Here is a 56,008-nt window from a genome sequence, read left to right on the forward strand (position 1 = left end):
CGGCGCGGGCGGACGGCGCGGGCGGCGCGGCGCGGGCGGCGCGGCGCGGGGGCACGGACGGCGCGGGGGTTAGGAGAGCTTGGAGCCGGTGACTGTGGGGTTGCGGGCGCCCAGGAAGAAGATGCCGGGGAAGCCGCGGGTTTCGAACTTGGCGCTGGGGTTGCGGCGCAGGGTCGAGTTTTCGATCTTCATGGTGCCGGTGCGGTTGTTACTCACGAAGAAGACCGCGCCGCCGCCCTCCTTGGCCTTGTTGTTCTCGATGATCGTGCCGGCGATCCGTACGGTGAACTCGTTGCCGTCGCAGTAGATCGCGCCGCCGCTGCCGCCGCCGGGCGTGCCGGACTTGGCCGGGTTGGCCCCGTTGCCGATCGCCTCGTTGTTCTTGAGCACGCTGTTCAGCACCACCCACGACACGCCGATGCTGCTCAGGGCACCCCCGTTGGAGCAGGAGCCGCCGTCGAAGGTGCTGCCCACGACGTACACCGGCTTGTTCTCGTACTGGCTCAGCACCCGGATGGCCGCGCCACCCAGGTCGGGGCCGGTGCGGTCACAGCGGTTGCGTACGAAGCGCGAGTTGACCACCTTCAGCCGCCCGCCGCGTACGAAGATCGCCCCACCGCCGCCGCCCTCGGCCTTCTGGCCGGTGGAGTTGCCGTCGGCGAAGGTCAGGTTCTGCACGGTGAGCTGCGGGTGATCCTGGTTCTGGCAGTGCGAGGTGGTGAAGCCCTGGGCCTGGTCGCAGGTGTTCATGTAGAGGATGCGGCGCTGCCCCTGGCCGCTCAACGTGACAGTGCCGCCGCCGTCCAGCACGATCTTCGGCCCGTTGGCGTTGCGGACCTTCGCGGTGGCGGCCATCTTGATGGTCACCGGGGCCGGTCCACAGTTGAACTTGATGACACCGCCGGCCGCGACGGCCTTCACCACCGCCGCCGAGGTGCAGCTCGTCGGGGTGCCGGTGCCGATGGTCCGGGTCGGCTTCGAGGTGTCCACCGCCCGTGCCTCGGCCGGCACGGTGGCCTTGCCGTTCGGGTTGCCGGCCGCGAGCACCTTGTTGGCGGGCTTCGGGCTCGCGCTGGCCCCCGGACCGTCGAGGCCGTCCCGAGCCCCTGGCGTTGCCCCCGGTGAGGCGGTCGGTGGCGGCGTCGGCGTGGGCGACGCGGTCGAGCCGGCCTCGAAGGTGGGGGCCGGGTCGTTGGGCGCGCAGGCGGGCAGGGTCGCGGTGGCGACACCGAGGACGAGGAGAGCGGCAAGCGATGTCATGCGCACCCAGTGATGCTAGGAGCCACGACGGCGCCGCGACGAATCCGCCGAGCCGGTTTAATGAACTGCTAAGACGCCATCCTGAGCAGGGCTCAGAAGTCGGCGAAGACGTACGGCACCCGGCGGGGGAAGAGGCCGCGCAGCTCGGTGGCGGCGTCCACCGGCACCTCACCCAGACCGCGCAGCGGCAGCTCGGCCGGGTCCAGCACCCCGTACGCGAGGGCGGAGAGCCCGGCGGCGGTGATCGTGGCGGTGGGCGCGCTGCCGGTGGTGTCGTCGACCAGCTCCAGCGCGCCGGTCGTGCCGTCGAACAGGTGGGTGCCGGCCAGCCAGCGGTCCCCGGTCAGGTCGATCCGTACCCGCCCCGGGCCGGCGGGCAGCCCGCGCAACGCGTCCAGCGAGAGCAGCCGGGCCATCGGCGCGGATGAACCCGGTACGGCCGTGTGGGCCTCGACGTGCACGTCCAGGTCGGTCAGCCACAACTCGGGCAACTCGTCGGGCGGAACCTGGACGGTGATCCGCTCGATCTGGTCGACGTGCCGGGCGAAGAACTGCAACAGCAGCGCCCGCGCGAGCGGATCATCGGCCAGCAGTTCGTTGCCGTGCAGCGTGCCGCCGTGCTCGTCGATCCGGTACGTCACCGCACCGGTGACCTCCCCGGCCACCCGGGCGGTGAGCAGCCAGTATTCGTCGCGGTCGCGCATTCCGACCGCCCGGTGGTCCGGGAAGATGGAGAAGCCGTGCCGTTCCCGCAGGTTGTGCTCGGTGAACGCCCGCCACGCCGGATAACCGGCGGCGATGCGTTCCCAGCCCACCTCGCCGGGCAGGTCCACCTTGAGCAGCGAGCCCAGGTTGGCCGGAGTGAAGGTGACCCGGCGTGGCTTGGGCAGGCCGATGTAGCCGAACCGGGCGTAGAAGCTGGGCCGGAACGGGTAGAGCGCGCTGAGCAGGTGCCCTTCGTCGCGCATCTCGTCGAGGAGTTGGTGCAGCAACGTCCGGACGTGCCCCTGCCGGCGGGCCAGCGGATGGGTCGCCACCCCGGCGACACCGGCCATCGGCAGCACCGCCCCACGCAGGTTCTGTCGCATCGGAATGGCCGAGACGGCGGCCAACGTGGTGCCGCCCTCCTCGGCGATCAGCGTCCGGTTGCCCTGGTTGTAGGGCAGGTAGTCGCGGAACTCCGCGGCCCGGGTAGCGCTGATCGGCGAGGATTCGAAGGCGTACGCGGCCAGCGGGAAGCTGGTGGTGAGACGGTCGTCGTCGGTCACCCGGCGGATGGTCATTCGCCCATCTCAACCCGTCGCGGATGTCGCAGCAACCGGATTGGCCGATCCGCCCACGGTGCGGCGGTCAGCCGACCGGCAGGTGCCGTAGGTGCCGGCGGCGGCGCAGGCGGATGCTGGCCACCGCGGCCACGCCCAGGGCCAGCAGGGCGGTGACGACGAGCCCGTGCAGCAGCCCACGGGAGAGGTAGCCCTGGTCGGTGTCGTCGACCGTCCAGGTGGCGATCTCGCGGCTCGACCAGAACGGCGTCAACTTCGCCCCGGACCCGGCCGGGTCGATCAGCATCTGCACCGTCACCACGGTGAGCAGCAGCAGCGTGCCCTCCAACTCGCGGGGCAGCAGCGCACCGATCAACATCCCGAACGGCGCCGCCACCGCGACGGAACAGAGCAGCGCCGCCGCCAGGCCGCCGTACCGCAGGTCGGCGCCGTCGACCATCGGGAGCAGGAAGAACGGCACGGAGATGACCAGCCCCACCACCCACAGGCCGAGCATCCGACCGAGGTAGAGGTGGTGTGGGCGGTAGCCGGCCAGCCGCAGCCTCGGCTCCAACTCGCGCGCGGCGGTCGTGGCGAACAGCGCGGCGGTGCTAACCGCCCAGCCCACGCCGAGCAGCAGCGAACGAACCGACTGCCCGAGGTAGGCGTCCCGCCGGATCAGGTAGAAGGTCAACGGCATCAACAACAACAGCAGGAGTACGCCCCGACGCCTCAGCAACTCCCGCAGGGTCATCTCGGCGACGGTGACGAGCCGGTTCACTGGCGACCTCCCTGGATGCCGGGCGCGTGCCACCCGGTCTCTCGTGCCGGGGTCAGGTCGAGCACGATGTCCACCCGGTCGAGTTGGTTGAGCAGGTGGGTCACCACGACGACGGCCGTGCCGGCGTCGCGCAACCTGCTGAGCTGGTCCCAGAAGTTGACGTACGTGCCCTGGTCGAAGCCCTGGTACGGCTCGTCGAGCAGCAGCACGTCGGGGGCGCTGAGCGTGGACATGGTCAGGTTGAGCTTCTGCCGGGTGCCGCCGGACAGGTGGCGGGCCTGCACGTCGCCGCCCGCCTCCCAACCGAGCTGACGGGCCGCCGCCCGACCGGCGCGGCGGGCCGGGCCCCGGGCCACGCCCTGACCGGCGCCGACCAGCACGAAGTGTTCGTCGGCGAACAGGAAGTCGGCGGTGCCGCCGGACTGCGGACAGTAGCCGAGCCGCCCGGAGACGGTCACCTCACCGGCGTCCGGTGACATCAGCCCGGCGCAGATCCGGAGGAAGGTGCTCTTGCCGCAGCCGTTCGCGCCGACGACGGCGGCGATCTGTCCGGCCCGGACGGTCAGCGTGGCGTCGTGCAGCACGGTTCGCCGTCCGTACTTCTTGGTGATGCCCGCCGCGTGTAGCCGGACCGGCCCGGGGCGCGGTCCGGGCGCGGTGCCGATGCTCTCCACGACCGCACCCGCGTACTGCTGGGGTGGACCGAAGACGACCCACGGGTCGCCGCCTCCCTCGCGCAGATGCGTGGCGGCCTCGGCGACCACGTGCCGGGCGGCGTCCGCCGCGACCCGGCGCTGGTGCAACTCGGCCGTGAGCGTACGCAGCCAGTCGTCGGCGTTCACCGGGTGGCCCCCTTCGTGACGATGTCGTTCACCGGCCGGACGAAGGTGAGCCAGGCGCTGCCGCCGGCGCGGAGCGCCGCGTACCCGTCGTCGGTGAGCCGGTAGTACTTGCGGGCCGGCCCGGCGCTGCCCTCCCGCCACTGCGCGGTCACCAGGCCGGTCTTCTGCAGGCGCAGCAGCACGGGATAGAGCGTGCCGCCCTGGATCGGCCCGACGCCCGCCGCGTCGAGCGCCTGGGCGAGCTGGTAGCCGTAGGACTCGCCTTCGGACAGCAGGGCCAGGACGCAGATGTCGAGCACCCCCCGCAGCCACTGCCCGCGCCGGTCGGAATCCACAGGTCGGACAGTAGCGACGCAAGCTAGATGGCACAACCACCTACTGCGGCGGCACACCCGAACCAGCCGGCTCGGGTGTGCCGCGAGTTGACGTCGTACGGGTCAGCGGGCGACGACGTCGGAGACCACGACGGTGACGTTGTCCGGTGCGCCGGCATGGTGGGCCAGCTTCACCAACTGCTCACCACACTGCTGACGGTCGGCGTACATGCCCAGGGCCGCCGCGATGGCCTCGTCCTCGACGTAGTCGGAGAGCCCGTCGCTGCACAGCAGCAGCCGGTCGCCGGGGACCACGGTGAGCACACCGACCGCGGGTGGGGTGTCGGCACCCTGCACGGCCCGGGTGACCAGGGACCGCTGCGGGTGGTGGCGGGCCTGCTCGGGAGAGAGGGTGCCCTGGTCGACGAGCGCCTGCACGAACGTGTCGTCCCGGGTGAGCTGGGTCAGCTCCCCGTCGCGCAGCAGGTAGCAGCGGGAGTCGCCCACCTGGGCCAGCACCAGCGTCTCCCCGGCCAACAGTGCAGCGGTGAGCGTCGTCCCCATGCCGTCCCGGCTCGGGTCGACGGTGATCGCGGCGTGGATGCGCTGGTTGGCGGTGCTGACCACCGCACGCAGCGCGTCGGCGGCACCGTCGGGGTCGGTGGGCGGAGCCAGCTCGTCCAGGATCCGGATCACGATCTCGCTCGCCACCTCGCCCGCAGGCAGCCCACCCATGCCGTCGGCGACGGCGATCAGGCGGTCACCGGCGAGGGCGGAGTCCTCGTTGTTGGTGCGCACCAAGCCGATGTCGTTGAGGATGACCGAGCGGAGGATCAGCGTCATGGGGTCAAGCTTGCCAAGAACAACCCGCATTCGTCTCTACGCCTCCTACCTCGGACGAGAAATGATTGCGATTTTCGTCGACGGACCCGACGGTCCGTGACGATCGGCCGGGTCTCAGCGGCGCGGATAGCGCAGCAGCAGGCTGGCGGCGGCCTCCTCGTCACCCACCGCCGCGTAGCTGTGCGGCACGTCCGACACCCAGCGGAGATGACCACCGGCCGGGGCGGTCAGCGGTGCGTCGGCCGGCCCGGCTCGCAGCACCCCGGCGAAGACGGTGACGTGCTCGGTGACCCCCGACGCATGAGCGGGGGAGAGCTGCACGACGCCGGGTGCGACCCGCATGCGGTACAGCTCGTAGGTCGCGTCGGTGTCGGTGAAGACCTCCAGCAGGGTGGCGGTGACCGCGGTGCCGTGCACGGTGGGTTCGGCCGTCGGTTCGGCCAGCAGGGCGGTGAACGGTACGCCGAGCTGCGCGGTGACCGCCCAGAGTGTCTCCAGGGTCGGATTGCGGGTGCCGTGCTCCAGACCGGAGAGGGTGGCCTTCCCGACACCGGCGAGTCGGGCGAGTGTGGACAGCGAGATCCCCTGTTCCTCGCGCAGGGCGCGGACCCGGCGTCCGACGACGGCGGGATCCACGTCGAGGCCCGGACGCGGGTCTGGTGGTGGGTGCGGCACCCGGCTATCGTGCTACACGCTTCCGTTCCGTAAACGGAACAGTCGGGAGGGTGGAGTGGCCGGACGCGTGCAACCGGTGCTGGCCGGGGTGGTGACCGCGCTGGTGGGTTTCGCCAGCTCGTTCACCGTCGTGCTGGCCGGGCTCCGAGCGGCTGGCGCGTCGGATGCGCAGGCCGCCTCCGGCCTGCTCGCTCTCTGCGTGGCGAGCGGGCTCGTCGCCGCCTGGCTGGGCTGGCGGTACCGGATACCGATGAGCGCCGCCTGGTCCACCCCGGGCGCGGCGCTGCTGGTGGCGACCGGCCCGCCGCCCGGCGGATGGCGGGTGGCGGTGGGTGCCTTCCTCGTCTCCGGTCTGCTGATCGTCGCGGCCGGGCTGTTTCCGCCACTGGGCCGGGCGGTGGCCGCCATCCCCAAGCCGGTGGCCGGCGCGATGCTCGCCGGGGTGCTGCTGCCGCTGTGCACAGCCCCGGTCCGCGCACTGGTCGAGCTGCCGATGGTGGCCGGGCCGGTGGTGGTCGGCTGGCTGCTGCTGCACCGGTTCGCCCGCCGCTGGGCGGTGCCCGGTGCGCTGGTGGTGGCGGTGGCGGCGATCGCACTGACCACACCGCCGGCCGGGCTGACCGGTGCCGCGCTGATCCCGTCGATCACGCTGACCGCGCCGGCCTGGAACGCGTCCGCCCTGGTCGGGTTGGCCCTGCCGCTGTTCCTGGTCACCATGGCCGCGCAGAACGTACCCGGCATGGCGGTGCTGGTCGGCTACGGCTACCGGCCGCCGTTCGGCGCCGCGCTGCGGACCACCGGCCTGGCCAGCTTGCTCGCCGCCCCGGCCGGCGGGCACGCGGTGAACCTCGCGGCGATCACCGCCGCGCTGGCCGCCGGCCCCGACGCGCACCCCGACCCGGAGCGCCGGTGGATCGCCTCGGTCACCGCCGGCGCTGGACTGGCCGTGCTCGGCCTGGGCGCCGGTGTGGCCACCACGCTGGTCGCGGTCGCCCCACCGATCCTCATCGAGGCGGTCGCCGGGCTGGCGCTACTGGGCGCACTCGCGACCGCGCTCGCCTCGGCGGTGACCGACCCGACGACCCGCGAGGCCGCCGTGGTCACCTTCGTGGTGACCGCGTCCGGGGTGACGCTGATCGGCGTGGGCGGCGCGTTCTGGGGCCTGGTCGCGGGCTGCCTGATGCTGCTGCTCTTCCACCGCCGCCAGCCCGCCGAGCCGGACCAGCCCGCCTCTGCCGGGAGGGCGTGGGGCTACTCCTCGGGCGGCAGGTCGGCCACCCCGACGGCCAGCAGGACCCGGCCGTCGGCCACCGATCCGATCCGGTCGGCCGGTACGTAGACCGCGCCGGTGCGGGTCAACTCGGTCGAAACCTTCAGGTAGCCGGTGTGCAGCAGTCGTGCCGCCAGATCGGCTGGCACGTCCGGTTCCTCGACCGCGGTCGCCTCGATCAGCTCGTCCAGGCTGCTGCCCGGGTCGGCGGTCGGTGTCTGGACGGTCACCGAGTTCGGGTCGCCCCGCTGGACGAGGTCCACGGTCCCGACCTCGGTGCCGGCTGAGTCGATCACCGGCATTCCGGTGGTGATCCGCGAGATGGTCGCCTGCTGGTCGTCCTGCTGATCCATCCCGCTGCGGTTCCCAGGGCGGTGCGCCGCTAAACGCCGCCGCGCACCCATCCGCCCGATGCTCAGCAACTACGGCAGCGACTTGGAGGGCGATGGGCCGGGAAGCGATGGGCCTGAAGAGCGTGATGACTCTGAGGCATCAATATGCCTCAGAGTCATCACCGTCGAAAGCAATACCGCCTCCACGGTCCGCGCAAGGTGGCCGGCGACGGGCCGCCACGCCAGCGGCACGCAGCCCATTCAGGTGTTCGGGAGGGTCCAGCCGCTCGGCGGGCGGGGAGACAGCTCCCGCCAGGTGTCCGGGCCGTCGAGCAGGGCCCGGACGGTGTCCTCAGCCTCGTCCGCACTGCCGTACTCGTAGAAACGGGAGATGCCCTCGGCGCCGCCGGCCCGCTGCTCGACGTGCCACCGGTCGGCGTCCACCCGGAGGAAGACGTCCCGCCGGGCCAGTCGTCCCCACTTCCCGTTCCACCAGTGCTTTCGCTGCTCCATGGCCGGACTCTATCGAACACACGTTCGAGAAGGTGCGGCCCCTGCGGGAATCCCACAGGGGCCGATGTGCATCCGTTCGGGTCAGCGCTGCGTCGGCGGCTCGGGACGGCGGCCCAGCACGTCGTCCAGCGCCCCGCGCTGCTGGCCCGGGGTGGTGTGCCCGGCGGAGACCAGCGCGTCGCGGATCTCGGTGAGCAGCTTGACCTCCTCGCTCGGCGCCGAGGGCGGCGGCTCCTCGCCCCGCTTGCGCCGCTCGGCCAGCCGGTTCATCGGGTAGACGACCAGGAAGTAGAGCGCCGCCGCGGTGAGCAGGAAGGTGATCACCGCGTTGACGAAGGCGATCCAGTCGAACGCGATGCCATGGAACTTCGGTGCCGTGCCGGCCAGGCCCTTGTCGCTGCCGGTGATGAGCAGCACGAAGACCCGGATCAGCGGGTCGAGGAACGACTTGGTGAGCTGGGTGACCACGCCCGTGAACGCGGCGCCGATGACGACACCGACCGCCAGGTCGACGACGTTGCCGCGCATGATGAAGTCTTTGAAGCCCTTGAGCATTCGTACTCCCGAGGTGTCCGCTTTTCTGTCGGGCACAACCTATGCCCGTACGGCGGGTTCCAGAAAAGCGCCGGCTTCGAGCGCCGCCCGGCCCGGATCGCCGGCCCGGATCGCCTCGACCAACCGGGTGTGGTCGACGTAACGCTCGGGGGTGAGCGCGTCGCCCATCGCCTGCGCGACGGTGCTGCGCAGGGCGGTGCCGACCGAGGCGTACAGCTCGGCGAGCATGGCGTTGTGCGCGGCGGCCACCACCGCCGTGTGCAGTGCCGCGTCGGCCTCGACGAACGTGTCGACCCGGCCGCCGTGCCAGGCGGCCTCGCGCCGGGCGAGCGCGCCGTCGAGCGCCGCCAGGTCCTCCGGTGTACGCCTCAGCGCGGCGAGTCGGGCGGCCTCCACCTCGAAGGCGCGGCGTACCTCGATGACCTCGGTCATCCGGTCGTCGCCGAGCCGGCGGGCGACAACCGGTGCCAACTCGTCGGTGGACACCACGTAGGTGCCGGAGCCCTGCCGGCACTCCAGCACCCCGGCGTGCACCAGGGCGCGGACCGCCTCGCGGACCGTGTTGCGCCCGACGCCAAGCGCGGCGACCAGTTGTGGCTCGGTGGGGATGCGCCCGCCGACGGGCCATTCGCCGCCGAGGATCCGGGCGCGGAGCTGCTCGGTGGTCTGCCGGACCCGATGACCGCGCGGTGGCACGGCCGGCTGGTCGCGGGACGGCGCCGGTGGCGCGGAGGGGAATTCAACCGACGGTGGCACTGGTTACATCACCGGTCCCAAATTCATCCCATGATTGTAGGTTAGCGGTCATGACCCCGCCACCAACCGCCGCTCCGGCGCTGCCCGCCCCCGCCACCGTCGACCCTCGCCCGAGGCGGGACCCCGGTGCGGGCCGGCGGACGCACCCGGCGACCGGTGGCGCGCTGGTGCTGGTCGGGATGCTGCTGGTCGCGCTCAACCTGCGGGCCGTGGTGACCAGCCTCGGCGCGCTGCTCGACGAGGTCCGCGACGGGCTCGGCCTCTCCGGCGTCACCGCCGGTCTGGTCACCACCCTGCCGACCATCGCGTTCGCCGGCCTCGGCGCGCTCACTCCGTGGCTGGTCCGCCGGGTGGCGCCGGCCCGGGTGCTGGTGGTCGCCATGCTCGCCCTCGCCGTCGGCCAGGTGCTCCGGGTCGCCACCGACTCGGCCTGGATCTTCGTGCTCACCAGCGCGCTGGCGCTGTCCGGCATCGCGGTCGCCAACATCCTGCTGCCGATGCTCGTCAAGCAGCACTTCCCGCACCGCACCGGCCTGGTCACCGGGGCGTACACGATGGCGTTGACAGTGGGCACGACGGTGGCCGCCGCCTCCGCGGTGCCGATCGCGCACGCCTTCGGGTCGTGGCGGGCCGGGCTCGGCGTCTGGGCCGCGATGGCCGCGGTGGCCGTACTCCCGTGGGTGCCGCTGGCGCTGCGGACCCGGGCCGCGGCGCGGCGGACGACCCCGACGGCGGCCGTCGCCACGCCGAGCCGGGTCCGGCCGGCGCGGACCCGACTCGGCTGGGCGATGGCCGTCTACTTCGGGGCACAGTCGCTCAGCGGGTACGCGATCATGGGCTGGCTGGCCCAACTGTTCCGCGATGCCGGCTACCAGCCGGAGTCGGCCGGGCTGCTGCTCGCCGGGGTGACAGCGCTCGGTGTGCCGATCGCGCTGCTGATGCCCACCCTGGCCGGTCGGCTGGGCACCCTGCGCCCGCTGGTGCTCGGGCTGACCACCGCGTCGACGCTGGCCTACCTGGGGTTGGCGCTCGCACCGCACGGCGCCGCGCTGCTCTGGGTCGCCCTGTTGGCGATCGGCCAGGGCGCGTTCCCGATGATCCTGACCGCCATCGGCCTACGCGCCCGCACCGCCGAGGGGACAGTCGCGATCTCCGCGTTCGCGCAGAGCACCGGGTACGTGATCGCCGCCCTCGGCCCGCTGATGGTCGGCATCCTCTACGAGGCCACCGGCGGCTGGACCGCGCCGATCGGGTTCCTGCTGGGCGCCCTCGCCGTGCAGACGACGGCGGGCATGGCGATCGCTCGTCCCCGTTACGTCGAGGACGAGTGACGAGCCGCAGCGGTCAGGAGGAAGCCGGCGTCGATTCGCCGGCGACTGCCTCATCCACCGTCGGGTAGGTGTGCAGCACCTCGACCAGCCCGCTCACCTCAAGGATGCGCAGCACACCCCGCTGCGGGGCGGCCAGCCGGACCACGCCGCCAGCCTCGTCGCAGCTGTTCTTGGCGCGGACGAAGACCGACAGGCCGGTCGAGTCGCAGAACGAGACGTCCGCCAGGTCGAACACCAGCCGGTTGCGGCCCTTGTCGAGCAGGTCGGTGATCTGGTCCTGCAGCTGCGGTGCGGTGGCCATGTCCAGCTCGCCCGCGACTGCCACGACGACCACGTCGCCGCGTTGTTCCGTGTGCACCGTCAACGACATTCGCCAGACCTCCTGTTATCGGGGGAACGGTATCCCACGACCAGGGTCGGACGCAGAACGGGAGCCGTTGTCCGGTGGCCATCATCATTCCGTTGCTACGCGGCAAGTAGTTGATCAGACCCCGGTGATAGAGTCCGCCCGGTCCAGGTCAAGGGGGTTCGAAATGGCGTTGAGCACCGAAGAAAGTGGTCGGCTCGCCGCGCTGCTCAGCGGGCAGGACGAACGGGTCACGACTCGGTGGACCGAGATCGTCACCAGTTCGTTGCGGGGCCGGCTGAGCCAGGCGGAGCTGCGCCGACAGGTCCAGGATCTACACAGTGCCATCGTCGCCACCGGCGAACAGGGCATCATCGACCTGTCCGCCGACAACGCCGCCGAACTGCGTGCCGCGCTCGCCGAGCTGTCCCGTGGCCGGGCCCGGCAGGGCTTCTCCGCCACCGAGACCACGGTCAGCGTCTTCGCGCTGAAGGACGTGCTGGCCGAGCTGCTGCAGGAGGCCGGCGGCCCGAACGCGCTGCACGACTACGTCGCCTTCTCGAAGTTGGTCGACGAGATGGGCCTGTTCACCTTCGAGAGCTTCGTCCGCACCCGGGAGAGCCTGATCGCCGACCAGGCCGAGCAACTGCTCGAACTCTCCACGCCGGTGGTCAAGCTCTGGGAGGGCGTCGTCGCCGTGCCGCTGGTCGGCACCCTGGACTCGGCCCGGGCCCAGGTCGTCATGGAGCGACTGCTGCAGACCCTGGTCGACACCAGCTCGCCGTACGCGATCATCGACATCACCGGCGTACCGGCGGTGGACACCCAGGTCGCCCAGCACATCCTGAAGACCGTGGTCGCCGCCCGGCTGATGGGCGCCGACTGCATCATCTCCGGCATCCGCCCGCAGATCGCGCAGACCATCGTGGCGCTCGGCATCGAGTTCGGCGACATCGCCACCAAGGCGAGCCTCGCCGACGCGCTGCGCCACGTGCTGCGGCTCAACGGGGTGGAGACCGCCCGCCGCCTGCCGCGCAGGAACGCCTGATGGAACGGGTGCCGATCCTCAAGATCGGGGACATCCTGCTCGTCTCCATCCAGCTCGACATGTCCGACCAGACGGCGGTCCAGCTCCAGGAGGACCTCGCCGAGCGGATCGTCGACACCGGCTGTCACGGCGTCATCATCGACATCACCGCGCTGGACATCGTCGACTCCTTCGTCGGGCGGATGCTCTCCACCATCGCGTCGATCTCCAAGGTGCTCGACGCGGAGACGGTGGTGGTCGGGATGCGTCCGGCCGTCGCCATCACCCTTGTCGAACTGGGGCTGTCGCTGAACGGCATCCGTACCGCGCTGAACGTCGAGCGCGGCATGGAGCTGATCGCGGCGGCCCACGCCGACGAGCTCGACCACCAGCTCGACGACGATCCGGACGCCGAGACGGCCACGCCGTGACCGCGGGCATCGACCTGGGCCAACCACAGGCGCAGTCGGTCCGCAGCGATGAGGACGTGGTGCGCGTCCGGCAACTCGTCCGGGCCGTGGCGGTGGCCACCAAGTTGTCCCTCGTCGACCAGACCAAGCTGGTCACCGCGGCGAGCGAGTTGGCCCGCAACACCCTGGTGTACGGCGGCGGCGGTTCGGTCGAGGTGACGGTCGTGGACAACGGCCGACGCAAGGGCGTGCAGATCGTGTTCGACGACTCCGGGCCGGGCATCGCCGACCTCGACCTGGCCATGACCGACGGCTACACCAGCGGCGGTGGCCTCGGCCTCGGCCTCAGCGGGTCGCGCCGCCTGGTCGACGAGTTCCAGATCGAGACATCAGCGGAGACGGGCACGCGAATCACGGTCACCAAGTGGTCCAGGTGAACGCCGACGCGGTCACTGACAGTGGCATCTGGTTCCGGGTGGACGCCAGCAGCGCGGCGAGCGCTGTCCGGCGTGCCGCCGAGCGCCTTGGCGCGCAGGTGGAGATGGGTGCGGCGCGCATCGCCGACCTGGCCATCGTCGCGGCCGAGCTGACCAGCAACCTGGTCAAGCACGCCGACGAGGGTGTCCTGCTGCTCCGGCCGGTACGCCGAGCCGGGCAGGCCGGGGTGGAGCTGGTGGCCATCGACTCCGGGCCCGGCATGGCCGACCTGACCGTCTCGTCCCGGGACGGGCACTCCACCACCGGCACCCTCGGCATCGGTCTGGGGGCGATCGTCCGGCAGGCGAGCTGGTTCGACGGATACTCGCTGCCCGGGCGGGGCACCGTCCTCGCCGTGCAGGTCTGGCCGGCCGAGCCGGCCCGGCCGTCCTGGGCCGGAGCCCTCAGCAGGCCGATCACCGGCGAGACGATCAGCGGCGACGGCTACGCCGTCCGGGTCGTCGACGGGCGGCACCAGGTGCTGGTCAGCGACGGGCTGGGGCACGGCCCGCTGGCCGGTGCCGCCACCGATGCGGCGCTGGCCGCGTTCCGCGACGCCCCCGCCGGCCCGCCGGCGGTGGTGGTCGGTCACCTGCACCGGGGCATGTCGCACACCCGGGGCGCCGCGCTCGCCGTCGGCGAGCTGAGGCCGGAGTCCGGTGTGCTGCACTACGCCGGCCTGGGCAACATCTCCGGCGTGATCGTCGAGGGTGACGGCCAGCGCCGAGGTCTGGTGTCGCTGCCCGGCATCGCCGGCCACCAACGGCCGACCATCCGGGAGTACGACTACCCGTTCGGTCCCGGCGCCCGGCTGGTGATGCACAGTGACGGGGTGGTCGACCGGTGGCGGATGGCCGACTACCCGGACCTGGCGGAGAGATCCCCGTTGGTCATGGCGGCGACCCTGTTACGGGACGCCGGGGTACGACGCGACGACGCCTGCGTACTGGTCGCGAGGTCGTGGGCATGACCGAGGAGTCAGCCGCGCTGCCGCTGCTCCAGATGGCGCTGCGGGTCGAGCAGGACATCTTCGTGATCCGCCAGCGGGGCCGCGAGGTGGCCGTGGTGGTCGGCCTGGAACACCAGGACCAGGTCCGGATCGCCACCGCGCTCAGCGAGGTCGCCCGGGACCTGCTGCGGACGACCGCGGGAGCGGACGTCTCCTTCCACGTCGACGCGGGTGCCGACGGCCGGTTCCACCTGCGCGCCGACCTGGCCCCGGTGTCCCCGCTCCCGGACGGCCGCTACCAGCCGCAGTCCGGCGCGGTGTCTCGACTGGTTGACACACTGAGCGTGTCGACCGTCGAGGGGGTTACGGTCGTGAGGATGTCCCGACGACTCCCGGCCAATGCGCCGATGCCGACCCCGGAGCGGCTCGCCGAGTTTCGCACCGAACTCGGGCGCACCGCGCCGGCCAGCGCGCTGGACGAGCTCACCACCCAGAATGGTCAGCTCATCGCCGCGCTCGACGAGGTGCGCAGTCAGCGCGACGAGCTGGCCGTGCTGAACGAGGAACTGGCCGAGACGAACCGGGGTGTGCTGGCGCTCTACAACCAGCTCACCGAGGAGCTGGAGGAGACCAACCGCGGCGTCGTCGCCCTCTACGCCGAGCTGGACGAGAAGTCGGCCCAGCTCCGCGCGGCGAGTGAGTCGAAGAGCCGGTTCCTGGCCAACGTGAGCCACGAGCTGCGCGCCCCGGTCACCGCGATAATCGGCCTGGGGCGGCTGCTCACCGACTCCGCCTCCGACCCGCTCACCGACGAGCAGGGCCGCCAGGTCGATCTGATCCGCTCGTCAGCGGCGGATCTGCTCAACCTGGTCAACGAACTCCTCGACCTGGCCAAGGCGGAATCCGGCCGGATCGAGCTGGACCTGACCGACGTCGACCTGCGCCCGGTCTTCGGGCAACTGCGCGGCACCCTGCGCGCCCTGGCCACCCGCCCGGACGTGGAACTGGTCGTGGAGGAGCCGAGCGGGCCGGCCCTGCTGCGCACCGACGAGGTGCTGCTCGGCCAGGTGCTGCGCAACCTGCTGCACAACGGGTTGAAGTTCACCGAGCGCGGCGAGGTGCGACTGCGGGCCAGCCAGCACGGCGACCGCTGGCAGTTCGAGGTCACCGACACCGGGCCCGGTATCGCTCCCGAGCTGCATGACCGGATCTTCGAGGAGTTCTACCAGGTGCCCGGAGCCACCCGGGTCGGCGGCACCGGCCTCGGCCTGCCGTACGCCCGGCGGTTGGTGACGCTGCTGGGCGGAACGCTGGAGCTGGCCAGCGCGCCGGGCGAAGGCAGCACGTTCACCGTCTCCCTCCCCACAGGCAGGGCGTGACGGCGTGGACGGCGTGCCGACAACCATCCTGGTGGTCGACGACAGTCGTACCAAGCGTTACCTGCTGGTCAGCTGGCTGACCCGGGCCGGGTTCACCGTGCTGGAGGCCGAGAACGGCGCCGACGCGTTGGCCCGGGTCGAGGTGGACCGGATCGACCTGGTGGTTCTCGACGTCCGGTTGCCCGACGTGAGCGGCTACGAGGTCTGCGAACAGATCAAGGCGCGGCATCCGGCGATGCCGGTGATCCACGTCTCGGCGCACGCGGTGGACGTGGCCGACCGCGCCCAGGGGCTGACCCGGGGCGCTGACGCGTACCTGACCGAGCCGATCGAGCCCGAGGAGCTGATCGCCACTACCCGGGCGGTGCTGCGCTACTACCAGGCCCGGCAGCGGGCCGAACTGCTCGCCGAACGGTTGCTCGGGTTGGCCGACACGACCGTCGCCGTGCACGCCGCGCCGACCTTCGCGCGCCTGCTGGAGGCCGCCGCCGAGGGTGCCGCCCAGATCTTCAAGAGCCCGGCGGCGGTGATCGCCGAAACCTTCGACGGTGACTGCATCGCCGGTGTCTGCGCCGGCCCCGGCGAGGCTGCCACTGTCGTGCCGTGGGTCGTCGACGACACCGGGGTGCCGACCGGCGCCACGGTCCGGGTGGAGGCCCCGGCGACGTGGGCGCTTGTCGACTGGCCGGCGGACGACACGGTGACCGTCGCCGCCGCCAAGCTCCGCGAGGACCGTGCCCCGCTGTACGTGGTGGTCCCGACCGCCACCCAGACCGCGCGGACCCCGGTGCTGGTGCAGTTGGCCCAGGCGGTGGCGGCGGCAGTGGAGGCGCAGCGCTCGTTCGACGAGGAGCACCGGATCGCCGTCACCCTGCAACGCAGCCTGCTCCCGCGTGGGCTGCCCACCGTGGCCGGGCTGGACCTCGCGGTGCGCTACGAGCCGGCCAGCGCGCAGACCGAGGTGGGCGGCGACTTCTACGAGCTGGTGATGCTCGACGGGCACCTGCTGCTGGCGATCGGGGACGTCGCCGGCCACTCGCTGCACGCGGCGACGGTGATGGCCGAGCTGCGGCACGCGGTGCGGGCGTACGCGGTCGAGGGCCACCAGCCCGGCGAGATCCTGCACCGGGTCAACGAGCTGATGCGGACACTGTTGCCGAACGAGTTGGCGACGCTCTGCGTCCTGCTGCTGCACCCGCCCACCGGACGGGTCCGGCTGGCCAGTGCCGGGCACCTTCCGCCGCTGATGGTCATGGACGGCAAGGTCGAGTTCGTGCAGCACTCGGCACCGCTGCTCGGCGTTCGCGCCCCCCGCCCGGCCGACCTGGAGTTCGTGGTGCCGGCCGGTGCCACGCTGGTCTTCTACACCGACGGGCTGATCGAGCGACGGGACGCCACCATCGACGAGGGGCTGGCCGCGTTGGCCGCGGTCGCCGCGACGGTCGACGGTGACCTGGACCAGTTCTGCGCCCGACTGCTGGTGGAGTTGGCCCCACCGGAGATCCAGGACGACGTGGCCGTGGTCGTCCTGCGTCGCCGCTGATTTGTCAGCTCTGTCGGCTCTGTCCAGCTTCCTCAGTGCACCGAGCGGGCGTACGCGGCGGGGGACACCCCGGCCACGGCGGTGAAGTCGCGGACCAGGTGGGCCTGGTCGCTGTAGCCGAGGTCGGCGGCGAGGTCAGCCCAGTTCAGTGGGCCACCAGCGGCCTGTTCGACCGCCTCCTGGAGCCGGTAGCGGCGGATCACCCACTTCGGCCCGACCCCCACGTACTCCAGGAAGAGTCGTTGCAACCGGCGGACCGGGACGTCGTGCCGTGCGGCGAAGTCGTCGACGCGCAGCACGGTCCGGTCGGTACGGATCACCTCGGCCAGCCGGACGGCCTCCTCGGCCATCGGCTCCGGCTCGGGCCGCCAGCCGGTGAGGAGGGTGTCCAGTGCCCGGCAGCGCTCATCGTCGTCGCTCGCGCAGACCATCGTGTCCGGTGCTGCCAGTCGGCCGGCGGGTAACGGCACCCGACGGTTGGTCAACTCGCTGACCGGCCGCTGCCAGAACGGGTGGAAGCCGCCGGGGCGGAACTGCACCCCGGACACCCGGCCGGTGCCGCTGAGCGTGATCCGGAACAGGTCGTGGCCCACCCCGGCCACCTCGCTGGCCTCGGGGCCGTCGCCGTCACGTTGGAACACCACGTTCACCGCCGGGTGCGGCACGACCCGCTGCTCGAACGGCGAACTCAACGCCCAGTCGATCAACCAGTAGTGCTCGACCCACGGGCGCAGCGACTCCGCCGGCAGGTGTCGACGGAAGCGCACCTCGCGCAGCAGGCGCCCGGGGTCCAGGATTCCCCGGCTGTCGCCGCGCGGTCGCTGTCGCATTTGTTCAAGACCACCCTCATACGCTGGCCCTATGTCCACTCAGACTAGCGATCTGCTGGCCGCCGCCGCGCCGCGAACCGTCGACGTGGTGCGCGGGATCTCCGACGACCAGCTCGACCTGCCCACGCCGTGCCGGGACTACCTGGTCCGTGATCTGCTCAACCACCTCTTCCAGGTGGTGGTCAACTTTCAGGAGTTGGCCGAGAAACGGCAGGTGGAGTGGGCCGAGAAGCCCGACCACCTGGGCGACGGCTGGCGGGACCGGTTCGAGGTGGAGACCGACCGGTTGGTCGCCGCCTGGTCGGACCCGTCCACCCTGGAGGGCGTGTCACCGGGCATGGGCATGCCGCAGTCCGTCATCGGCGGCATGGCCCTGCTGGACCTGACCGTGCACGGTTGGGATCTCGCGGTCGCCACCGGCCAGCCGTACCACCCGGCCCCGGAGGCGGTGGCCGAGCTGCACGGGCTGGTGGAGCGGTTGGGCCCGACCGCCCGCCAGATGGGCGTCTTCGCCGAACCGGTCCCGCTCGCTGCCCCCACCGAGGCAACCATCCCCGACCTGGCCCACCTCCTAACCCAAACCGGCCGAACCCCCACCTGGCCCACCCCCTAACCCCCCGCCCCCCTGGCCCGGGTCCCCACCCTTTCTCCCGTCGATCATGAAGTTATTGCCATCCGACTCGGCGTGTCGGCGCAATAACTTCATGATCGACGGGGTCGGGCGGGGGTGGGGGTGGGTTGGGGGGTTGTTGACTTGGGTATTCGCTGGGTGAATAGTGGGTGGGGTGTCCACGCCGCATGTTCTGCTCGGGTTGCTTGCTGGGGGCAGCCGGCACGGGTATGAGCTGAAGCGTGCGCACGACGAGCGGCTGCCGCGCGCTCGGCCGTTGGCCTTCGGGCAGGTCTACGCCACTCTGGGTCGCCTCGAACGCGACGGGCTGGTGGCAGCCGCCGGGCAGGACCGCGTGGCCGGGCCGGATCGCACGGCGTACGCGCTGACCGACCAGGGGCGGGACGCGCTGGACCAGTGGCTGTCCGCGGTGGAGCCGCCCATGCCGTACGTGGCGAGCGCACTCTTCGCCAAGGTCGTGGTGGCGTTGCTGGTCTCCGATGTCGATCGGACCCGGTCCTACCTGGTCGCCCAGCGGGCCGCGCACACCGCACGACTGCGGGAGCTGACCACGGTCAAGACCGACCCGGACGCCACCCTCAGCGATGTGGTCGCGGCCGATTTCGCGATCGCCCACCTCGACGCGGATCTGCGGTGGCTGCACGCCACCCTGGGCCGGGTCGCCGACTGGCACCGGGAGGTGCATCCGTGACGCAACTCCAGGCTCGCGGCGTGGTTCGGGCGTACGGCCCGACGCCCGCGCTGCGCGGCGTGACGCTCGACGTGGCCGAGGGCGAGATCGTCGCCGTCACCGGGCCGAGTGGCTGCGGCAAGTCGACCCTGCTGCACTGCCTGGCCGGGATCATCCGGCCGGACGCCGGCGAGGTCACCTGGCGCGGGCACCGCATCGACACCTGGTCGGAGGCGGCCCGGTCCCGGCTGCGGCGCACCGAGTTCGGGGTGCTGTTCCAGTTCGGGCAACTGGTGGCGGAGCTGACCGCCGCCGAGAACGTCGCCCTGCCCCTGCTCCTCGCCGGCACGGGGCGGCGAGAGGCACGGACGGCGGCGCTCACCTGGCTGGAACGGTTCGGGGTGGCCGAGGTGGCCGACGTCCGGCCGGGTGAGATGTCCGGTGGGCAGCAGCAACGCTGCGCCACCGCGCGGGCGCTGGTGACCGAGCCTCGGGTGCTCTTCGCCGACGAGCCGACCGGCGCACTGGACACGCTCACGGGCGAGCAGGTCCTCGTCCAACTGGTCCGGCTCGCCCGTGAGCAGCGCACCGCCGTCGTGCTGGTCACCCACGAGCCGCGGATCGCCGCGTACGCCGATCGGGAGATCGTGCTGCGCGACGGCCTGGTGGACCACACCGGCCTGGGGGTCGACGTGCCGCTGGCCGGCGGTGCTCGGTGAGACCGACGACGCTGGTCCGGCTCGCGCTCGCCGGCACCCGCACCGACACCGCCAGGGTGGTGCTCACCGCGCTCAGCGCCCTGCTGGCGACCCTGGCCGGGCTCGCGGCGCTCACCGTGTTGGCCATCGAGAAGCCCGCCGGTGACGCCTGGGAGCAGTCCGAGCAGTACCGCAACGCGTTGCTGCGGGAGCCCGGCCTGCGCGGCGGTACCGCGTTCGCGTTGCTGATGCTGATGGTCCCGGTGCTGGCGTTGGCGGGTCAGTGCGCCCGGCTCGGTGCGCCGGCCCGGGACCGTCGGTTGGCCGCGCTCCGGTTGGCCGGTGCGACTCCCGGGCAGGTCACCCGGCTGGTGGTGCTGGAGACCGGGGTGGCCGCACTGCTCGGCACGCTGGCCGGCCTGGGTGTCTACCTGGTTGGCCGCGACCTGCTGCACCGACCGGACGCGCGAGGTCAACTGGCCCTGCCCACCGACGTGCTGCCGTCGACCGGCGCGCTGGTCGGCGTCGTGCTCGGTCTGCCGGTCGTTGCGGCGCTGGCCACCGCCCTGATGCTGCGTACGGTCACCACGAGCCCGCTCGGGGTGACCCGGAAGGCGGCCCGTGAACGTGGTCCCGGCCCGTGGGCCGGGCTCCTGATCGGGTTCGGCGTGGTGTCGTTCGCGATGGTCCGCTCGGTGGCGTTTCGGTTCGACAGCAACGGAGGGCTGGGCTGGCTGGTGCCGGTGCTGTTCACGGTGAGCGCGTTGGCGGCGATGATCGGGGTGGTGATCGGCGCCGGCTGGATCTCGTACACCTGCGGGCGGTTGCTGCGCCGGCATGCCCGCCGTCCGGCCGCCCTGCTCGCGGCGGGCCGGCTGATGGCCGATCCGTGGGCGGGCAGCCGCACCTTCGCCGCGCTGCTCGCCGCCCTGATCTTCGGCGGGGGCGCAGCCGCACAGCGTGCCTACTTCGCCACCAAGGACCAGATCGAACGGGAGCAGAGCCGACTCATCGGTGTGGACGCTGGCGGCGGGAACCCCTTCTACCTGTCCACGATGGATCTGGTCGACGCCGCGGTGGCAGTGGCCATCCTGATCGCGGCGGGCGGGCTGATCGTCGCGCTGGTCGAGGGGATCGTCGCCCGTCGGCGTGCCTACGCCGCGTTGGTCGCCACCGGGGTGCCCCGCGGCACGCTGAGCCGTTCGGTGGCCTGGCAGGCGTTGGCACCGGCCGTGCCGGCGATCCTGCTCGCGCTCAGCGTGGGCACGGTGCTCGGCCGAGGGCTCGGCGGAGAGACGGTGTCGACGGGGGTCTCGTCGATAGGTGTCTGCGAGGCCACAGCGGCGCTCTGCAACGACCCGGCCACCCGCGACCAGTACACCCGGATCGTGTACAGCCCCGACGTGCAGCGAGCTGTTCCCGTACCGCTGGAGCACCTGGCCTGGCTCGGCGCTGGCGCGTTGGTCGCGATGCTGCTGACGATCGGCGTCGGTCTGCTCTTCCTGCGTGCCAGCACCGCTCTAAACGAGCTGCGGACGACCTGAGCCGAGGGGCAACCCCCGGCCCAGGTCGACCTCGTGCGGCATGAACGCCCGATGGGTTCAGGCGGTGAGCAGGCCGGAGGAGAGCGCGATCAGCGCGCCGACCACAGCCGAACAGCAGCAGACCAGGAGGCCGCCGACCAGCGCGAGGATCACCCAGACCCGGCGATCCCGCGCCACCGCCGCCAGGCTCGGTCGGCGGTTCACGCGCGACCGATGCGGTCCAGGATCCAGGCGTTGATGAACGCCTCCTCGCGCCAGGAGTCGTAGCGACCGCTCGGGCCGCCGTGCCCGGCGCCCATCTCGGTCTTCAGCAGGTAGTCGCCGTCAGGGGCCACCGCCCGCAGCCGGGCGATCCACTTCGCCGGCTCCGAGTAGAGCACCCGGGTGTCGTTGAGGCTGGTCACCGCGAGGATCGCGGGATAGTCCACGGCGGCCACGTTCTCGTACGGCGTGTAGGACTTCATGTACGCGTACACCTCGGGGTCGTCGAGGGGGTTGCCCCACTCCTCCCACTCGGTGACGGTCAGCGGCAGCGACGGGTCGAGGATCGAGGTGAGCGCGTCCACGAACGGCACCTGCGCCACGATCCCGGTGAACGCGTCCGGAGCGAGGTTGGCCACCGCGCCCATCAGCAGGCCACCGGCCGAGGCGCCCCGGGCGACCAGCCGGTCGTTGGCCGTCCAGCCGGCCTTGACGAGGTGCCGGGCGCACGCCACGAAGTCGGTGAACGTGTTCTTCTTGGCCAGCAGCTTGCCCTGGTCGTACCACCGTCGGCCCAGCTCGCCGCCACCCCGGATGTGCGCCACCGCGAAGACCACGCCCCGGTCCAACAGGGACAGTCGGGCCACCGAGAACCACGGGTCCATGCTGGCCTCGTACGAGCCGTAGCCGTACAGCTCGCAGGGCGCCGAGCCGTCCCGAGGGGTGCCGACCCGGCAGACCAGCGAGATCGGCACCCGGGTGCCGTCGTCGGCGAGCGCCCAGTCGCGGTGCTGCTCGTACTCGGCCGGGTCGTACGGTCGCCCGTCCGGCCCGGGCAGCACCGGCTTCTGCTTGAGCAGCACCATCTGCCGGGTGACCAGGTCGTAGTCGTACACCGAGTCGGGGGTGATCAGGGAGGAGTAGCGCAGCCGGACCTGACCGGTGCGGTACTCCGGGTTGACGTCCAACCCGACGCTGTACAGCGGCTCGGGGAAGTCGATGTCGTACCCGTCGTCACTGCCCACCGGCAGCACCCGCAGGCCGGTGAGCCCGTCGGTGCGCAACGACACCACCAGGTGGTTGGCGAAGGCGTCGACGGCCTCCAGCCGGGTGCCGGGGGTGTGCTCGATGAGCGGCACCCAGTCGCCCGGCACGTCCGCCGAGGTGAACGCCAGCGCGAAGTCCTCCGCGCCGTCGTTGTGCAGGATCAGGAACCGGTGGCCGTGGTGCTCCACCGTGTATTCGACGCCCTGTCGGCGCGCAGCGATCACGGCCGGCGCACCGGTCGGGTTGCCGGCGGGGATCACCAGCACCTCGCTGGTGACCTTGCTGTGCACGTCGATGAGGATGAACTTCTCCGACCGGGTGAGCTCCACGCCCACCCAGAACCGCTCGTCGTCCTCCTGGTGGACCACCACGTCGTCGGCTGCGGGGGAGCCGATGGTGTGCCGCCAGACCCGGTTCGGCCGCCAGGCGTCGTCCACCGTCACGTAGAACAGCACCGAGGCGTCGGTCGACCAGGCGGAGCCGTAGAACGTGTCCGGCACCTCGTCGGGGAGCAGCTCGCCGGTGGTCAGGTCCTTGACCCGCAGGGTGAACCGCTCGTCGCCGGAGAAGTCGGTGGAGTAGGCCAGCCAGCGACCGTCCGGGCTGACGTCGAACGCGCCGAGCGAGAAGAAGTCGTGCCCCTCGGCCAGCAGGTTGCCGTCGAGCAGCACCTCTTCGCCGTCGAGTGGGGCGCCGTCCGCGCTGACCGGTGGGTCGGTCTCACCGTCGCGGACCGCCCGCCGGCAGTGCACTCCGTACTGTTGTCCCTCGACCGTCCGGGTGTAGTACCAGTGCCCGCCCTTGCGGGTCGGCACGGACAGGTCGGTCTCCTGGGTGCGTCGGCGCGTCTCCTCGAACAGGTTGGCGCGCAGGTCGGCCAGGTGTGCCGTACGCGCGTCGGTGTACTCGTTCTCGGCGGTCAGGTAGGCGATCGTCTCCGGGTCGTCCTTGGCGGCGAGCCAGGCGTAGTCGTCGACGACGGTGTCGCCGTGGTGGGTGCGCTCGCTGGGCACCCGCTTCGCCGCGGGCGGGGCAGTCTCGGTGGTCACGGCGGCCACGTTACCGGCCGGCAGCCGCAGTGCGCCGGACCAGCGGCATCCCGATACTCGCCACCACTGCTTTCGAACACATGTACGATAGCCGGCATGGCGGCAGCAGCGAGTTCCCTCGGCCGGTCCGGAGCCCTTGAGATCACCCGGCGGTTGGCGGCGATCTGCGGCCCACCCTTCTCCCGGCTGGCCGGGCCCGCCGACGAGGTGGCGGGGCGACCGGCGCGGTGGGTGGCCGTCCCCGGCGGCCCGCACGCCGCCGCCGAGGTGCTGCGGCTGGCCGCCAGGCACGACCTGACGGTGGTGCCCCGAGGTGCGGGCACGAAGATCGACTGGGGTGCCACTCCCGTCCAGGTCGACATCCTGCTCGACACCGGCCGGTTGGCCGGCATCGGTCACGAGCCGGCCGACTCGCTGGTGACGGACGTGGGGGCCGGCACTCCACTTCGGGCGGTGCAGGCCACCCTGGAGCGCACCGGGCAGCGGCTCGCGATGGATGCGCCGTCACCCGGCGCGACAGTGGGTGGCGTGCTCTCCGCCGGAGAGGCCGGCCCGCTCCGCCACCGCCACGGCAGCCCCTGCGACCAACTGCTCGGTGTGCGCTACCTCGCCGCCGACGGCGAGCTGATCAGTGTCGGCGGTGGTGCACCCGGGCTCGACCTGGCACGCCTGCTCTGTGGCTCCCAGGGCGCGCTCGGCGTGCTCGTCGCGGCGAGCCTGCGGGTGCAGCCCGTGCCGGCCAGCAGGCTCTGGGTGTCCCGCCCGGTGTGGACGCCGTTGGAGGTGCACGACCTGGTCCGGACGATCCTCGCCGCACGCCTGGAGCCGTCGGCCATCGAGCTGGACCTGCCCGGAGGCACCCCCCGCCCGCGTACGCCGTACCCGCCCGGTCACCCGGCGGCCACCGCCCGGGAGCGCCATCCGTCGATGTCGGGCCGGGCCGGTGCCCCGTCCCGGGCCGGCAGTCTGGTGGTGCTGCTGGAGGGCGGCCCCGCCGACGTCACCGAGCGGGCCGAGCGGCTGGTCGGCGTGCTGCACGGGGAGGCGACGATCGCCCACTCCGCGCCGACGTGGTGGCGCCGCTATCCGTTCGCGCCCGGTGACACGGCGCTGCGCCTGGAAGTGCCGATCGGTGACCTGCACGCTGCCGTCTACGCGTTACGCGACGCGGCCGGCTCGCCGGTCCCGGTGCGCGGGTCCGCCGGGCTGGGCGTGGTGCACGCGGCGCTGCCCGGAGCGCTGGCACCCGACCGGGTGGCGTCCATCCTGGCCGCCGTCCGAGGGGTGCTGCTGGCCCGGCAGGGCCGCTGCGTGGTGGTCTCCGCTCCGGCGGCGGTCCGCCAGGCGGTCGACCTCTGGGGCGAGCTGGCCGGCCTGGCCCAGTTGCGAGCCGCGAAGCGGCACCTGGATCCGGAGCACCGGCTGGCGCCCGGTCGGCTCCCCGGCGGCCTCTGAAACCGGGCCGCCTCTGAAACCGGGCGGCCTGCGCGGCCCGCCCGGGTCAGTCCATCCACCAGCGGTGCATGTCCAGCAGCGGCGGGGTGAGACGGGCCACCAGCACCAGCACGCCGCCTACCGCGCCGGCCAGCAGCAGGGAACGGGTCGCCCGGGGCAGGGCCTCGCGCTCCCGGGCGGCCACCGCCACCGCGACGATCGCCAATGGCAGCCCGAGCACCGCACCCGCCAGGTAGAGCACGGCCACCACGGGGTGCAGCACCCCGAGGAGGGCGATGTCCTTCGGGTCGTACGCGCCGGTCAGCATCTCGGCCGGGCCGACGCCGGCGGTCGTCATCCGACCGACGTAGATCAGCAGCACGGCGAGGAACCCGCCGATGGTCGCGAGCTGCGCGACGATCAGGGCACGGACGATCGGCCGGGGGTACGACGTGACCTGCGCGTCACTCGACATGGCCGTCAATCTACCGACCGGACCCGAGATCGGGGTGCCGGGCGGCGGTCAGGTCGCGTCGTTGCGGAGCACCAGGACGGCGATGTCGTCCCGGGGTGGCTCGACCGAGAAGTTGATCGCCGCGGCGCGCAGCCGGGCAGCCACCACGTCGGCCGAATAACCGGCCAGCGGCGCGGCCGCGTCCCGCAGCCGGTCGGTGCCGAACAGCTCCCGGCCGTGCCGCCGCTCGGTGACGCCGTCGGTGTAGAAGATCAGCGAATCACCCGGCGCGAGCGCGATCTCCGCCGTCGGCGACGTGATCGTGTCGAGCAGGCCGAGCGCGGTGCCGCCGGTGCCGACGAACTCGGCGCCGCCCGCCCCGGCCAGCAGCACCGGCCGGTCGTGCCCGGCGAGGTGCAGCGACACTGCCAACTGGTCGCCCTCGCCCGGCCCCACCGCCGCCAGCGCCAGCGTGCAGTAACGGCCGCCACCGCGCTCGACGAGCGTCTCGTTGAGCCGCGCCAGCGCCTCCGGCAACGGTTTGCCGTCGCCGACCAGCACCCTGATCACGTCCCGGACCAGCCCGGTCACCGCGGCGGCCTGGACACCCTTGCCCGAGACGTCACCGATCACCACCAGCCAGCGCCCGTCGGGCAGTGGCACCACGTCGTAGAAGTCGCCCCCCACCTCGGCGTCGTCGCCGGTCGGGACGTACTCGGCGGCGAACCCGATCCCGTCCACCACCGGCAGCACCGGCGGCAGCAGCGACTGCTGGAGCGTCTGCGCCACGCGACGGCGCTCGGCGTGGATCCGGGCATTCTCGATGGCCAGCGCGGCCCGCCGGGCCACGTCCTCCAACACGGCCACCTCGTCCGGGTCATGCCGGTGCCGCTGGTGCCGTCCCACCGCCAACGTCCCGAGTCGCTGGCCGCGGGCGATCAGCGGGACCGCGAAACCCTCCATCGGCCCGCCCAGCGGGATCTGCGCCGCACTGCGGGACGCCTCGCGCAGGCGGGCCTGGATCGAATCCGGCCCGGTCTCGGCCAGCACCTTGTGCAACTGCGGAAGCATCGACTCGTCGGCGTGGCTGGCCGCCGCCAGCCGGAGCCGGCCCCACTCGTCGGTGGTGTGCACCGCGCACCACTGACCGAGTCGCGGCACCACCAGCTGCGGCACCAGCGCCATGGTCAGGTCGACGTCCAACGACTGGGCCAGCAGCTCGCTCGCCTCGGCCAGGAACGTCAGCCACACCTGCCGGCGGACGTCGGCCCGGCGCAGCCGGTCGTTCTCCAGGTGCAGCGACAGTCGCTCGGCGGTGAGCACCGCCAACGGTTGGGCGTACGCCGACGGCGCGGCGTCCAGCTCCAACTCCCCGGCGTACGGGCGGTGCACCGTCAGCGGCACCCGGAGCAGTTCGCTGCCGGAGCGGGGCGGCCGGCCGAAGCGGGCCAGCACCTGGCTGCCCTGCCCGTCGCCCCGGTCCAGCCGGATCGTGCCGCCGGCCGCGCCCACCATCTCGGCGACCCGGCTGAGCAGGCTGGCGGCGAAGTCGGGCAGCGGGTCGTCGGCGTACAGGTCGGGGGCGGTCTGCATGAGTTCGCTCATCGCGCTGGCGCTCGGCGCGGAGCGGTCGGTGCTCGATTGTGGGCCGGCGCTGGCCGGTGTCGACTCGCCGACGCTGCCCGCGGCGGGCGGGTCGACGCCGGAGCGGTCCAGCCGGAACCAGACGCCCTTCCCCGTCGGCAGGTACGTGGTGCCCCACCGGCTGGCGAAGTGGTCGACCAGCAGCAGGCCCCGGCCGCGCACGGAGACCTCGTTGATCTCGGTGGAGTCGTTGCGGTCGCCGACGGTCAGCTCGTCGCCCGAGCCGGGGGCGAAGTCGGAGACGGTGACGGTCAGCCCGCTCTCGTCGGCGACGACCTCTACGTCCAGTTCGGTGCCGGCGTGCTCGACGGCGTTGGTGGTCAGCTCGGTGGTGAGCAGCAGTGCCTCGTTGGCCAACTCGTCCAGGTGTGACTCGGTCAACACCGAGCGGACCACGGCGCGTGCGGCGGCCGGCGTGCGGCGGTCGGCGGGCAGCCGGACACGCCGGACGGCCCCGTCCCGGGCCCCGGCCGTCGCGGGCCCCGCCTCGGCTGACACCCCCGTATCCTCCACCGTTGCCCTGCCAGGTGCCAAGCCGATCATCAATCGGGGCTGTCGCGTCGGTCAGCGCCACCTGTGGCGGGTCACAGGCTGACGCGTCCAAACGACCGGTGCGGGAGCGGGGCGAGGTTTGCGGCGTGCCGTGCCGGCCCGACGCCGATCGGGCGGGTCGGTGGGGCGATCGATGTCATCTGGCGGGTCGCACACCCTGGCACCACGGCGCGCGCGGGCACAATATGGGGTGCCGGCGTGTCCGCACGGACCGGCGCCCCCAAGTTGAGCGAGGAATGATGACCACGGCGAAGCAGTCGTTCGCGGATCCGTCCGCGCCCGACCACGAGGCGCTCCTCGGCGAGTTGACCGAGGCACTGCGACGGATCGGTCGCGGCGACCTGAAGGTCCGGCTTCCCCGCCGCGCTGGCGCGGCCGGTGAGGTGGCGGACGCCTTCAACGAGGTGGTCTCGCTCCAGGAACGGCAGTACCTGGACCTGCGGCGGATCAGTCGGATCGTCGGCCGCGACGGCCGGCTCACCGAGCGGCTCGACGACGAGGGGCTGGACGGCTCCTGGGCGGAGGGGCAGCGGGCCATCAACTCGCTGATCGACGACCTGGGTCGACCGACCACCGAGATCGCCCGGGTGATCGTGGCGGTCGCCGACGGTGACCTGTCCCAGCACATGGCGTTGGAGATCGACGGTCGGCCGCTGCGCGGTGAGTACCTGCGCATCGGGCGCACCGTGAACACGATGGTGGACCAGTTGTCGTCGTTCGCCGACGAGGTGACCCGGGTGGCCCGTGAGGTGGGCACCGAGGGCAAGTTGGGCGGCCAGGCCGACGTGCGGGGCGTTGCCGGCACCTGGAAGGACCTCACCGACTCGGTGAACACCATGGCGTCGAACCTGACGGGCCAGGTGCGGTCGATCTCGCAGGTGGCGACGGCGGTGGCCAAGGGCGACCTGTCGCAGAAGATCACGGTTGGCGCGCGTGGTGAGGTCGCCGAGCTGGCTGCCACGATGAACTACCTCACCGACACGCTGCGGCTCTTCGCCGAGCAGGTGACCCGGGTGGCCCGTGAGGTGGGCACCGAGGGCAAGCTGGGCGGTCAGGCCGAGGTGCCGAACGTGGCGGGCACCTGGAAGGACCTGACCGACAGCGTCAACTCGATGGCGTCGAACCTGACCGCCCAGGTCCGCAACATCGCGCAGGTGTCGACGGCGGTGGCGCGCGGTGACCTGTCGCAGAAGATCACGGTGGCCGCGCAGGGCGAGATCCTGGAGTTGAAGGACACCGTCAACACGATGGTGGACCAGTTGTCGTCGTTCGCCGACGAGGTGACCCGGGTGGCCCGTGAGGTGGGCATCGAGGGCAAGCTCGGTGGCCAGGCGCAGGTGCGTGGCGTCTCCGGCACCTGGCGGGACCTCACCGAGAACGTCAACCAGCTCGCCGGCAACCTGACGAGCCAGGTCCGCAACATCTCCCAGGTCTCCACGGCCGTGGCGAAGGGCGACCTGTCGCAGAAGATCACGGTGGACGCCCAGGGCGAGATCCTGGAGCTGAAGAACACCGTCAACACGATGGTCGACCAGTTGTCGTCGTTCGCCGACGAGGTGACCCGGGTGGCCCGTGAGGTGGGCACCGAGGGCAACCTGGGCGGTCAGGCGCAGGTCAAGGGCGTCAGCGGCACGTGGCGGGACCTGACCGACAACGTGAACTCGATGGCGTCGAACCTGACCAGTCAGGTCCGCAACATCGCCTCGGTGACGACGGCGGTGGCGAAGGGTGACCTGTCGCAGAAGATCACGGTGGACGCGCGGGGCGAGATCCTGGAGCTGAAGTCGACCGTCAACACGATGGTGGACCAGTTGTCGTCGTTCGCCGACGAGGTGACCCGGGTTGCCCGTGAGGTGGGCACCGAGGGCAAGCTCGGTGGCCAGGCGCAGGTGCGCGGCGTCGCCGGCACCTGGCGGGACCTGACCGACAACGTGAACTCGATGGCCTCCAACCTGACCGCCCAGGTGCGCAACATCGCGCAGGTCTCCACCGCCGTGGCGAAGGGCGACCTGTCGCAGAAGATCACGGTGGACGCGCGGGGCGAGATCCTGGAGTTGAAGTCGACCGTCAACACGATGGTGGACCAGTTGTCGTCGTTCGCCGACGAGGTGACCCGGGTTGCCCGTGAGGTGGGCACCGAGGGCAAGCTCGGTGGTCAGGCGCAGGTGAAGGGTGTCTCGGGCACGTGGCGGGACCTGACCGACAACGTGAACTCGATGGCGTCGAACCTGACCAGCCAGGTCCGCAACATCGCCTCGGTGACCACCGCAGTGGCGAAGGGCGACCTGTCGCAGAAGATCACCGTGGATGCCCAGGGCGAGATCCTGGAGCTGAAGTCGACCGTCAACACGATGGTCGACCAGTTGTCGTCGTTCGCCGACGAGGTGACCCGGGTCGCCCGTGAGGTCGGCATCGAGGGCAAGCTCGGCGGTCAGGCCCAGGTGAAGGGGGTCTCCGGCACCTGGCGGGACCTCACCGAGAACGTCAACCAGCTCGCCTCGACGTTGACCACGCAGCTGCGGGCCATCGCCCAGGTGTCCACCTCGGTGACCCGGGGCGACCTGACCCAGCGGATCGCGGTCAAGGCGCAGGGCGAGGTCGCCGAGCTGAAGGACAACATCAACCAGATGATCGTCACCCTCCGGGAGACGACGAAGAAGAACGCCGAGCAGGGCTGGCTGGACTCCAACCTGGCCCGGATCGGTGGCCTGTTGCAGGGCCAGCGCGACCTCGGCGAGGTCTGCCGCATGATCATGACGGAGGTGACCCCGCTGGTCGACGCCCAGCTCGGCGCCTTCTTCCTGGCCGACGACACCGACGGCAGCATGCGACTGCGGCTGACCTCCTCGTACGGGTATGTGGCGCGGGGCACCGACGTCACCTTCGGGCCGGGTGAGGGGCTGGTCGGGCAGACCGCGTTGTCCCGCCGCACGATCCGGGTCAGCGCCTCCCCGAACAGCCGGCTCACCCTGCGGTCCGGGCTGGCCGAGACACCTCCGTCCGACCTGGTGGTGCTCCCCGTGCTGTTCGAGGGCGAGCTGCTCGGGGTGATCGAGTTCGCCAGCGTGTCGGCGTTCTCCGACCTGCATCTCGCGTTCCTGGAGCGGTTGGTGCTCACCATCGGCATCGCGGTCAACACCATCCAGGCCAACCGGCGTACGGAGGAGCTGCTGGCCCAGTCGCAGCGGCTGGCGCACGAGATGCAGGAGCAGTCGGCGGAGTTGCAGCGCACCAACGCCGAGCTGGAAGAGAAGGCCACTCTGCTGTCCGAGCAGAAGGGCAACATCGAGACGAAGAACCGGGAGATCGAGCTGGCGCGGCTGGGCCTGGAGGAGAAGGCGCAGCAACTGACCCGGGCGTCGGCCTACAAGTCGGAGTTCCTGGCCAACATGAGCCACGAGCTGCGGACCCCGCTGAACTCGCTGCTGCTGCTGGCCCGTCTGCTGGCCGAGAACTCGGAGCAGAACCTCAGCCCGAAGCAGATCGAGTTCGCTCGGACCATCCACGGGTCCGGCTCCGACCTGCTGCGTCTGATCGACGACATCCTCGACCTGTCCAAGATCGAGGCGGGTCGGATGGACGTCGAGCCGACCGAGATCCGCTTCACCGAGCTGCGCGGCTACGTCGAGCAGGCGTTCGCGCCGCAGGCCGAGGAGAAGAACCTGGACTTCCAGGTACGGGTGAGCAAGGATCTGCCACCGGCGTTGGTCACCGACGCGCAACGGTTGCAGCAGATCCTGCGAAACCTGCTCTCCAACGCGGTGAAGTTCACCGACAACGGTGCGGTGACGCTGCGGATCGCCCCGGCCGCGGAGGACGCGGTCTTCGACGTTCCGGCGTTGACGAACGCCCAGCAGGTGATCGCCTTCACCGTGATCGACACCGGGATCGGCATCTCCGACGACAAGCTGTCGATCATCTTCGAGGCGTTCCAGCAGGCCGACGGCACGACCAGCCGGCGGTACGGCGGCACCGGCCTGGGCCTGTCGATCAGCCGCGATCTGGCCCGACTGATCGGCGGCACCATCACCGTCTCGTCCGCGCCCGGTCAGGGCTCGACGTTCACCCTGTTCGTGCCGCAGGTGCTGGCCCCGGACGCCGTGGTCGCGCCGCAGAATCCGTCTCCGCAGCGCGCCGGCCTGCCATCGTCGCTGCTGATGCCGCCGCTGGAACTGCTGCCGGACCGGCCGGACGCACCGGCCACCCGTCAACTGGACGGCGCCACCGTGCTGATCGTGGACGACGACGTACGCAATGTCTTCGCCTTGACCAGCGCGTTGGAGCTACACGGGATGACCGTGCTGTACTCGGACAACGGGGCGGACGGTGTCCGCCTGCTGGCCGAGCATCCGGAGGTGGACATCGTGCTGATGGACGCCATGATGCCCGACCAGGACGGCTACGAGACCACCCGCCAGATTCGCCGCAACCACCGGTTCGCGGACCTTCCGGTGGTCTTCCTGACCGCGAAGGCGATGCCGGGCGACCGTGAGTCGGCGCTCGCTGCCGGGGGCAGCGACTACATCACCAAGCCGGTCGACCTGGATGACCTGATCGAGTTGATGTCGTCCTGGATCAATGGCAGCCGGACCGAGGAGACTTCGTGACCCAGATGGCCAAAGCGCTGCTCGTGGACGACCGGCGGCAGAATCTGACGGCCCTGGAGGCGATCCTCCAGGGCCTGCCGGTCCAGTCGGTGGCGGTGGAGAGCGGAGAGGCTGCGCTCAAGCAGCTGCTGGTGGACGACTTCGCGGTGATCCTGTTGGACGCGCAGATGCCGGACATGGACGGCTTCGAGACGGCGAGCCACATCAAGCGCCGCGAGCGGACCCGGCACGTGCCGATCATCTTTCTCACCGCCGCCGACCGGGACGCCCAGCTCGCCCTCCGGGGGTACCAGGTGGGCGCGGTGGACTACCTCACCAAGCCGTTCGACCCGTGGGTGCTGCGGGCCAAGGTGTCGGTCTTCGTCGAGTTGTGGGTGAAGACCCGGCAGCTGGCCACCCAGTCGGACCTGGTCCGGGAGCGCGACACGCAGTGGCGGCGGCTAACCGACGCGGTCGACGAGGCGACATCCCTGCTCCGCTCGGACGACCCGGAGGTCCGCGACCGGGCGGTGCGGCTGCTCGAACAGGCCCGCTGGGGCAACACCGCCTGAGCGGCGGGCGGCTCAGCCGGTGGGCTGGTCGTTGCGGATCATCAGGGCGCTGCGGAGGCCCGTGATGTCCAGCACCCGGATCAGGAAGTCGCCAACGTGGGTCAGCATCAGCAGGCTCTGCGCGTGGCTGGCCTTGCGGCTGAGCACGACCAGGGTGCCCAGACCCTGCGAGTCGCAGAAGGTGACGCCGCCGAGGTCGAGCACGATCCGTGGGGGTGGGTCGGCCAGCACCTCGTTGACGACGGTGGAGAGCTGCGCCGCAGTGAGCATGTCGATCTCACCGGCCAGGCGCAACACTGCTTCGTCGCCCGTCCGGTGTAGCGTGATGGACAGTTCGGCACGATCCACCCGATCAGCCTAGCGCGATTTGATCGACCTGGCCTGTCGAGGCCGCGAGCCAGGCCTGTCCGGCCCGTGGGCCGCGGCTGTCCAGGCCGCGAGGCCCACCGGGTCGGCGCTGCCGACGGGCGCAGGTCATGGGTGAGCCGGGTAACCCCACCGCGGGGTGGCTGCTTGTTGACCGTCCGGCGCTGTCACAATGGCGGCATCGTGACCGACATCTTTCCCGCCGGATCAGGCCGCTACCCAGCCGATGCGCCGGCCTCCGAGGCCCTGTTCGACCGCGCCCGCGCCATTGTGCCGGGCGGGGTCAACTCCCCTGTGCGCGCCTTCCAGGCGGTTGGCGGCACCCCGCGTTTCATGGTCCGTGGCGAGGGCCCGTGGCTGTACGACGCCGATGGTCGCCGCTACGTCGACCTGGTCTGCTCGTGGGGTCCGCTGATCCTCGGGCACGCCCACCCGGAGGTGGTGGACGCCGTCCAGACCGCCGCCGCGCGAGGCACCAGCTTCGGCACGCCCACCCCCGGTGAGGTGGAGTTGGCTGCCGAGATCGTCGCCCGGACCCCGGTCGAGCAGGTCCGCCTGGTCAACTCCGGCACCGAGGCGACCATGTCGGCGATCCGGCTGGCGCGGGGCTTCACCGGCCGCTCGAAGATCGTCAAGTTCGCCGGCTGCTATCACGGGCACGTCGACGCGCTGCTCGCCTCCGCCGGGTCCGGCGTGGCCACCCTGGGCCTGCCCGACTCGCCCGGCGTGACCGGCGCGGCGGCCAGCGAGACGATCGTTCTTCCGTACAACGACATCCGGGCCGTCGAGGAGGCCTTCGCCGCCGAAGGCCCGCACATCGCGGCGGTGATCACCGAGGCCGCCGCCGGCAACATGGGCGTGGTGGCCCCCCGCGACGGCTTCAACCAGCAGCTCGCCCGGATCGCGCACGCACACGGCGCCCTGCTCGTGGTGGACGAGGTGATGACCGGGTTCCGGGTCTCCCGCGCCGGGTGGCACGGCCTCGACGCCTCCGATGCCGACCTGTGGACGTACGGCAAGGTCATGGGTGGTGGCCTGCCCGCCGCGGCGTTCGGCGGGCGGGCGGACATCATGGCGCGACTCGCGCCGGCCGGCCCGGTCTACCAGGCCGGCACTCTCTCCGGTAACCCGCTCGCCTGCGCCGCCGGTCTGGCGACCCTGCGGCTCGCCGACGACGCGCTGTATAAGCGCCTCGACGAGACGGCCACCGTCGTGGGCAAGCTGGCCTCCGAGGCGCTGGCGGCCGCCGGGGTCCCGCACCGACTGTCGTACGCGGGCAGCATGTTCTCGATCTTCTTCACCGACGCCGACGTGGTCGACTACGACAGCGCGCGCACCCAGCAGGTGCCGGCGTTCAAGGCGTTCTTCCACGCGATGCTCGCCGCCGGCGTCTACCTGCCGCCGAGCGCGTTCGAGTCGTGGTTCGTGTCGGCGGCGATCGACGACGTCGCTCTGGAGCACATTGCCGACGCGCTGCCGACGGCGGCGAACGCGGCGGCAGCGGCTGGTCACGGGGGGTAGACAACCTTGAGCAAGACGGTGGTGCACGTGCTCCGGCACGGCGAGGTGTACAACCCCGACCAGATCCTCTACGGCCGGCTGCCCGGTTTCCGCCTCTCCGAGCTGGGTGTGCAGATGGCCAAGGCCGCCGCGCAGGGCCTGGCCGAGCGGGAGATCGTGCACGTGGTGGCCAGCCCGTTGGAGCGCGCCCAGCAGACCGCCGAGCCGATCGCCGCCCAGTTCGGGCTGCCGGTCGGGGTGGACGAGCGGCTGATCGAGAGCGCCAACTGGTTCGAGGGCAAGAAGGTCTCCCCGGGTGACGGGTCGTTCCGCGACCCGCGCAACTGGTGGGTGCTGCGCGACCCGGTGACCCCGTCCTGGGGCGAGGCGTACCGGGTGATCGCCGAGCGGATGTTCGCCGCCGTGCACGCCGCCCGGGTCGCCGCCGAGGGACGCGAGGCGGTGCTGGTGTCGCACCAGCTCCCGATCTGGACGCTGCGCCGCCACGTCGAGCGCAAGCGGCTCTGGCACGACCCGCGCAAGCGCCAGTGCGGGCTGGCGAGTCTCACCTCGTTCCACTTCGATGGCGCGAAGGTGGCGGGCATCGGCTACAGCGAGCCGGCCGCGCACCTGATCGCCCTCTCCGCGACAGCCCGGACGGCCAAGGGGGCCTGATGAACGCCCGGAGGTGGACCGCCGGTCTGCTCGCCGCCGTCGCCACGGTGGCGCTGGTCGGCTGCACGTCCGGGGGCGGCGGGGAGAAGCACTGCACCAGCGATGGCCTCACGATCACCTGTGCGCCGGACCAGCGGTCGAAGACCCCCAAGGTGATCGGCGAACTGCTCACCGGCGGCCAGTACGACATCTCCCAGGCACGCGGCCAGGTCGTGGTCGTCAACTTCTGGGGTTCCTGGTGCGCGCCCTGCCGTGCGGAGGCTGACGACCTGGAGGACACCTACCAGGCCACCAAGGCGTCCGGGGTGACCTTCCTGGGGGTCAACGTGCAGGACAGCAAGGACAAGGCGATCGCCTTCGAGCGGGGCCGGGTGACCTACCCGAGCATCTTCGACCCGTCCAGCAGCCAGGCGCTGAATTTCGACATCCCGCCCAATTCCACACCGGCGACAGTGGTTCTCGACCGCGACGGACGGATCGCCGTGGTGATCCGTCGCGCGGTGACCAAGGATGAGCTACGGCCGATCGTCGAACGGATCGTCGCCGAGAAGCCGGCGCCGAACTGATGGGCGAGACGTTCAGGCAACTTGCGCTCGATGGGCCGCTGCTGCTCGCCATGGCCGCGGCGGCGCTCGCCGGCCTGGTCAGCTTCCTCTCCCCGTGCGTGCTTCCGCTGGTCCCCGGTTACCTGTCGTACGTGACCGGCCTGGCCGGCGCCGACCTGGAGGGTCGCCGAACGCCGGCCGACCCCCTGCCGGCGGGCGGGGGTGTCGCGGTCAAGGAGCGGGTCGCGCGGGTCGGCGTGGTCAAGGGCCGGGTGCTCGCGGGGACGCTGCTCTTCATCGCCGGCTTCACAGTCGTCTTCGTCGCCAGCGCGGTCCTCTTCGCCAGCATCGGTCGGGTCTTCTTCGACTACGAGCGGCAGTTGGAGATCGTTGCCGGCGCGTTGATCATCGTGCTCGGTATCGCCTATCTCGGGATGATCCCGGCCCTGCAACGGGAGTTCCGGATCTCTCGGCTGCCCGCCGCCGGCCTGCTCGGCGCACCGGTCTTCGGGGCAGTCTTCGCGCTCAGTTGGGTGCCCTGCACCGGCCCCACCCTCGGCGCGGTCATGATGATGGCCACCGCCAGCGGTCAGACCGACCGCGCGGTGGTGCTCGCCGTGGCGTACTGCCTCGGGTTGGGGATACCGTTCGTCGTCTTCGGGCTGGGCTTCGAACGCCTGCTCGGGGTCTTCCGCGCCGTCCGGCGCAACAGCCGCTGGGTCACCCGGGTCGGCGGCGCCCTGCTCATCCTGATCGGTCTGGCCCTGGTCACCGGCGGGTGGCAGAGCTTCGTGATCTGGTTGCAGACCACCGTCGGGGTGGGCGAGGTGAGCATCTGATGACGGTCGTCGACGACCGGCCGGAGACCGTGGCGCCGGTGCCACGCCGCCGGCCCAACCGGCTGCTGGCCCTGCTGCGCAACTCGTGGCGGCAGCTCACCAGCATGCGTACGGCGCTGATCCTGCTCTTCCTGCTCGCCATCGCCGCCATCCCCGGCTCGGTGCTGCCGCAGCGCGGGATCAGCCCGGAGAAGGTCAACCAGTACTTCGTGGACCACCCCGACTGGGCCCCCCGGCTGAACCAGATCGGCGCGTTCGAGGTCTTCGGCTCGGTCTGGTTCTCCGCGATCTACCTGCTGCTCTTCACCTCCCTGATCGGCTGCATCACGCCCCGGCTGCGCGACCACATCCGCGCGCTGCGGTCCCGGCCGCCGGCCGCGCCGAAGCGGATGGCCCGGCTGCCGCAGCACACCGTGCTGCCCGCCCCGCCCGGTGGTGCGGTGGCGATCGCCGAGGTGCTGCGCAAGCGCCGCTGGCGCGTCGAGGTGCGCGGCGACGAGGTCTCCGCCGAGAAGGGCTACCTCAAGGAGACCGGCAACCTGCTGTTCCACACCTCGCTGATCGCGGTGCTGATCGGCGTGGCGCTCGGCTCCTGGTACGGCTGGAGCGGCAACCGGCTGCTGGTGGCCGGCGCGGACAACGCGTTCTGCAACACCCGCCAGCAGTACGCCGAGGCGAAGCTCGGCCCCCGGGTCGACAGCGCCGACCTGCCCCGCTTCTGCCTGCGGCTGGACGACTTCCAGGCCCGGTTCCTCGACAGCGGTCAGCCGGAGTTCTTCAACGCCACGGTGACCGTGGACGGCCCCGACGAGCCGACCCGCCGCGCGGACTTCTCGGTGAACTCGCCGCTGCGGTTGAACGACGCGAGCGTCTACCTGCTCGGGCACGGGTACGCCCCGGTGATCCGCTACACCGACCGGTTCGGCAACAGCCAGCTCAGCGACGAGCCGTTCCTGACAACCGGCGACATGGGGCTGACCAGCGAAGGGCTGGCCGCCTTCCCGGACGCCAACGTCGACCCGGCGACCGGCCAGCGCGCACCGGACCAGCAGATGGCGTTCACCGGCATCTACCTGCCCACGGCACCCGAGCAGGCGCCGTTCGTCCGCTCGCAGTACCCGACCGAGCGCAACCCGGCGCTGAACCTGGTCGCCTACCGGGGCAACCTCGGCCTGGACGCCGGCATCCCCGGCTCGGTCTACCAACTCGACCAGCGGCAGGTGCGGACCGGCAAGGTCAAGGAGGTCGGCACCAAACTGCTCCGCAAGGGCGAGACCTGGACGTTGGACGACGGCTCGACAGTCGAGTTCCTCGGCACCGAGCGGTACGTCACCCTCTCCATCCGGCACGACCCCGGCGCGACGCCGCTGCTGATCAGTTGTGGCTTCCTGCTGGTCGGGCTGATGGGCTCGCTGTTCGGGCGGCGTCGCCGGGTGTTCTTCCGGGTGGTCCCGGCCGCCCCCGGGGAAGGATCTCCGACGAGCGGTAGTAGCTTGATGGAGGTCGGTGGGTTGCCGCGTACCGACTATCCAGGGTTCGCCGACGAGTTCACCCAGCTCGTCGCCGCGGTCAACGGTGACGACGGCGCGACCGTACGGGCCGGCGTGCGAGAAGGAGCCGAGTGATGTCCGCACTCTCCGACAATCTGGTGACCTTCGCGATCCTGTACTACCTGGTCGCGATGATCGGCCACGCCGTCGAGTACGCGCTGGGCAACGCGCGTACCCGGGTCGCCACGGCGGCTCCGGTCCGCGAGCTGGTCGGGGTCGGAGCCGGCGGCGGTGTCATCCCGACGCCGCCCGCGTCGGTCCCGTCGCCGCCCACGGCCGACCGCTCCGCCCGGCGGGCCCGGCTCGCGGGCCTGATCGGGGTGGGTGCCACCGCGGTCGCCGCCGCGCTGCACCTGGCGGCGCTGGTCACCCGGGGGCTCGCCGCCGACCGGATGCCCTGGGGCAACATGTACGAGTTCGTGCTCACGGTGACGTTCATCGGGGTCGCCGCCTGGCTGGTGGTGCTCTGGAAGCGGCCGTCGCTGCGCAAGCTCGGGCTCTTCCTCACCCTGGTGATGGTGCTGCTGGTCGCCACCGCCGAGCTGGTGCTGTACGTGCCGATCGTGCCGCTGGTGCCGGCACTGAACTCGTACTGGTTCGTCATCCACGTCTCGACGATCGTCTTCGCGTCCGGCATCTTCCTGCTCGGTGTGGTGCCGGCGGTCGGCTTCCTGATGCGCAACGGGTACGAGCAGGGCAAGCGGAGCTTCCCGTACACCCTGGCCAAGCGGTTGCCCGGCGCGGTCAGCCTGGAGCGGCTGACCTTCGCGCTGCACGCGTTCGCGTTCCCGATCTTCACCTTTGCGGTGATCGCCGGCGCCATCTGGGCCGAGGCGGCCTGGGGTCGGCCGTGGGGCTGGGACCCGAAGGAGACCTGGGCGTTCATCTCCTGGGTGGTGTACGCCGGTTACCTGCACGCCCGCGCGACGCCCAGCGTCAAGCGCAACGTGGCCACCTGGATCGCGGTGCTCGGCTTCCTCACCATGCTGATGAACCTGTTCGGCGTGAACATCTTCTTCACCGGCCTGCACTCGTACGGCGGGCTGGACTGACAGTGGTCATGCGGCGCGGGCCGGTCACGGGGTCACCCCGTGACCGGCCCGCGTCGTTCAGGCGGGTGTGGTCAGCTCACGGTCACCGGGGCGATGTCGTTGTTCGGCTTGTCGTCCACCCGCGGATAACGCTGGAACGGCTGGACCGTGCCGGGGGCTCCCGAGAGGCTGTCGATCCGCAGGTCGAACCCGACCTTGTGCGTCGTGCCGGCCGGGAAGACCGACCCCGGCCCGTTGCAGTACCAGGGTGCCGGGACGGTCTCGGGCTCCTCCTCATCACCGCTCAGCCAACAACCCGGCGGGGCGGCCTGCACGGTGACCCCGGCGGGCGGGACGAAGACGAAGGCCCCGACGCTCTCGCCGGAGAGGCTGCCGTCCGGTACGCCCGGACCCTTGTTGCGCAGACCCACGGTGACCCGCACGGTGTCACCGACGGCACCGGTGACGGTCGCGCCCTTCGCGACGATGTCGAAGGCGCCGTGCACCCCCCGCAGGTAGGTCTGGCCTTCGGCCCGGGTCACCTCAGCCGGGATCACGTCGAGCGCTGCGCCCACCGGCCGTAGCCGTAGCCCCCGGTCGGCGTCGCGGCTCTTGAGCTTCACCCCACTCGGGAGCGGACCGGCGCTGGCCAGCGGCTGCACGACCTGCGTGATGCGCTTGCTGCCGAGCGTCGCCGGGCCGACCGTGGTGGCGAGCGCACCCCGCAGCTCGTGCCGCTGGCCGGGCGCGAACATGCCCCGCACCGTGCAGACGACCACGGTGGCGAGCACCCGGTCGGTGCCGTACCGGCAGTTGCGGTAGCTGGCCGGCACGAGGCCCACCGGGAAGCGCATGGTGAGTCGCAGGTCCACTACCGGTTGGTCGCCGGCGTTGACCACGGCCACCGGGACGGGAAGCGTGTCGCCGACCTCGACGCCGGTCACGGTCCCATTGACCGTGTCGAGCAGGCCGGGCCCGGACCGCACGGTGACCGTCGCCTGCTGGGTGTACGCCTCGGTCTGGTCGCCGAGCGCCGTGTAGTCGAGGGTGCCGCTCGCGCCGTCGAGCGCGCCGGGCGCGGGCCGGAACACCACCGGCACGGTGCCGGTGAGCGTGCCGAACTCGTCGATGGCGGTCGGCGGCATCGGGCAGGTCACCGAGGTGCCCTGAGTGACGCAGAAGTCGGGGAAGGCGGCGGTGGCCACGCCCGCCAGCCCGGTCAGGTCGATGGTCACCCGGGGCTGGCTGGCCCCGGTGCTGGTCAGGGTCAGCGGCATCGTGCGGCCGGGAGCGCCGGGCCCGCAACACCCCGACCCCGCCGGCATCCACGATCTTAGAGATCGCCTGTGACACTTCTTGATCGGTCGACCGGGCCGGATTCTCCGTCGAAAAAGGACCCGGTCGGAGGCCGTCGCGCCGATCGCCAGACCCGCAACGTCCGCTCGACCTGGACGGTGACCTGGTAGGACACCTCCGGCAGATCGGCCAGCTCGATTCGCTCGCCGCGCAACGCGAGTTGGGCGTGCAGCTCCCGGGCGACGGCGTCGCGAAGCTCGACCAGCAGGGGCGACAACCCGTCCGGGTCGCCGACGACATAAGCGTCCGACATGGATCCAGTCTGCTCCGGCGCCCGGCTGTCTGGTGGTCTGGCGTTCCGGTGGCGGGACTTCGTCGAGTTGGCCCGCACCCACTGACCGTCAGCCGCGATCAGCCGCCGAACCAGCCCGGCACGTCGAGCCTGAACCAGTTGGCCGAGGCCATCGTGCGCAGGTCGTCCTCCATGGCGGTGACCCGTTCCGGGCCGAGCGTGTCGGCCCACTGTGTGCGCAGCCGGTCGAAGACCTCCGCCGAGCGGCGGAGTCCGTCGGCGCCGCGTGGGGTCACCCGGACCAGCCGCCGTCGGGCGTCGGTGGGGTCGTCGACCCGCTCCAGGTAGCCGACGGCGACCAACCGGTCGACGGTCTTGCCGGCGGCCTGTTTCGAGATGCCCAGCCGCTGGCCCAGCTCGGTGGCGGTGGTGCCGTCCGCGCCGACGGCCTGGAGCACGAACCCGTGCAGCGGTCGCAGCTCCGGGTGCCCCTCCTGGGCCAGTTCGGCGTGCAGGTCGTCGATCAGCGTCCGGAAGCCGGCCAGCAGCAACAGCGGCAGCGCGAAGCCGGGGCGCGCGGGATCAGTGCTTGCCATGTTCGACAACCACGTTTACTATTTCGTCAACCACGTTGACTATCGTAACGTCCCCCGCTCCAAGCTCTGGGAAGCAGGTAACCATGTCCGTCTTCACCGCCCACACCGTTGAGACCGCACCTGCCGCCGCCCGTCGGTCCATCGAGGGAGTACGCGGCCGGTTCGGCTGGCTGCCCACCCCGGTGGCGCTGATGGCCGATTCCCCGCAGTTGCTGAGCGGCTTCCTCACCGCCAGCGCCGGCTTCGAGCAGACCGACCTCGCCCCGCTGGACCGGGAGGTGGTCATCCTGACGATCTCCACCAGTCACGAATGCCACTTCTGCGTCGCCCTGCACACCGGCAAGCTCACCCAACTCGGCGCGACCCCCGAGCTGATCACCGCACTGCGTTCCGGCTCGGTGCTGCCCGAGCCGCGACTGGAGGCGCTGCGCCGGTTCACGCTGGCCGTGCTCGACCACCGGGGCGCAGTGCCCGACCACGAGCTGGACGCCTTCCTGAGCGCCGGCTACCAGCCCCGACACGCGCTGGACGTGGTGCTCGGCGTCGGCGCGTACACCATGTCCACCTTCGCCAACCGGCTCACCCGGGCACCGCTCGACCCGCCGCTGGCCGCCCACGCCTGGACGCCCACTACTCCATCGTTCGCCGGCCCGCCCCGCACCAGCGTTGATCAAGAGGTTTGCGTCACCGAAGTGGCTCCGGATGACGCAAACTTCTTGATCAACTAGTGGAGTTCGAGGGCTTCTCAGGCCGCCTGAAGGAAGTCGCGCAGCAGGGCCAGCATCTCGTCCGGGCGCTCCTCGTACAGCCAGTGCCCGCAGTCCTCGATCACCTCGCCGCGGACCGTGTCGGCGTACCGGCGAACCTGCTGGGCGACCTGCTCACCGAGGCTGGCCGCCGCGCCGACGGCCAGCACGGGCATGGTCAGCTTCGTGTCCCGGTACGCCGCGTTGTCGGCGATGTCCTGCTCGAACGCCCGGAAGTAGGCGAAGCTGGCCCGCAGTTGCGCCGGGTCGCGCAGATGGCTGGCGAACTCCTCGATGTCGGGCGCGGCGATGCTGCCCTTGCGCACCATCAGGGCATCGGTGAACAGGTCCACCCAGAGCGACTCCCGCCCGTTGACCAGCTGCTCAGGAAGCCCGTTGCCGATGGAGAAGTAGCCGAAGTTCCACACTCCTGGCCCGCCCTCGGTGAGCGCGGGAAACGTGTAGATGCTCTCGTCGGGGATCGGCGCTTCGCTGAGGACCAGCCGACTCACCCGCTGCGGATGGGCGGCGGCGTACGCGTACGCCACCATGGTCCCCAGGTCGTGCCCGACCAGCCGGAGGTCGCTGACCAGGCCGAGCTGGTCGAGCAGCCCGTGCAGATCGGCGGCGACGGTCTTCTTGTCGTACCCGCCGTCCGGGGCGTCGCTGCCCCCGAAGCCGCGCAGGTCGGGCGCGACCACGTCGAAAGAGCGCCCCAACTCGGGCAGCAGGTGCCGCCACATGTGCCAGCACTGCGGGTAACCGTGCAGCAGCACCAGGGGTGGGCCGGCGCCGCCGCGGACGTAGTTCATGGTGATCTGGCCGACCCGCGCCCGCTGCTCGGTGAACCCCGCCGGAACCCGCTCCCCGCCCATCGCCGCCTCCGCCCGCCCGCCTGCCTGCCGCCGGGCTACCCCTTCCACCGCCTGCCATGCGCGAGGCGGCCGTTGATCCACTCGGTATTCAGGAAGTCGGGCCATCCCGAGCCGTCGGATACCACGACTTCTTGAAACGCGAGTGGATCAAGCCGTGGTTTGCGTCCACCACGCGACCACGGGCCCGGGCGCAATCGCGCGCGTCACAGCACCCGGCTTGGGTCGTGCGGGAGCCGGTGCGGGAGACTGGGCGACATGGCGGCTCGTGGCTTCCCGTACACCGATCTCAAGGACTTTCTCGCGGCGCTGGAGCGCGCGGGGGAGTTGCGCCGCGTCGACGTCCCGGTCGACCCGACCCTGGAGATCAGCGAGGTGGTCACCCGCACGGTGCGGGCCGGCGGCCCGGCGCTGCTCTTCGAGCGTCCGACCCGGGGCGAGATGCCGGTGGCGATCAACCTGTTCGGCACCGAGAAGCGGATGGCGATGGCCCTTGGCGTCGACACGCTGGACGAGGTCGGTGCCCGGATCGGCGCGTTGATCAAGCCGGAGTTGCCGGTCGGCTGGTCGGGCATCCGCGAGGGCCTCGGCAAGGTCATGCAGCTCAAGTCGGTCCCCCCGCGCAAGGTGAAGACCGCGCCCTGCCAGGAGGTCGTCTACCGGGGTGAGGACGTCGACCTCAACCGGCTGCCGGGGTTGCAGGTCTGGCCGGACGACGGCGGGATCTTCCACAACTACGGGCTGACCCACACCAAGCACCCGGAGACCGGCAAGCGCAACCTCGGCCTGTACCGACTCCAGCAGCACGGCCGCAACACCCTGGGCATGCACTGGCAGATCCACAAGGACTCGACGGCGCACCACGCGGTCGCCGAGCGGCTCGGGCAGCGCCTGCCGGTCGCGGTCGCGATCGGCTGCGACCCGGTCGTCTCGTACGCGGCCAGCGCGCCACTGCCCAGTGACATCGACGAGTATCTGTTTGCCGGGTTCCTGCGCGGCGAGCGGGTGGAGATGGTCGACTGCCTCACCGTGCCGTTGCAGGTGCCGGCGCACGCGCAGATCGTGCTGGAGGGCTACCTGGAGCCGGGTGAGCGGCTGCCCGAGGGGCCGTTCGGCGACCACACCGGTTTCTACACACCGGTCGAGCCGTTCCCCGTGCTGCACATCGAGGCGATGACCATGCAGCGCAAGCCGGTCTACCACTCGATCGTCACCTCGAAGCCGCCGCAGGAGGACCACGGCCTCGGCAAGGCCACCGAGCGGATCTTCCAGCCGCTGCTCAAGCTGATGATCCCGGACATCGTCGACTACGACCTGCCGGCCGCCGGCGTCTTCCACAACTGCGCGATCGTCTCCATCCGCAAGCGCTACCCGAAGCACGCGCAGAAGGTGATGAACGCGATCTGGGGCGCGCACCTGATGTCGCTGACCAAGCTGATCGTGATCGTCGACGAGGACTGCGACGTGCACGACTACAACGAGGTCGCCTTCCGGGCCTTCGGCAACGTCGACTACGCCCGTGACCTGCTGCTCACCGAGGGTCCGGTGGACCACCTCGACCACTCGTCGTACCAGCAGTTCTGGGGCGGCAAGGCTGGCGTCGACGCGACCCGCAAGCTGCCCACCGAGGGCTACACCCGCGGTTGGCCGGAGGAGATGAGCATGAGTCCGGAAGTCACGGCCCTGGTCGACAAGCGCTGGAAGGAGTACGGAATCTGATGGCCGTCCTCGACGCACCGGCAGCGACGCCGGGCCGGACCAAGTCCTTCCTGAAGCTCGTCGCCGTCGAGCACTCCGTCTTCGCGCTGCCGTTCGCGTTCCTCTCCGCGCTGACCGCCATGCAGATCAACGGCGGCCGTGTGCGATGGCTCGACCTGCTGCTGATCACCGTGGCGATGGTCGGGGCGCGGACGTTCGCGATGGCCGCCAACCGGATCCTCGACCGCAAGATCGACGCGCGGAACCCGCGTACCGCCGGCCGGGAACTGGTCACCGGAGCGGTGAGCGTGCGGACGGCCTGGACCGGCGCGGCCGTCGCGCTGGTGGTCTTCCTGGTCGCTGCCGCCCTGCTCAACCCGCTCTGCCTGGTGCTCGCGCCGCTCGCCGTGGTGCCGCTGGTCGTCTACCCCTACGCCAAGCGGTTCACCAACTGGCCGCACGCCATCCTCGGGGTCGCCCAGGCGGTCGGCCCGGTCGGCGCCTGGCTGGCGGTCACCGGCAACCTGGACGGCTCCGGGCCGGCCTGGTTGCTCGGCGCAGCCGTGGGGCTGTGGATCGGCGGCTTCGACCTGATCTACGCCTGCCAGGATTCCGAGATCGACCAGGAGATCGGCGTGCACAGCGTGCCCGCCCGGTACGGTCGACGCTTCGCACTGCACGCCTCCACGGTCGCGCACGTGGTGACGTTCGCGCTGTTCATCTGGTTCGGCGCGGTGATCGGTCTCGGCTGGCTCTGGTGGATCGGGCTGGCGTTGACAGCGGCGGCGTTCGCCTACCAGCACCTGGTGGTCACCCCGACCGACCTCAGCAAGGTCAACCGGGCGTTCTTCACCGCCAACGGGTTCGTCGGCATCGCGCTGTTCCTCTTCGCCCTGCTCGACCTGGTTGTCCGGCTGGGCCTACGACCCTGAAGCTGGGCGCGGCTCGGTCCGAGGCTGGGCCCGGCTCGGTCTACCGGCCTGGGGCTGGTGGCGCGGTGTCGACGGGGTAGCGGGCGCTCTCGAAGGTCCAGTCGATGGTCCCTCGCACGGCGTACGCGACCCCGTCGAGATGGTCGGCGACCGCCTTGTCCAACGCCGGGCCGAACGACGGCACCGCGGCGCGCAGCGCGACGAAGCGCCGCATCGCCTCCCGCCACTGCTCGGCCGCCCGTTCGACCGCCTCCGCCTCCGGCACCCCCAGCTCGGCCTGCAGGGCGAGGGCCAGGTTGTGCCCACCGGAGGTCGTCCGGTCCCGTTCCAGCGAGGCCAGGTCGTTGTACCAGGAGAGCAGGTCGTTGCCGGTGCGGGCGATCTGACGCAGCAGCGGGTGGTGGTAGACCGGGTCGGGCAACGGTCGGCCGCTGACGAACTCCACCAGCGGGTACGACACCTCCGCCGCCGACGTCGACCGACGCAGCTCGACGTACTCGTCGACGCTGGGGCGGCGCCCGGTCTCCTTGTTGACCGCCTCCTGCCAGGTGCCGTCGAGGTGTCGGGCCACCGCGTCGGCGAAGCGCTGCCGCCACCGGGCCGGCATCCGGCGGCGCGGCTCCCGCCACGCCAGCACCAGCAGCCGCCGCAGCGGGCCGGTCAGCCCGCTCTGCCGCAGCCGGGTGCCGTCGTGCAGCAGCGCCAGGGCACCGTTGCGCAACGCCCGGATCTGCTCCGAGGTCAACCGGTCCGGCCCGTCGCAGGCGTCATCGACCAGGAAGAACCAGGTGAACAGGGCGGCCAGCACCCGCAGGTCGGCTTCGGTCGCCTCCGGGTAGAGCCGCCCGGCGTACCGGGCGAAGGCTCCCCGGGACAGCCGCCGCAGCGCGGCGTCGTCCAGTGGAAGGCCAAGCTCGGGCAGCAGGCCGAGCAGCCAGCCCTGCACCCGATCGGCGTGTGGTGGAAGCCGGGACGGGATCGGACATTCGGCACGCAGCGTTCGGAGGATCTCGCCGGTCGTCACCGATGCCTCCTCTGCGAGATGGTTCCGGTGCGAATCGCCAGCGGCAGCATGTCAGGTCGGCGGGATGCGCAGGTACCCCGCCCGACATGTCGGACCGTACCAACCCGGGGGTGCCCACCGGCGGACCAGCCGGACCAGGCAGGCTGGGGGGCATGCGGGAACCATGGGTGGTCGGGGTCTCCGGTGCCTCCGGTACGCCGTACGCGGTGGCCGTCATCGGCGGGCTGCTCGACGCGGGCGAGCCGGTGGACCTGATCGTGTCCCGGGCGGCGCGACTCACCGTGCTCGACGAGACCGGCCGGCCCTTCCGTGACGGGCACTGGGCCGAGGACCTCGCCGCCTGGCTCGGCCGGGACCTGACCTCGGCTGATGTGCGGCACTGGCCGGCCGGTGACCTGGCCGCCGGGCCGAGCAGTGGCTCCTACCGGGTACGCGGGATGACCGTGGTCCCGGCCAGCACGGCAGCCTGCGCGGGCATCGCGATCGGGCTCTCCAAGGACCTGTTGCAGCGCGCCGCCGAGGTCAACCTCAAGGAACGCCGCCCCGTGGTGCTGGTCCCCCGGGAGACACCGGTGACCCGCAGCCACCTGGAGCACCTCATCGCGCTGCACGACGCGGGCGCGGTGGTGCTGCCTGCCAGCCCCGGCTTCTACGGTGCCGGCGCGGCGGCCAGCGCACAGCAGTTGGTCGACTTCGTGGCCGGCAAGGTGCTGGACGCGCTCGGCGTCCCACACACCCTGTTCCGGCGGTGGTCCGGCCAGCTCGGGGCAGCGCGAAGCTGATCCGTCCGGTCGCGTTGACCCGTCCGGTCGCGTTGAGTACCGGCGTTCGGCTCAGGACGACCGGCGCCGTCGCGCGACGGTTGGCCGAAGCGGGACGCGGACCGGACTGGTGTCCGGTCCGCGTGGCGTTGTCCGCACCAGTTCAGTACATGCCGGCGTTGGCCGGACCCGGCCCCGTGGAAGCCGCCGGGCCCACATTGCGTGGCTTTCCGACCTCATCCACCTCGTCCAGCATGCCCTCCCCCTCAAGCAGGGCTCGCACCTCGGATTCCCGAAACCGGCGATGCCCGCCTGGAGTCCGGATGCTTCCTATCCGGCCGGCCGCCGCCCATCTCGTCACAGTTTTCGGGTCTACCCGAAACAGCGCGGCGACCTCACCCGGTGTCAGCAGGCGATCTCCAGTGTCCACAGCCCCCTCCTCGCGTCGACGAAGCCCCCGGCTGAACACACTGCCCCCGGCTGGTGCGTAGCCCAGAGCCGTCATGAGGGACGTATGGCAATTACAGCACCAGGGACATGGCCTGTCCGCCCAAACGCGAAAAATGCACTGAGTGGGGAGTTAGTAATGTTACTGGTGCTACCTCTGCCCTGACCGCCGGTTTTTGAACAGTGACTCACCGCTCAGTCCAACGGGTGCCGAAGGCCGCACGTTACGTGGGAACGGTTAGGGTCACTCTCTGTGGATGCCATCGACCTGAGCCTCGTCGACCTGCTGCGCGGCAACGCGCGCCTCTCGTACGCCGAGCTGGCCCGACAGGTGGGCCTCTCGGCCCCGGCCGTGCACGAACGGGTCGGCAAGCTGGAAAGCAGCGGTGTGGTTCGGGGCTACCGCGCGGACGTGGCCCCGGAGTCGATCGGGCTGGGTGTCACCGCGCTGATCGGCATCGTCGAGGACTCCGGCGCCGACACCGACGACATGCTCGAGTCGCTGCGGGTGCTGCCCGAGATCGAGTCCTGCTACTTCATGGCCGGCGTGGAGTCGTTCCTTCTCAAGGCGCGGGTCGGCACGATCGCCGAGCTGGAACAGTTGATCGTGCGGTTGAACCGGACGCCAGGGGTCGCCTCCACCCGTACCGCCATCGCGCTCTCCACCAAGTGGGAGAACCGCCCTCAGCCGGTCGGCCCCGCCGCGGCCTGACCGCGTACCCCTGGTGTCGCCCGGTCCGTCGGCGGTAGCGTGCGCCGATGATCCCTCCGGCGCGTCCCGTGGCGGTGGTGACCGGCGCCGCCGGGGGTCTGGGCCGGGCCATCGCCACCGCGCTGCACGCCGACGGCTGGTCGGTGCTGCTCACCGACCTCGACCCGGCGGCGGTGCAGACCGCAGCGGCGCCGCTCGGCGGCTGGTCGGCCGCCCTGGATGTCCGGGACGAGGACGCCTGCGCCGCCATCGCCGCGACCGCGGCGAGCCGGGGTGACCTCGCCCTCTGGGTGAACAACGCCGGCATCCTGGTCACCGGGGCGTCGTGGGAGCACGACGCCCCGACCCGCCGCCGGGTGCTCGACGTGAACGCCCACGGCGCCATGAACGGCACCCTCGCCGCGCTGACCGTGATGCGCGCGCAGGGCCACGGCCACGTGCTCAACGTCGTCTCGTTGGCCGGGCTGATCGCGGCGCCCGGCGAGACGGTGTACGCGGCCAGCAAGCACGCCCTGCTGGCGTTCAGCCTCGGCACCCTGTCCGACCTCCGGATGGCCGGATACCGGCGGGTGCACGTCTCCTGCCTCTGCCCGGACGGCATCTGGACCCCGATGCTGCACGACCGGCTGGACGATCCGGGGGCGGTGGCCTCGTTCACCGGGTCGATGCTGACCGCGCAGCGGGTGGCGGCCCGGGTGGTCCGGTTGGCCCACCGGCCACGTCCGGTGGTCAGCCTGCCCCGCTGGCGGGGAGCGCAGGTGCGCCTGCTGGACCTGCTGCCCAGGGTGGCCGTCGCGCTGACCCCGCTGGTCCGGGCCGCCGGCCGCGCAGGTCAGCGCCGCCAACGCCGCCGGTCGGCACCGCCGGACCGGCGCTGAGCACCGCTTACCTGCTTGCTACGTTTCCTCGCGTGACTCATCTCGACCGGTGCGACGAATCCAGCCGGACCTGGGTGACCGAGGCGATCGCCGCCGTCGAGGCGGACGCGAACCGCTCGGCCGACACCCACCTGCTGCCGTTTCCGCTGCCCCGGGAATGGGGGATCGACCTCTATCTCAAGGACGAGTCGTCACACCCCACCGGCTCGCTGAAGCACCGGCTGGCCCGCTCGCTGTTCCTCTACGGGCTCTGTAACGGCTGGATCGGGCCGCGCACCACGATCGTCGAAGCGTCGTCGGGTTCCACTGCGGTCTCCGAGGCGTACTTCGCCCGGATGCTGGGCCTGCCGTTCATCGCCGTGATGCCCGCCTCCACCTCGCCGGAGAAGGTCGCGCAGATCGAGTTCCAGGGCGGCCGGTGCCACCTGGTGGACGACCCGGCAAGCGTGGTGGTCGAGGCCCGCTGGCTGGCCGAGGACTCCGGCGGGCACTTCATGGACCAGTTCACCTACGCCGAGCGGGCGACCGACTGGCGGGGCAACAACAACATCGCCGAGTCGATCTACGCACAGTTGGAGTTGGAGCGGCACCCGATCCCCACCTGGGTCGTGGTGGGCGCCGGCACCGGGGGCACCAGCGCGACCATCGGCCGGTACGCCCGGTACCGTCGGCTCGCCACCAAGCTCTGCGTGGTCGACCCGGAGAACTCGGCGTTCTACCCGGCCTGGCTGGCCGCCGACTGGTCGATACGGACCGGGAAGGGCTCCCGCATCGAGGGGATCGGCCGGCCCACCGTGGAGGCGTCGTTCCTGCCCTCGGTGGTGGACCGGATGGTCCAAGTGCCGGACGCGGCGTCACTGGCCGCCATGCGCGCCGGATCGGCGCTGCTCGGCCGCCGGGTGGGCGGGTCCACCGGCACCAACCTGTGGGGCGCGTTCGGCCTGATCGCCTCGATGCTCGCCGAACGTCGGACCGGTTCGGTGGTCACCCTGATCTGCGACCCGGGCGACCGGTACGCCGACACCTACTACTCCGACGACTGGGTTGCCGCCCAGGGCCTCGACCTGACGCCGCACCTGGCCACGATCGACCGCTTCCTGGCCAGCGGGGCCTGGCCCGGCTGAACCGCGCCGTGGGCCTTGGCGGCTGAACCGCGCCGTGGGCCTTGGCGGCTGAACCGCGCCGTGGACCTTGGCCTGGGTGAGCCGCCTTGCAGCGGGGCACGGCCCGGCTCGGCGCCGGTCAGCGTGGGTCGATCCGTTCGGCCAGCCCGGGGTAGCGCACCACGTAGCCGCTGTCGTCCAGATCGATGTCGGCGGTGAAGGTGCCGCTGGCGAAGCGCACCCGACCCGGCCCGAGCCCGGTGTAGATCTGCTCGGCCGGCACCACCTCCAGGCCGGGCAGCAGCACCCAGGCGACGGTGATCCGGTGTGCCACATCGGCCGGCTCGGTCGCCATCCTGAGCCGGTGAACAGGAAGGGTGTTGAACAGCGGCGAACCGCTCAGATCGACGTCGAGCGCGTCGGCCAGCCGGTCCGGGTCGTCCGTGCCGGGCAGGCCGGCCCGAGGGTGACCGGCCGCGACGAGGGCCGAGTCCAGGTCGCCCTGTTCGGCGGTGGTCACCCGCCACCGGCCTGCGGCCCGCTCCAGCGTCACCCGGCGTAGCCAGCCGAGCCCTTCGGCCTCGACCTCGACCCGGGCGGTGGCCCAATCCGGCGTGGTGGTCAGCTGGTAGCGGGCGGTCCACGGGATCGGGTCCACGGCGAGCAGGGTGCCCCGGGCCGCCAACCCGCGGACGTCGTCGAGCAGGACCTGCTCGCTGCCGGCGGTGTCCGTCCGGGACCAGAAGATTGACTTCGGCATGGTCGGCATGAGCCGGACGTTACGCGACCTGATCGGCATCGGCAGGGCATGCGCGAACGCCGCCGCGAAGCCTGGGCTTCGCGACGGCGTTCGGTTGATCAATCAGTGGGTACGCGCCGCCGGCCGCCCGCCGAAACCGCGCCGATCGTCACGCGGGCGGTCCTCGCGGGGCCGGTCATCGCGGGGCCGGTCGTCCCGGACGCGGCTCTCCTGGCGGAAACCACCCCGAGCGTCCCGGTCGCCGAAGCGCCGCTCACCCTGCGGTCGGTCACCGAAGCGCCGCTCGCCGGTCGGTCGATCGCCCCGACCGTCCCGGTCACCGAACTGCGGCCGGTCGCCGAACCGACGCTCGCCCTGCGGCCGGTCGCCGTACCCCCGGGTGTCCCGGTCGGCGTAACGCCGCTCGCCCTGCGGCCGGTCGCCGTAGCTGCGGTCGCCCTGCGGGCGGTCGCCGTACCCCCGGGTGTCCCGGTCGGCGTAACGCCGCTCGCCCTGCGGCCGGTCGCCGTAGCTGCGGTCGCCTTGCGGCCGGTCGCCGAAGCGGCGCTCGCCGGTGGGTCGGTCGCCGTAGCGCCGCTCGCCTTGCGGGCGGTCGCTGTAGCTGCGGTCGCCTTGTGGGCGGTCGCTGTGCGGGCGGTCGCCGAAGCGGCGCTCGCCGGTGGGTCGGTCGCCGTAGCGCCGCTCGCCCTGCGGTCGGTCGCCGAAACGACGCTCGCCGCCCGAGCGGTCACCGAAACGACGCGGGCCCCCGGCCCGGTCGTCAAACCGGCGCGGGCCGCCGGAGCGGTCGCCGTAGCCCCGGGGCTCCGCCTCGACGCGGACCGGGACGCCACTGGGCTCACGGGCGCCGACCAGCTCGGCCAACGCCGCGTCTCCCACCCGGACCCGGGTCTCGGCCGGCGCGACGCCGGCCTTCTCCATCATCGCCAGGGTGGTGCGGCGCTGCTTGGGCAGCACCAACGTGGCGACCGCGCCCGACTCGCCGGCCCGGGCGGTACGACCCGCGCGGTGCAGGTAGTCCTTGGGGTCCTTCGGCGGGTCGACGTGCAGCACCAGGGTGACCCCGTCGACGTGGATGCCCCGGGCCGCCACGTCCGTGGCGACCAGCACGTTCATCCGGCCCTCACGGAACTCGGCCAGCGTCTTGGTGCGCATCCGCTGGGTCTTGCCGCCATGCAGCCCACCGGCGCGTACGCCGACGGCCGCGAGCTGCTCGACCAGCCGGTCCACCCCGAGCTGGGTACGGGCGAAGACCATCGTCCGGCCATCCCGGGCGGCGATCGAGGCCGCCACCGGGAACTTCTCGTGCGGCGGGATCAACAGCATGTGGTGGTCCATGGTGGACACCGAGGCGGTGGACGGCGCGGTGGAGTGGGTGACCGGGTCGGTCATGAACCGCTTGACCAACGCGTCGACGTCACCGTCCAGGGTGGCCGAGAAGAGCAGCCGCTGGCCGTTCGCGGGCGTCTTCGCCAGCAGCTCGGTCACCTCGGGCAGGAAGCCCATGTCGGCCATCTGGTCGGCCTCGTCGAGCACCGTGACCTCGACGTCGTCGAGCTGGCAGATGCCCCGCTCGATGAGGTCGCCGAGCCGGCCCGGGGTGGCCACGATGATCTCCACACCGCGGCGCAGCGCGTCGATCTGACGGTCGTACGGAACACCGCCGACGGCGGTCTTGAGGAAGATGCCCACGGACTTGCCCAGCGGCACCAGAGCGTCGTTGACCTGCATGGCCAGCTCGCGGGTAGGCACCAGGACCAGGGCGCGCGGACGCATCGGCCGGGCCCGGTTGCGGTTGGCCAGCCGGGCGATCATCGGCAGGCCGAAGGCGAGCGTCTTGCCCGAACCGGTCTGCCCTCGACCGAGCACGTCGCGGCCGGCGATCGCGTCCGGAACGGTGGCCCGCTGAATCTCGAACGGGCTGGTGATGCCCTGCTGCGCCAGTGCGCGGACCAGCGGCTCGGGCAGGCCGAGAGCGGCGAAGCTGATCGGCTCGGTGGTCTCCGTCGGCACGGGCTCGGCCTGCGGGGTGGCGGTCGCCGCCGGTGCGGTGCCGGCCTCACTCGGAGAGGTGTCGAGCTGCTCCCGGGCGGCGTCGGTCGCCGGGACTGAGTTGAAAACGGACGTAACGGTGCTGGGGTCAGCAGAGGTGGTCAACAAAAACCTTTCGAGCGGGGCGCATCTTCGCGATGGCCTGCCGCGGCTGTGCCGCCGGATCGCCCGCAAGATCGCCCAGGGGCGCACACCACGCGCGCCGGGTCAGTGATCTCAGCCAGTGTACGGCGGTCTGGCGAAGCCGCCAGCCGGTTGTCCGACGGTAGTGGGCGGACTCACCATCGCTGTCACTCGCTGGCTCACCCGCTGAGCACGCTGCCCACCAGACCGTCCAGGGCGTCGCCGGCCAGCAGGACGACCGCGACACTGATCGCCACCAGCAACCCCAGCGCGGCGGCCAGGACGATCATCACCCGGGCGTTACTGGACCGCTCGGCCGGCGTGTCGGACCAGCCCTGGGCCAGGATGTGCCCGGTCAACGAGCCGGAGGTCTCCACCGCGTTGGCGGGTATCGCGACAGTGGTGAAGCCGGCCCCCTCGCCGTTGCCGTAAACGGTGCCGGCCAGGTCGGAGCCGCCGTCCTGCCGCCCACCACGGGTGCCGGCCGCGCTCCGTCTGGCGGTGCCGTCCGCGCTCCATGCGGCGGAGCCGGCCGGAGGGCCGCTCGGTGGTGCGGTCATTCGGGAGTCGCCGGTGCTGCTCCGGGTCGACGACGGAGTCCCGGCGGTGGACGGTGGCCAGCTCGGCAGCGCTGGCGCGGGCACCACCGGCGGCGGGGAGGCGGCTGTCGGCATCCATCCGCCACCGGACGTCGGGCGGGCCGCCCCACCGGTGGACGGCCATCCGGACGGCGGCGCGGAGACCGACGCGGTGGCCCGTACGCCGGGCGTGTCGGTCATCGCCGGCGGCGGCGGAAACGGCGGTGCCGGCATCGGGCCGGGCGGGGCTGGTGGTGCGGGCACCGGCGGGCCGGGTGGTGGCAGCGGCGGGCTCGGGACGGGCGGCGACGGCGGGCCGGGAATGGGCGGCACCGGCGAGGGCGGTGGGATGGGCGGGCCCGGAACGGGCGGAACCGGACCGGGCGGCGTGGGTCGGGGTTCTGGCGTCGGCGTCGGGCCGGGCGGGTACGGACCCGGGGCCGGCGCGGGTTCCGGTTCCGGTGGCGGCGGCTGAGTCGGCCCGGGGCCGGGTGGGGTGGGCTCCGGCTCCGGAGTCGACGGCGTCGGGGGTTGGGCCGGCTCGGTACCCACCGGCGCGGACCGGTAGACGGCTGGCGAGCTCTCCCGAAGGTCCGGTGTGCCCAGGGCGCCGGCCGTGCCGCGGCTGCCGCTCGGAACCGTGGCGCTGGCCCGGGCCGGCCCGGGGGAGCCGCTCCGTTGCCCCGGCAACAACGCGTCGACTGGGCTGGCCGAGCCGGTCGTCCGGTAGGTGGTGGCGGTGACCGGAGCGCTGGCCGGCAGGTCACTGCGGAGAGCCTTGGCGGTCACCACGCTGGCGCGGGCGCGCACCGGTGTGGCGGCCTGGCTCGGGCGCCCGTCGACAGCGGCCCCGGCGTCGGACCCGGAGACGGCCGCGGCGGCGTCCCTGGCGGCGGAGGCGGCGTCGACACCGGCGGGCACGTCGTCATCGGCATCGGTCGAGGCGTCCGCGACGACCGGCGCCGTGCCGCTGTCGGCCGGGCCGGCGTCGCTGTCAGCCGATCCAGCGTCGGCTGGGCTGGCCTCGGCTAGGCCGATGTCGGCCAGGCTGGCGTCGCTGTCGGCCGGGCTGGTGTCGGCCGGGCTGGCGTCGGCCGGGCTGGCGTCGCTGTCAGCCGGGCTGGTGTCGGCCGGGCTGGTGGCGCTGGCGGCCACCGGGTCGGCGGTGTCCGGCCCTGGTCGGCCGGCCTGGTCGACCACGGGGTCGACAGTCTCCGCCGGAACTCTCTGCTCGGCCATTTCCGCCCTCCGCGCCATGCTCGCACCCGGACCCGTGACGTCGGGTCGGATGTGCCTGGATGTCACGGTGCCACAGATCTCCCCAAGCGGACAGCCGGAGCGCGTCGTGGCGGATCAGCCCGCGCTGCTGGCGCTGGCCGTCGCGCTGGCGCCGCCCGTGGCGCTCGTGCTGGCCTTCGGCGTGGTCGTCGGCGTGGTCGTCGGCGACGCGCTGTTCGGTGCGCTGGGCGGTGCCGAGGGCAGGGTCGGCGGAGTGTTGCTCGGGGTCTCCGACGGCTTCGGCGTGGTGCTGCCGGTCGGGGTCGGCGTCGGGGTGGTCGTCAAGGTCGGCGTCGGGGTCGGCGTGGTGGTCGGGGTCGGGGTCGGGGTGGTGGTCTTGGTGGGCGAGGGGGTTGGCGTCGGGGTGGTGGTCTTCGTGGGCGTCGGGGTGGGCGTCGGCTTCGGGGGCGAGACGGGCGGGGTCGGATTGGTCACGACCGGTGCCGGCACCGCGCCGATCACCCGGGTGGCGGCGTACAGCCGGGACCAGCGGACGACCGAGATCTTGACGACGTCGCCCGTGGTGGGCGCCTGCACCATCTTGCCGTTGCCGATGTACATGCCGACGTGGTGGATC

Annotated in this window: 56 protein-coding genes (1 of these 56 cut by a window edge); 28 read left to right on the forward strand and 28 right to left on the reverse strand. The window is 71.8% G+C overall.

What is annotated here, in order from left to right; all coding sequences use genetic code 11:
* Nucleotides 1–69: 69 nt before the first annotated feature.
* From V6U86_RS29350 to V6U86_RS29380, 7 genes are all read right to left on the reverse strand, one after another.
* Nucleotides 70–1,260, reverse strand: a complete 1,191-nt coding sequence (locus tag V6U86_RS29350; protein WP_334509052.1) for a hypothetical protein — start codon at nt 1,258–1,260, stop codon at nt 70–72.
* 92 nt (nt 1,261–1,352) lie between these two features.
* On the reverse strand, nt 1,353–2,528 hold the full coding sequence (locus V6U86_RS29355; protein ID WP_334508933.1) for a GNAT family N-acetyltransferase: 1,176 nt from the start codon (nt 2,526–2,528) through the stop codon (nt 1,353–1,355).
* 82 nt (nt 2,529–2,610) lie between these two features.
* On the reverse strand, nt 2,611–3,303 hold the full coding sequence (locus V6U86_RS29360) for a hypothetical protein (RefSeq protein ID WP_334508935.1): 693 nt from the start codon (nt 3,301–3,303) through the stop codon (nt 2,611–2,613).
* Entirely contained in the window at nt 3,300–4,145 is an 846-nt protein-coding gene (locus tag V6U86_RS29365) for an ATP-binding cassette domain-containing protein (RefSeq protein WP_334508936.1), read from the reverse strand. Before V6U86_RS29365 ends, V6U86_RS29360 begins: the two co-directional genes overlap by 4 nt.
* On the reverse strand, nt 4,142–4,480 hold the full coding sequence (locus V6U86_RS29370; protein WP_334508938.1) for a PadR family transcriptional regulator: 339 nt from the start codon (nt 4,478–4,480) through the stop codon (nt 4,142–4,144). The genes V6U86_RS29365 and V6U86_RS29370 overlap by 4 nt, the downstream gene beginning before the upstream one ends.
* A 102-nt stretch (nt 4,481–4,582) precedes the next feature.
* Entirely contained in the window at nt 4,583–5,302 is a 720-nt protein-coding gene (locus V6U86_RS29375) for a PP2C family protein-serine/threonine phosphatase (RefSeq protein ID WP_124770664.1), read from the reverse strand.
* 114 nt (nt 5,303–5,416) lie between these two features.
* Nucleotides 5,417–5,977, reverse strand: coding sequence for a helix-turn-helix domain-containing protein (locus tag V6U86_RS29380; RefSeq protein ID WP_334508941.1), 561 nt, complete (start codon nt 5,975–5,977; stop codon nt 5,417–5,419).
* 55 nt (nt 5,978–6,032) lie between these two features.
* Here V6U86_RS29380 and V6U86_RS29385 point away from each other — a divergent pair, with 55 nt between their 5' ends.
* The gene (locus V6U86_RS29385) at nt 6,033–7,316 is read left to right on the forward strand and encodes a benzoate/H(+) symporter BenE family transporter (protein WP_334508943.1); all 1,284 of its coding nucleotides are present in this window, start codon (nt 6,033–6,035) and stop codon (nt 7,314–7,316) included.
* Here the strand turns inward: V6U86_RS29385 and V6U86_RS29390 are convergent.
* The 4 genes from V6U86_RS29390 to V6U86_RS29405 all read right to left on the reverse strand — a co-directional run bounded on the left by V6U86_RS29390 (nt 7,229) and on the right by V6U86_RS29405 (nt 9,403).
* On the reverse strand, nt 7,229–7,600 hold the full coding sequence (locus V6U86_RS29390; protein WP_334508945.1) for a hypothetical protein: 372 nt from the start codon (nt 7,598–7,600) through the stop codon (nt 7,229–7,231). The genes V6U86_RS29385 and V6U86_RS29390 overlap by 88 nt on opposite strands.
* A 240-nt stretch (nt 7,601–7,840) precedes the next feature.
* Entirely contained in the window at nt 7,841–8,092 is a 252-nt protein-coding gene (locus tag V6U86_RS29395; RefSeq protein ID WP_334508948.1) for a hypothetical protein, read from the reverse strand.
* Between the two features lie 81 nt (nt 8,093–8,173).
* Complete coding sequence (gene mscL, locus V6U86_RS29400) at nt 8,174–8,647, reverse strand: large conductance mechanosensitive channel protein MscL (RefSeq protein WP_334509054.1); 474 nt, start codon at nt 8,645–8,647, stop codon at nt 8,174–8,176.
* 39 nt (nt 8,648–8,686) lie between these two features.
* The gene (locus V6U86_RS29405) at nt 8,687–9,403 is read right to left on the reverse strand and encodes a FadR/GntR family transcriptional regulator (RefSeq protein WP_442935028.1); all 717 of its coding nucleotides are present in this window, start codon (nt 9,401–9,403) and stop codon (nt 8,687–8,689) included.
* A 179-nt stretch (nt 9,404–9,582) separates the two neighbouring features.
* On the opposite strand from V6U86_RS29405, the gene V6U86_RS29410 reads away from it, so the two are divergent.
* Nucleotides 9,583–10,734, forward strand: coding sequence for an MFS transporter (locus tag V6U86_RS29410; RefSeq protein WP_334509057.1), 1,152 nt, complete (start codon nt 9,583–9,585; stop codon nt 10,732–10,734).
* 13 nt (nt 10,735–10,747) lie between these two features.
* On the opposite strand, the gene V6U86_RS29415 is transcribed toward V6U86_RS29410, so the two are convergent.
* Nucleotides 10,748–11,104: an STAS domain-containing protein gene (locus tag V6U86_RS29415; RefSeq protein WP_091395791.1), complete on the reverse strand. Its 357-nt coding sequence runs from the start codon at nt 11,102–11,104 to the stop codon at nt 10,748–10,750.
* A gap of 163 nt (nt 11,105–11,267) precedes the next feature.
* Between V6U86_RS29415 and V6U86_RS29420 the strand changes: the two genes are divergently transcribed.
* The 6 genes from V6U86_RS29420 to V6U86_RS29445 are packed head-to-tail and all read left to right on the forward strand — an operon-like array spanning nt 11,268 to nt 16,865.
* Nucleotides 11,268–12,128, forward strand: a complete 861-nt coding sequence (locus V6U86_RS29420; RefSeq protein ID WP_334508953.1) for an STAS domain-containing protein — start codon at nt 11,268–11,270, stop codon at nt 12,126–12,128.
* Nucleotides 12,128–12,538 (forward strand): STAS domain-containing protein, encoded by a 411-nt coding sequence (locus V6U86_RS29425; RefSeq protein WP_334508955.1) that lies wholly within the window; start codon nt 12,128–12,130, stop codon nt 12,536–12,538. The genes V6U86_RS29420 and V6U86_RS29425 overlap by 1 nt, the downstream gene beginning before the upstream one ends.
* Nucleotides 12,535–12,954, forward strand: a complete 420-nt coding sequence (locus V6U86_RS29430; protein WP_334508957.1) for an anti-sigma regulatory factor — start codon at nt 12,535–12,537, stop codon at nt 12,952–12,954. The genes V6U86_RS29425 and V6U86_RS29430 overlap by 4 nt, the downstream gene beginning before the upstream one ends.
* The gene (locus V6U86_RS29435) at nt 12,951–13,964 is read left to right on the forward strand and encodes a SpoIIE family protein phosphatase (RefSeq protein WP_334509059.1); all 1,014 of its coding nucleotides are present in this window, start codon (nt 12,951–12,953) and stop codon (nt 13,962–13,964) included. Before V6U86_RS29430 ends, V6U86_RS29435 begins: the two co-directional genes overlap by 4 nt.
* Nucleotides 13,961–15,322, forward strand: coding sequence for a sensor histidine kinase (locus V6U86_RS29440; protein ID WP_334508959.1), 1,362 nt, complete (start codon nt 13,961–13,963; stop codon nt 15,320–15,322). The genes V6U86_RS29435 and V6U86_RS29440 overlap by 4 nt, the downstream gene beginning before the upstream one ends.
* 4 nt (nt 15,323–15,326) lie before the next feature.
* Nucleotides 15,327–16,865, forward strand: a complete 1,539-nt coding sequence (locus V6U86_RS29445; protein ID WP_334508961.1) for a SpoIIE family protein phosphatase — start codon at nt 15,327–15,329, stop codon at nt 16,863–16,865.
* 32 nt (nt 16,866–16,897) lie between these two features.
* Here the strand turns inward: V6U86_RS29445 and V6U86_RS29450 are convergent, their stop codons facing one another.
* Complete coding sequence (locus tag V6U86_RS29450; RefSeq protein ID WP_334508963.1) at nt 16,898–17,695, reverse strand: AraC family transcriptional regulator; 798 nt, start codon at nt 17,693–17,695, stop codon at nt 16,898–16,900.
* Between the two features lie 31 nt (nt 17,696–17,726).
* Here V6U86_RS29450 and V6U86_RS29455 point away from each other — a divergent pair, with 31 nt between their 5' ends.
* From V6U86_RS29455 to V6U86_RS29470, 4 genes are all read left to right on the forward strand, one after another.
* Nucleotides 17,727–18,308, forward strand: coding sequence for a TIGR03086 family metal-binding protein (locus V6U86_RS29455; protein ID WP_334508966.1), 582 nt, complete (start codon nt 17,727–17,729; stop codon nt 18,306–18,308).
* Between the two features lie 172 nt (nt 18,309–18,480).
* Nucleotides 18,481–19,017, forward strand: a complete 537-nt coding sequence (locus V6U86_RS29460; protein ID WP_334508968.1) for a PadR family transcriptional regulator — start codon at nt 18,481–18,483, stop codon at nt 19,015–19,017.
* Nucleotides 19,014–19,715: an ABC transporter ATP-binding protein gene (locus tag V6U86_RS29465; RefSeq protein ID WP_334508971.1), complete on the forward strand. Its 702-nt coding sequence runs from the start codon at nt 19,014–19,016 to the stop codon at nt 19,713–19,715. The genes V6U86_RS29460 and V6U86_RS29465 overlap by 4 nt, the downstream gene beginning before the upstream one ends.
* The gene (locus tag V6U86_RS29470) at nt 19,712–21,238 is read left to right on the forward strand and encodes an FtsX-like permease family protein (RefSeq protein WP_334508973.1); all 1,527 of its coding nucleotides are present in this window, start codon (nt 19,712–19,714) and stop codon (nt 21,236–21,238) included. Before V6U86_RS29465 ends, V6U86_RS29470 begins: the two co-directional genes overlap by 4 nt.
* 57 nt (nt 21,239–21,295) lie before the next feature.
* On the opposite strand, the gene V6U86_RS29475 is transcribed toward V6U86_RS29470, so the two are convergent.
* Complete coding sequence (locus V6U86_RS29475; RefSeq protein WP_334508975.1) at nt 21,296–21,442, reverse strand: hypothetical protein; 147 nt, start codon at nt 21,440–21,442, stop codon at nt 21,296–21,298.
* Nucleotides 21,439–23,535, reverse strand: a complete 2,097-nt coding sequence (locus V6U86_RS29480) for a S9 family peptidase (protein ID WP_334508977.1) — start codon at nt 23,533–23,535, stop codon at nt 21,439–21,441. Before V6U86_RS29480 ends, V6U86_RS29475 begins: the two co-directional genes overlap by 4 nt.
* 96 nt (nt 23,536–23,631) lie before the next feature.
* Here V6U86_RS29480 and V6U86_RS29485 point away from each other — a divergent pair, with 96 nt between their 5' ends.
* Nucleotides 23,632–24,990 carry an FAD-binding oxidoreductase gene (locus V6U86_RS29485; RefSeq protein WP_334508978.1) on the forward strand — a complete coding sequence of 453 codons (1,359 nt, stop codon included), beginning with the start codon at nt 23,632–23,634 and terminating at the stop codon, nt 24,988–24,990.
* A 46-nt stretch (nt 24,991–25,036) separates the two neighbouring features.
* Here V6U86_RS29485 and V6U86_RS29490 read toward each other — a convergent pair whose 3' ends face one another.
* Both V6U86_RS29490 and V6U86_RS29495 read right to left on the reverse strand, forming a co-directional pair.
* A complete protein-coding gene (locus tag V6U86_RS29490) occupies nt 25,037–25,444 on the reverse strand; it encodes a hypothetical protein (protein ID WP_334508980.1) in 408 nt (135 codons plus the stop codon).
* A 48-nt stretch (nt 25,445–25,492) separates the two neighbouring features.
* Nucleotides 25,493–27,565: a SpoIIE family protein phosphatase gene (locus tag V6U86_RS29495; protein WP_334508982.1), complete on the reverse strand. Its 2,073-nt coding sequence runs from the start codon at nt 27,563–27,565 to the stop codon at nt 25,493–25,495.
* 293 nt (nt 27,566–27,858) lie between these two features.
* Here V6U86_RS29495 and V6U86_RS29500 point away from each other — a divergent pair, with 293 nt between their 5' ends.
* Together V6U86_RS29500 and V6U86_RS29505 are read left to right on the forward strand one after the other, a co-directional pair.
* Nucleotides 27,859–32,226 carry a HAMP domain-containing protein gene (locus tag V6U86_RS29500; protein WP_334508984.1) on the forward strand — a complete coding sequence of 1,456 codons (4,368 nt, stop codon included), beginning with the start codon at nt 27,859–27,861 and terminating at the stop codon, nt 32,224–32,226.
* Complete coding sequence (locus V6U86_RS29505; RefSeq protein ID WP_334508986.1) at nt 32,223–32,777, forward strand: response regulator; 555 nt, start codon at nt 32,223–32,225, stop codon at nt 32,775–32,777. Before V6U86_RS29500 ends, V6U86_RS29505 begins: the two co-directional genes overlap by 4 nt.
* Nucleotides 32,778–32,789: 12 nt before the next feature.
* Here V6U86_RS29505 and V6U86_RS29510 read toward each other — a convergent pair whose 3' ends face one another.
* On the reverse strand, nt 32,790–33,125 hold the full coding sequence (locus V6U86_RS29510) for an STAS domain-containing protein (protein WP_007454492.1): 336 nt from the start codon (nt 33,123–33,125) through the stop codon (nt 32,790–32,792).
* Nucleotides 33,126–33,326: 201 nt separating this feature from the next.
* On the opposite strand from V6U86_RS29510, the gene hemL reads away from it, so the two are divergent.
* The 6 genes from hemL to ccsB are packed head-to-tail and all read left to right on the forward strand — an operon-like array spanning nt 33,327 to nt 39,304.
* Nucleotides 33,327–34,664: a glutamate-1-semialdehyde 2,1-aminomutase gene (hemL, locus tag V6U86_RS29515; RefSeq protein ID WP_334508991.1), complete on the forward strand. Its 1,338-nt coding sequence runs from the start codon at nt 33,327–33,329 to the stop codon at nt 34,662–34,664.
* Nucleotides 34,665–34,670: 6 nt separating this feature from the next.
* A complete protein-coding gene (locus tag V6U86_RS29520) occupies nt 34,671–35,318 on the forward strand; it encodes a histidine phosphatase family protein (protein ID WP_030486212.1) in 648 nt (215 codons plus the stop codon).
* Nucleotides 35,318–35,884, forward strand: coding sequence for a TlpA family protein disulfide reductase (locus tag V6U86_RS29525; protein ID WP_334508995.1), 567 nt, complete (start codon nt 35,318–35,320; stop codon nt 35,882–35,884). The genes V6U86_RS29520 and V6U86_RS29525 overlap by 1 nt, the downstream gene beginning before the upstream one ends.
* Complete coding sequence (locus V6U86_RS29530) at nt 35,884–36,702, forward strand: cytochrome c biogenesis CcdA family protein (protein ID WP_334508997.1); 819 nt, start codon at nt 35,884–35,886, stop codon at nt 36,700–36,702. Before V6U86_RS29525 ends, V6U86_RS29530 begins: the two co-directional genes overlap by 1 nt.
* Complete coding sequence (resB, locus tag V6U86_RS29535; RefSeq protein WP_334508999.1) at nt 36,702–38,327, forward strand: cytochrome c biogenesis protein ResB; 1,626 nt, start codon at nt 36,702–36,704, stop codon at nt 38,325–38,327. Before V6U86_RS29530 ends, resB begins: the two co-directional genes overlap by 1 nt.
* The gene (gene ccsB / locus V6U86_RS29540) at nt 38,327–39,304 is read left to right on the forward strand and encodes a c-type cytochrome biogenesis protein CcsB (RefSeq protein WP_334509001.1); all 978 of its coding nucleotides are present in this window, start codon (nt 38,327–38,329) and stop codon (nt 39,302–39,304) included. Before resB ends, ccsB begins: the two co-directional genes overlap by 1 nt.
* A 71-nt stretch (nt 39,305–39,375) precedes the next feature.
* Here ccsB and V6U86_RS29545 read toward each other — a convergent pair whose 3' ends face one another.
* From V6U86_RS29545 to V6U86_RS29555, 3 genes are all read right to left on the reverse strand, one after another.
* A complete protein-coding gene (locus V6U86_RS29545) occupies nt 39,376–40,560 on the reverse strand; it encodes a hypothetical protein (protein ID WP_334509003.1) in 1,185 nt (394 codons plus the stop codon).
* A gap of 56 nt (nt 40,561–40,616) precedes the next feature.
* Complete coding sequence (locus tag V6U86_RS29550) at nt 40,617–40,892, reverse strand: hypothetical protein (RefSeq protein ID WP_334509005.1); 276 nt, start codon at nt 40,890–40,892, stop codon at nt 40,617–40,619.
* A 98-nt stretch (nt 40,893–40,990) separates the two neighbouring features.
* Complete coding sequence (locus V6U86_RS29555; protein ID WP_334509007.1) at nt 40,991–41,467, reverse strand: MarR family winged helix-turn-helix transcriptional regulator; 477 nt, start codon at nt 41,465–41,467, stop codon at nt 40,991–40,993.
* Nucleotides 41,468–41,550: 83 nt separating this feature from the next.
* Here V6U86_RS29555 and V6U86_RS29560 point away from each other — a divergent pair, with 83 nt between their 5' ends.
* Complete coding sequence (locus V6U86_RS29560; protein WP_334509010.1) at nt 41,551–42,195, forward strand: carboxymuconolactone decarboxylase family protein; 645 nt, start codon at nt 41,551–41,553, stop codon at nt 42,193–42,195.
* 17 nt (nt 42,196–42,212) lie between these two features.
* On the opposite strand, the gene V6U86_RS29565 is transcribed toward V6U86_RS29560, so the two are convergent.
* Nucleotides 42,213–43,088 (reverse strand): alpha/beta fold hydrolase, encoded by an 876-nt coding sequence (locus V6U86_RS29565; RefSeq protein ID WP_334509013.1) that lies wholly within the window; start codon nt 43,086–43,088, stop codon nt 42,213–42,215.
* A 255-nt stretch (nt 43,089–43,343) separates the two neighbouring features.
* On the opposite strand from V6U86_RS29565, the gene V6U86_RS29570 reads away from it, so the two are divergent.
* Both V6U86_RS29570 and mqnP read left to right on the forward strand, forming a co-directional pair.
* On the forward strand, nt 43,344–44,804 hold the full coding sequence (locus V6U86_RS29570; RefSeq protein WP_334509016.1) for a menaquinone biosynthesis decarboxylase: 1,461 nt from the start codon (nt 43,344–43,346) through the stop codon (nt 44,802–44,804).
* Entirely contained in the window at nt 44,804–45,715 is a 912-nt protein-coding gene (gene mqnP / locus V6U86_RS29575) for a menaquinone biosynthesis prenyltransferase MqnP (protein ID WP_334509018.1), read from the forward strand. The genes V6U86_RS29570 and mqnP overlap by 1 nt, the downstream gene beginning before the upstream one ends.
* A gap of 40 nt (nt 45,716–45,755) precedes the next feature.
* On the opposite strand, the gene V6U86_RS29580 is transcribed toward mqnP, so the two are convergent.
* Nucleotides 45,756–46,739 (reverse strand): terpene synthase family protein, encoded by a 984-nt coding sequence (locus V6U86_RS29580; protein ID WP_334509020.1) that lies wholly within the window; start codon nt 46,737–46,739, stop codon nt 45,756–45,758.
* 152 nt (nt 46,740–46,891) lie between these two features.
* On the opposite strand from V6U86_RS29580, the gene V6U86_RS29585 reads away from it, so the two are divergent.
* A complete protein-coding gene (locus tag V6U86_RS29585; protein ID WP_334509022.1) occupies nt 46,892–47,521 on the forward strand; it encodes a UbiX family flavin prenyltransferase in 630 nt (209 codons plus the stop codon).
* 142 nt (nt 47,522–47,663) lie between these two features.
* Here V6U86_RS29585 and V6U86_RS29590 read toward each other — a convergent pair whose 3' ends face one another.
* On the reverse strand, nt 47,664–47,930 hold the full coding sequence (locus V6U86_RS29590) for a BldC family transcriptional regulator (RefSeq protein ID WP_007454516.1): 267 nt from the start codon (nt 47,928–47,930) through the stop codon (nt 47,664–47,666).
* Between the two features lie 270 nt (nt 47,931–48,200).
* Between V6U86_RS29590 and V6U86_RS29595 the strand changes: the two genes are divergently transcribed.
* From V6U86_RS29595 to V6U86_RS29605, 3 genes are read left to right on the forward strand one after another with little or no spacing between them, the layout of a single operon-like run.
* Nucleotides 48,201–48,659: an Lrp/AsnC family transcriptional regulator gene (locus tag V6U86_RS29595; protein WP_334509027.1), complete on the forward strand. Its 459-nt coding sequence runs from the start codon at nt 48,201–48,203 to the stop codon at nt 48,657–48,659.
* Between the two features lie 47 nt (nt 48,660–48,706).
* Nucleotides 48,707–49,537, forward strand: a complete 831-nt coding sequence (locus tag V6U86_RS29600; protein WP_334509030.1) for an SDR family NAD(P)-dependent oxidoreductase — start codon at nt 48,707–48,709, stop codon at nt 49,535–49,537.
* A gap of 32 nt (nt 49,538–49,569) precedes the next feature.
* Nucleotides 49,570–50,661 (forward strand): PLP-dependent cysteine synthase family protein, encoded by a 1,092-nt coding sequence (locus tag V6U86_RS29605; protein ID WP_334509033.1) that lies wholly within the window; start codon nt 49,570–49,572, stop codon nt 50,659–50,661.
* A gap of 118 nt (nt 50,662–50,779) precedes the next feature.
* On the opposite strand, the gene V6U86_RS29610 is transcribed toward V6U86_RS29605, so the two are convergent.
* The 4 genes from V6U86_RS29610 to V6U86_RS29625 form a co-directional block, all read right to left on the reverse strand.
* A complete protein-coding gene (locus tag V6U86_RS29610) occupies nt 50,780–51,400 on the reverse strand; it encodes a putative glycolipid-binding domain-containing protein (RefSeq protein ID WP_442935030.1) in 621 nt (206 codons plus the stop codon).
* Between the two features lie 102 nt (nt 51,401–51,502).
* Nucleotides 51,503–53,557 carry a DEAD/DEAH box helicase gene (locus V6U86_RS29615; protein ID WP_442935029.1) on the reverse strand — a complete coding sequence of 685 codons (2,055 nt, stop codon included), beginning with the start codon at nt 53,555–53,557 and terminating at the stop codon, nt 51,503–51,505.
* A 197-nt stretch (nt 53,558–53,754) separates the two neighbouring features.
* Complete coding sequence (locus V6U86_RS29620) at nt 53,755–55,392, reverse strand: hypothetical protein (protein ID WP_334509037.1); 1,638 nt, start codon at nt 55,390–55,392, stop codon at nt 53,755–53,757.
* A 114-nt stretch (nt 55,393–55,506) separates the two neighbouring features.
* Nucleotides 55,507–56,008, reverse strand: the 3' portion of a protein-coding gene (locus V6U86_RS29625) for a C40 family peptidase (protein ID WP_334509065.1). It continues 1,076 nt past the right edge of the window; the window shows 502 of its 1,578 coding nt (coding positions 1,077–1,578); its start codon lies off the right edge, out of view; its stop codon occupies nt 55,507–55,509.

The organism is Micromonospora sp. CPCC 205558, from assembly GCF_036902955.1.
Classification (GTDB): domain Bacteria; phylum Actinomycetota; class Actinomycetes; order Mycobacteriales; family Micromonosporaceae; genus Micromonospora.

What these genes read in the sequence shown, in the direction of transcription:
- V6U86_RS29350 (WP_334509052.1), bottom strand. Translation starts at nt 1,260, where the DNA reads ATGACATCGCTTGCCGCTCTCCTCGTCCTCGGTGTCGCCACCGCGACC.
- V6U86_RS29375 (WP_124770664.1), bottom strand. Translation starts at nt 5,302, where the DNA reads ATGACGCTGATCCTCCGCTCGGTCATCCTCAACGACATCGGCTTGGTG.
- V6U86_RS29390 (WP_334508945.1), bottom strand. Translation starts at nt 7,600, where the DNA reads ATGGATCAGCAGGACGACCAGCAGGCGACCATCTCGCGGATCACCACC.
- V6U86_RS29395 (WP_334508948.1), bottom strand. Translation starts at nt 8,092, where the DNA reads ATGGAGCAGCGAAAGCACTGGTGGAACGGGAAGTGGGGACGACTGGCC.
- mscL (WP_334509054.1), bottom strand. Translation starts at nt 8,647, where the DNA reads ATGCTCAAGGGCTTCAAAGACTTCATCATGCGCGGCAACGTCGTCGAC.
- V6U86_RS29410 (WP_334509057.1), top strand. Translation starts at nt 9,583, where the DNA reads ATGCTGCTGGTCGCGCTCAACCTGCGGGCCGTGGTGACCAGCCTCGGC.
- V6U86_RS29415 (WP_091395791.1), bottom strand. Translation starts at nt 11,104, where the DNA reads ATGTCGTTGACGGTGCACACGGAACAACGCGGCGACGTGGTCGTCGTG.
- V6U86_RS29420 (WP_334508953.1), top strand. Translation starts at nt 11,268, where the DNA reads ATGGCGTTGAGCACCGAAGAAAGTGGTCGGCTCGCCGCGCTGCTCAGC.
- V6U86_RS29425 (WP_334508955.1), top strand. Translation starts at nt 12,128, where the DNA reads ATGGAACGGGTGCCGATCCTCAAGATCGGGGACATCCTGCTCGTCTCC.
- V6U86_RS29440 (WP_334508959.1), top strand. Translation starts at nt 13,961, where the DNA reads ATGACCGAGGAGTCAGCCGCGCTGCCGCTGCTCCAGATGGCGCTGCGG.
- V6U86_RS29450 (WP_334508963.1), bottom strand. Translation starts at nt 17,695, where the DNA reads ATGCGACAGCGACCGCGCGGCGACAGCCGGGGAATCCTGGACCCCGGG.
- V6U86_RS29455 (WP_334508966.1), top strand. Translation starts at nt 17,727, where the DNA reads ATGTCCACTCAGACTAGCGATCTGCTGGCCGCCGCCGCGCCGCGAACC.
- V6U86_RS29485 (WP_334508978.1), top strand. Translation starts at nt 23,632, where the DNA reads ATGGCGGCAGCAGCGAGTTCCCTCGGCCGGTCCGGAGCCCTTGAGATC.
- V6U86_RS29490 (WP_334508980.1), bottom strand. Translation starts at nt 25,444, where the DNA reads ATGTCGAGTGACGCGCAGGTCACGTCGTACCCCCGGCCGATCGTCCGT.
- V6U86_RS29500 (WP_334508984.1), top strand. Translation starts at nt 27,859, where the DNA reads ATGACCACGGCGAAGCAGTCGTTCGCGGATCCGTCCGCGCCCGACCAC.
- V6U86_RS29525 (WP_334508995.1), top strand. Translation starts at nt 35,318, where the DNA reads ATGAACGCCCGGAGGTGGACCGCCGGTCTGCTCGCCGCCGTCGCCACG.
- V6U86_RS29530 (WP_334508997.1), top strand. Translation starts at nt 35,884, where the DNA reads ATGGGCGAGACGTTCAGGCAACTTGCGCTCGATGGGCCGCTGCTGCTC.
- resB (WP_334508999.1), top strand. Translation starts at nt 36,702, where the DNA reads ATGACGGTCGTCGACGACCGGCCGGAGACCGTGGCGCCGGTGCCACGC.
- ccsB (WP_334509001.1), top strand. Translation starts at nt 38,327, where the DNA reads ATGTCCGCACTCTCCGACAATCTGGTGACCTTCGCGATCCTGTACTAC.
- V6U86_RS29545 (WP_334509003.1), bottom strand. Translation starts at nt 40,560, where the DNA reads ATGCCGCTGACCCTGACCAGCACCGGGGCCAGCCAGCCCCGGGTGACC.
- V6U86_RS29550 (WP_334509005.1), bottom strand. Translation starts at nt 40,892, where the DNA reads ATGTCGGACGCTTATGTCGTCGGCGACCCGGACGGGTTGTCGCCCCTG.
- V6U86_RS29555 (WP_334509007.1), bottom strand. Translation starts at nt 41,467, where the DNA reads ATGGCAAGCACTGATCCCGCGCGCCCCGGCTTCGCGCTGCCGCTGTTG.
- V6U86_RS29560 (WP_334509010.1), top strand. Translation starts at nt 41,551, where the DNA reads ATGTCCGTCTTCACCGCCCACACCGTTGAGACCGCACCTGCCGCCGCC.
- V6U86_RS29565 (WP_334509013.1), bottom strand. Translation starts at nt 43,088, where the DNA reads ATGGGCGGGGAGCGGGTTCCGGCGGGGTTCACCGAGCAGCGGGCGCGG.
- V6U86_RS29570 (WP_334509016.1), top strand. Translation starts at nt 43,344, where the DNA reads ATGGCGGCTCGTGGCTTCCCGTACACCGATCTCAAGGACTTTCTCGCG.
- mqnP (WP_334509018.1), top strand. Translation starts at nt 44,804, where the DNA reads ATGGCCGTCCTCGACGCACCGGCAGCGACGCCGGGCCGGACCAAGTCC.
- V6U86_RS29585 (WP_334509022.1), top strand. Translation starts at nt 46,892, where the DNA reads ATGCGGGAACCATGGGTGGTCGGGGTCTCCGGTGCCTCCGGTACGCCG.
- V6U86_RS29600 (WP_334509030.1), top strand. Translation starts at nt 48,707, where the DNA reads ATGATCCCTCCGGCGCGTCCCGTGGCGGTGGTGACCGGCGCCGCCGGG.
- V6U86_RS29610 (WP_442935030.1), bottom strand. Translation starts at nt 51,400, where the DNA reads ATGCCGAAGTCAATCTTCTGGTCCCGGACGGACACCGCCGGCAGCGAG.
- V6U86_RS29620 (WP_334509037.1), bottom strand. Translation starts at nt 55,392, where the DNA reads ATGGCCGAGCAGAGAGTTCCGGCGGAGACTGTCGACCCCGTGGTCGAC.